Annotated in this window: 51 protein-coding genes, 1 tRNA gene and 2 pseudogenes (1 of these 54 cut by a window edge); 32 read left to right on the top strand and 22 right to left on the bottom strand. The window is 52.7% G+C overall.

Features of this window, described 5'->3' with window-relative positions; translation table 11 throughout:
• The first annotated feature begins 21 nt into the window (after positions 1-21).
• From iaaA to gsiD, 5 genes are read left to right on the top strand one after another with little or no spacing between them, the layout of a single operon-like run.
• Positions 22-987 carry a beta-aspartyl-peptidase gene (gene iaaA, locus HVZ39_RS16855; RefSeq protein ID WP_016156081.1) on the top strand — a complete coding sequence of 322 codons (966 nt, stop codon included), beginning with the start codon at positions 22-24 and terminating at the stop codon, positions 985-987.
• Positions 974-2,845, top strand: a complete 1,872-nt coding sequence (gene gsiA / locus HVZ39_RS16850; RefSeq protein WP_131348161.1) for a glutathione ABC transporter ATP-binding protein GsiA — start codon at positions 974-976, stop codon at positions 2,843-2,845. The genes iaaA and gsiA overlap by 14 nt, the downstream gene beginning before the upstream one ends.
• Positions 2,846-2,873: 28 nt before the next feature.
• Positions 2,874-4,412, top strand: a complete 1,539-nt coding sequence (gene gsiB, locus HVZ39_RS16845; protein ID WP_181632727.1) for a glutathione ABC transporter substrate-binding protein GsiB — start codon at positions 2,874-2,876, stop codon at positions 4,410-4,412.
• Between the two features lie 46 nt (positions 4,413-4,458).
• Complete coding sequence (gene gsiC / locus HVZ39_RS16840) at positions 4,459-5,379, top strand: glutathione ABC transporter permease GsiC (protein ID WP_016152391.1); 921 nt, start codon at positions 4,459-4,461, stop codon at positions 5,377-5,379.
• A 2-nt stretch (positions 5,380-5,381) separates the two neighbouring features.
• A complete protein-coding gene (gene gsiD, locus HVZ39_RS16835) occupies positions 5,382-6,293 on the top strand; it encodes a glutathione ABC transporter permease GsiD (protein WP_181632726.1) in 912 nt (303 codons plus the stop codon).
• 57 nt (positions 6,294-6,350) lie between these two features.
• Here gsiD and rimO read toward each other — a convergent pair whose 3' ends face one another.
• Complete coding sequence (gene rimO / locus HVZ39_RS16830; RefSeq protein WP_016152393.1) at positions 6,351-7,676, bottom strand: 30S ribosomal protein S12 methylthiotransferase RimO; 1,326 nt, start codon at positions 7,674-7,676, stop codon at positions 6,351-6,353.
• A gap of 230 nt (positions 7,677-7,906) precedes the next feature.
• Between rimO and bssR the strand changes: the two genes are divergently transcribed.
• Both bssR and HVZ39_RS16820 read left to right on the top strand, forming a co-directional pair.
• Positions 7,907-8,290 carry a biofilm formation regulator BssR gene (gene bssR, locus HVZ39_RS16825; RefSeq protein WP_047359409.1) on the top strand — a complete coding sequence of 128 codons (384 nt, stop codon included), beginning with the start codon at positions 7,907-7,909 and terminating at the stop codon, positions 8,288-8,290.
• A 102-nt stretch (positions 8,291-8,392) separates the two neighbouring features.
• The gene (locus HVZ39_RS16820) at positions 8,393-9,490 is read left to right on the top strand and encodes a PQQ-dependent sugar dehydrogenase (protein ID WP_103283664.1); all 1,098 of its coding nucleotides are present in this window, start codon (positions 8,393-8,395) and stop codon (positions 9,488-9,490) included.
• A 5-nt stretch (positions 9,491-9,495) separates the two neighbouring features.
• Here the strand turns inward: HVZ39_RS16820 and HVZ39_RS16815 are convergent, their stop codons facing one another.
• Entirely contained in the window at positions 9,496-10,122 is a 627-nt protein-coding gene (locus tag HVZ39_RS16815) for a glutathione S-transferase family protein (RefSeq protein ID WP_016152396.1), read from the bottom strand.
• Positions 10,123-10,450: 328 nt separating this feature from the next.
• Between HVZ39_RS16815 and dacC the strand changes: the two genes are divergently transcribed.
• Positions 10,451-11,653 (top strand): serine-type D-Ala-D-Ala carboxypeptidase, encoded by a 1,203-nt coding sequence (dacC, locus tag HVZ39_RS16810; protein ID WP_016156089.1) that lies wholly within the window; start codon positions 10,451-10,453, stop codon positions 11,651-11,653.
• A 45-nt stretch (positions 11,654-11,698) separates the two neighbouring features.
• Here the strand turns inward: dacC and deoR are convergent, their stop codons facing one another.
• Positions 11,699-12,457: a DNA-binding transcriptional repressor DeoR gene (deoR, locus tag HVZ39_RS16805; protein ID WP_016156090.1), complete on the bottom strand. Its 759-nt coding sequence runs from the start codon at positions 12,455-12,457 to the stop codon at positions 11,699-11,701.
• 64 nt (positions 12,458-12,521) lie between these two features.
• Positions 12,522-13,130: an undecaprenyl-diphosphate phosphatase gene (gene ybjG / locus HVZ39_RS16800; protein ID WP_181632725.1), complete on the bottom strand. Its 609-nt coding sequence runs from the start codon at positions 13,128-13,130 to the stop codon at positions 12,522-12,524.
• Between the two features lie 297 nt (positions 13,131-13,427).
• Here ybjG and HVZ39_RS16795 point away from each other — a divergent pair, with 297 nt between their 5' ends.
• Positions 13,428-14,660, top strand: coding sequence for an MFS transporter (locus HVZ39_RS16795; protein WP_181632724.1), 1,233 nt, complete (start codon positions 13,428-13,430; stop codon positions 14,658-14,660).
• A gap of 28 nt (positions 14,661-14,688) precedes the next feature.
• On the opposite strand, the gene HVZ39_RS16790 is transcribed toward HVZ39_RS16795, so the two are convergent.
• From HVZ39_RS16790 to HVZ39_RS16780, 3 genes are all read right to left on the bottom strand, one after another.
• Positions 14,689-14,970, bottom strand: coding sequence for a hypothetical protein (locus HVZ39_RS16790; RefSeq protein WP_019076373.1), 282 nt, complete (start codon positions 14,968-14,970; stop codon positions 14,689-14,691).
• Positions 14,971-15,076: 106 nt separating this feature from the next.
• The gene (locus tag HVZ39_RS16785) at positions 15,077-15,892 is read right to left on the bottom strand and encodes a Cof-type HAD-IIB family hydrolase (protein WP_181632723.1); all 816 of its coding nucleotides are present in this window, start codon (positions 15,890-15,892) and stop codon (positions 15,077-15,079) included.
• A complete protein-coding gene (locus HVZ39_RS16780) occupies positions 15,892-17,100 on the bottom strand; it encodes an MFS transporter (RefSeq protein ID WP_181632722.1) in 1,209 nt (402 codons plus the stop codon). The genes HVZ39_RS16785 and HVZ39_RS16780 overlap by 1 nt, the downstream gene beginning before the upstream one ends.
• A gap of 85 nt (positions 17,101-17,185) precedes the next feature.
• Between HVZ39_RS16780 and HVZ39_RS16775 the strand changes: the two genes are divergently transcribed.
• Positions 17,186-17,746: a TetR/AcrR family transcriptional regulator gene (locus HVZ39_RS16775; RefSeq protein WP_029139468.1), complete on the top strand. Its 561-nt coding sequence runs from the start codon at positions 17,186-17,188 to the stop codon at positions 17,744-17,746.
• On the opposite strand, the gene HVZ39_RS16770 is transcribed toward HVZ39_RS16775, so the two are convergent.
• Both HVZ39_RS16770 and HVZ39_RS16765 read right to left on the bottom strand, forming a co-directional pair.
• Complete coding sequence (locus HVZ39_RS16770) at positions 17,733-18,530, bottom strand: SDR family oxidoreductase (RefSeq protein ID WP_181632721.1); 798 nt, start codon at positions 18,528-18,530, stop codon at positions 17,733-17,735. The two genes, HVZ39_RS16775 and HVZ39_RS16770, sit on opposite strands and share 14 nt — an antisense overlap.
• 270 nt (positions 18,531-18,800) lie before the next feature.
• Entirely contained in the window at positions 18,801-20,486 is a 1,686-nt protein-coding gene (locus tag HVZ39_RS16765) for an aspartate:alanine antiporter (protein ID WP_016152406.1), read from the bottom strand.
• 269 nt (positions 20,487-20,755) lie between these two features.
• On the opposite strand from HVZ39_RS16765, the gene HVZ39_RS16760 reads away from it, so the two are divergent.
• Positions 20,756-21,136: an inner membrane protein YbjM gene (locus tag HVZ39_RS16760; protein ID WP_016152407.1), complete on the top strand. Its 381-nt coding sequence runs from the start codon at positions 20,756-20,758 to the stop codon at positions 21,134-21,136.
• A gap of 34 nt (positions 21,137-21,170) precedes the next feature.
• Here HVZ39_RS16760 and HVZ39_RS16755 read toward each other — a convergent pair whose 3' ends face one another.
• Positions 21,171-21,434 carry a GrxA family glutaredoxin gene (locus HVZ39_RS16755; protein ID WP_016152408.1) on the bottom strand — a complete coding sequence of 88 codons (264 nt, stop codon included), beginning with the start codon at positions 21,432-21,434 and terminating at the stop codon, positions 21,171-21,173.
• 172 nt (positions 21,435-21,606) lie between these two features.
• Here HVZ39_RS16755 and HVZ39_RS16750 point away from each other — a divergent pair, with 172 nt between their 5' ends.
• On the top strand, positions 21,607-21,885 hold the full coding sequence (locus HVZ39_RS16750) for a YbjC family protein (protein WP_181632720.1): 279 nt from the start codon (positions 21,607-21,609) through the stop codon (positions 21,883-21,885).
• Positions 21,882-22,619: an oxygen-insensitive NADPH nitroreductase gene (gene nfsA / locus HVZ39_RS16745; RefSeq protein ID WP_181632719.1), complete on the top strand. Its 738-nt coding sequence runs from the start codon at positions 21,882-21,884 to the stop codon at positions 22,617-22,619. Before HVZ39_RS16750 ends, nfsA begins: the two co-directional genes overlap by 4 nt.
• Positions 22,620-23,031: 412 nt before the next feature.
• Here the strand turns inward: nfsA and HVZ39_RS16740 are convergent, their stop codons facing one another.
• Positions 23,032-24,648: a YadA C-terminal domain-containing protein gene (locus HVZ39_RS16740; protein ID WP_181632718.1), complete on the bottom strand. Its 1,617-nt coding sequence runs from the start codon at positions 24,646-24,648 to the stop codon at positions 23,032-23,034.
• 731 nt (positions 24,649-25,379) lie between these two features.
• Between HVZ39_RS16740 and HVZ39_RS16735 the strand changes: the two are divergent.
• The 9 genes and pseudogenes from HVZ39_RS16735 to rlmC all read left to right on the top strand — a co-directional run.
• Positions 25,380-25,457, top strand: a pseudogene (locus HVZ39_RS16735) (oxygen-insensitive NADPH nitroreductase); the annotation flags it as partial.
• Between the two features lie 59 nt (positions 25,458-25,516).
• A complete protein-coding gene (gene rimK / locus HVZ39_RS16730) occupies positions 25,517-26,419 on the top strand; it encodes a 30S ribosomal protein S6--L-glutamate ligase (protein WP_016152412.1) in 903 nt (300 codons plus the stop codon).
• A gap of 90 nt (positions 26,420-26,509) precedes the next feature.
• Positions 26,510-26,986 (top strand): YbjN domain-containing protein, encoded by a 477-nt coding sequence (locus HVZ39_RS16725; protein WP_016152413.1) that lies wholly within the window; start codon positions 26,510-26,512, stop codon positions 26,984-26,986.
• 433 nt (positions 26,987-27,419) lie between these two features.
• A complete protein-coding gene (potF, locus tag HVZ39_RS16720) occupies positions 27,420-28,532 on the top strand; it encodes a spermidine/putrescine ABC transporter substrate-binding protein PotF (RefSeq protein WP_181632717.1) in 1,113 nt (370 codons plus the stop codon).
• 138 nt (positions 28,533-28,670) lie between these two features.
• Positions 28,671-29,804 carry a putrescine ABC transporter ATP-binding subunit PotG gene (potG, locus tag HVZ39_RS16715; RefSeq protein WP_016152415.1) on the top strand — a complete coding sequence of 378 codons (1,134 nt, stop codon included), beginning with the start codon at positions 28,671-28,673 and terminating at the stop codon, positions 29,802-29,804.
• A 9-nt stretch (positions 29,805-29,813) separates the two neighbouring features.
• On the top strand, positions 29,814-30,767 hold the full coding sequence (gene potH / locus HVZ39_RS16710) for a putrescine ABC transporter permease PotH (RefSeq protein ID WP_181632716.1): 954 nt from the start codon (positions 29,814-29,816) through the stop codon (positions 30,765-30,767).
• Positions 30,764-31,609: a putrescine ABC transporter permease PotI gene (gene potI / locus HVZ39_RS16705; protein ID WP_016152417.1), complete on the top strand. Its 846-nt coding sequence runs from the start codon at positions 30,764-30,766 to the stop codon at positions 31,607-31,609. The genes potH and potI overlap by 4 nt, the downstream gene beginning before the upstream one ends.
• A gap of 59 nt (positions 31,610-31,668) precedes the next feature.
• Positions 31,669-32,157: a YbjO family protein gene (locus HVZ39_RS16700; protein ID WP_016152418.1), complete on the top strand. Its 489-nt coding sequence runs from the start codon at positions 31,669-31,671 to the stop codon at positions 32,155-32,157.
• Between the two features lie 41 nt (positions 32,158-32,198).
• Entirely contained in the window at positions 32,199-33,326 is a 1,128-nt protein-coding gene (gene rlmC, locus HVZ39_RS16695) for a 23S rRNA (uracil(747)-C(5))-methyltransferase RlmC (RefSeq protein ID WP_181632715.1), read from the top strand.
• A 268-nt stretch (positions 33,327-33,594) separates the two neighbouring features.
• On the opposite strand, the gene HVZ39_RS16690 is transcribed toward rlmC, so the two are convergent.
• From HVZ39_RS16690 to HVZ39_RS16680, 3 genes are all read right to left on the bottom strand, one after another.
• Positions 33,595-33,682 (bottom strand) — tRNA-Ser (locus tag HVZ39_RS16690).
• 148 nt (positions 33,683-33,830) lie between these two features.
• On the bottom strand, positions 33,831-34,508 hold the full coding sequence (locus HVZ39_RS16685) for an isochorismatase family protein (RefSeq protein WP_181632714.1): 678 nt from the start codon (positions 34,506-34,508) through the stop codon (positions 33,831-33,833).
• 16 nt (positions 34,509-34,524) lie between these two features.
• Positions 34,525-35,385 (bottom strand): pirin family protein, encoded by an 861-nt coding sequence (locus tag HVZ39_RS16680; RefSeq protein WP_016156102.1) that lies wholly within the window; start codon positions 35,383-35,385, stop codon positions 34,525-34,527.
• 108 nt (positions 35,386-35,493) lie between these two features.
• Here HVZ39_RS16680 and HVZ39_RS16675 point away from each other — a divergent pair, with 108 nt between their 5' ends.
• Positions 35,494-36,405 (top strand): LysR family transcriptional regulator, encoded by a 912-nt coding sequence (locus tag HVZ39_RS16675; protein WP_016152423.1) that lies wholly within the window; start codon positions 35,494-35,496, stop codon positions 36,403-36,405.
• A 79-nt stretch (positions 36,406-36,484) separates the two neighbouring features.
• Here the strand turns inward: HVZ39_RS16675 and infA are convergent, their stop codons facing one another.
• From infA to trxB, 6 genes and pseudogenes are all read right to left on the bottom strand, one after another.
• Positions 36,485-36,703, bottom strand: a complete 219-nt coding sequence (infA, locus tag HVZ39_RS16670) for a translation initiation factor IF-1 (protein ID WP_002211347.1) — start codon at positions 36,701-36,703, stop codon at positions 36,485-36,487.
• Positions 36,631-36,988: pseudogene (locus tag HVZ39_RS16665) on the bottom strand (hypothetical protein). Before HVZ39_RS16665 ends, infA begins: the two are co-directional and overlap by 73 nt.
• A complete protein-coding gene (aat, locus tag HVZ39_RS16660) occupies positions 36,989-37,693 on the bottom strand; it encodes a leucyl/phenylalanyl-tRNA--protein transferase (RefSeq protein WP_181632713.1) in 705 nt (234 codons plus the stop codon).
• A 44-nt stretch (positions 37,694-37,737) separates the two neighbouring features.
• Positions 37,738-39,459 (bottom strand): cysteine/glutathione ABC transporter ATP-binding protein/permease CydC, encoded by a 1,722-nt coding sequence (cydC, locus tag HVZ39_RS16655; protein ID WP_181632712.1) that lies wholly within the window; start codon positions 39,457-39,459, stop codon positions 37,738-37,740.
• Positions 39,460-41,226 carry a cysteine/glutathione ABC transporter permease/ATP-binding protein CydD gene (gene cydD, locus HVZ39_RS16650; protein WP_181632711.1) on the bottom strand — a complete coding sequence of 589 codons (1,767 nt, stop codon included), beginning with the start codon at positions 41,224-41,226 and terminating at the stop codon, positions 39,460-39,462. It abuts the gene before it with no gap.
• Positions 41,227-41,340: 114 nt separating this feature from the next.
• Entirely contained in the window at positions 41,341-42,309 is a 969-nt protein-coding gene (gene trxB / locus HVZ39_RS16645; RefSeq protein ID WP_181628891.1) for a thioredoxin-disulfide reductase, read from the bottom strand.
• Between the two features lie 547 nt (positions 42,310-42,856).
• Here trxB and lrp point away from each other — a divergent pair.
• From lrp to HVZ39_RS16605, 8 genes are all read left to right on the top strand, one after another.
• On the top strand, positions 42,857-43,351 hold the full coding sequence (lrp, locus tag HVZ39_RS16640; RefSeq protein WP_002439523.1) for a leucine-responsive transcriptional regulator Lrp: 495 nt from the start codon (positions 42,857-42,859) through the stop codon (positions 43,349-43,351).
• A 134-nt stretch (positions 43,352-43,485) separates the two neighbouring features.
• Positions 43,486-47,430 (top strand): DNA translocase FtsK, encoded by a 3,945-nt coding sequence (ftsK, locus tag HVZ39_RS16635; protein ID WP_181632710.1) that lies wholly within the window; start codon positions 43,486-43,488, stop codon positions 47,428-47,430.
• Between the two features lie 111 nt (positions 47,431-47,541).
• Complete coding sequence (lolA, locus tag HVZ39_RS16630; protein ID WP_003831898.1) at positions 47,542-48,153, top strand: outer membrane lipoprotein chaperone LolA; 612 nt, start codon at positions 47,542-47,544, stop codon at positions 48,151-48,153.
• A 20-nt stretch (positions 48,154-48,173) separates the two neighbouring features.
• Positions 48,174-49,517 (top strand): replication-associated recombination protein RarA, encoded by a 1,344-nt coding sequence (rarA, locus tag HVZ39_RS16625; RefSeq protein ID WP_181220605.1) that lies wholly within the window; start codon positions 48,174-48,176, stop codon positions 49,515-49,517.
• A 92-nt stretch (positions 49,518-49,609) separates the two neighbouring features.
• A complete protein-coding gene (serS, locus tag HVZ39_RS16620) occupies positions 49,610-50,902 on the top strand; it encodes a serine--tRNA ligase (RefSeq protein ID WP_003831902.1) in 1,293 nt (430 codons plus the stop codon).
• 236 nt (positions 50,903-51,138) lie between these two features.
• The gene (dmsA, locus tag HVZ39_RS16615; RefSeq protein WP_181632709.1) at positions 51,139-53,583 is read left to right on the top strand and encodes a dimethylsulfoxide reductase subunit A; all 2,445 of its coding nucleotides are present in this window, start codon (positions 51,139-51,141) and stop codon (positions 53,581-53,583) included.
• A gap of 10 nt (positions 53,584-53,593) precedes the next feature.
• Entirely contained in the window at positions 53,594-54,211 is a 618-nt protein-coding gene (locus tag HVZ39_RS16610; protein ID WP_181632708.1) for a DMSO/selenate family reductase complex B subunit, read from the top strand.
• Between the two features lies 1 nt (position 54,212).
• A complete protein-coding gene (locus HVZ39_RS16605) occupies positions 54,213-55,076 on the top strand; it encodes a dimethyl sulfoxide reductase anchor subunit family protein (protein WP_016152432.1) in 864 nt (287 codons plus the stop codon).
• A 29-nt stretch (positions 55,077-55,105) separates the two neighbouring features.
• Here HVZ39_RS16605 and ycaC read toward each other — a convergent pair whose 3' ends face one another.
• Complete coding sequence (gene ycaC, locus HVZ39_RS16600; protein ID WP_016152433.1) at positions 55,106-55,732, bottom strand: isochorismate family cysteine hydrolase YcaC; 627 nt, start codon at positions 55,730-55,732, stop codon at positions 55,106-55,108.
• A 385-nt stretch (positions 55,733-56,117) separates the two neighbouring features.
• Between ycaC and HVZ39_RS16595 the strand changes: the two genes are divergently transcribed.
• Positions 56,118-57,266, top strand: coding sequence for an MFS transporter (locus HVZ39_RS16595; RefSeq protein ID WP_046274695.1), 1,149 nt, complete (start codon positions 56,118-56,120; stop codon positions 57,264-57,266).
• A 44-nt stretch (positions 57,267-57,310) separates the two neighbouring features.
• On the opposite strand, the gene HVZ39_RS16590 is transcribed toward HVZ39_RS16595, so the two are convergent.
• Positions 57,311-57,671, bottom strand: partial view of a PTS sugar transporter subunit IIA gene (locus HVZ39_RS16590; protein ID WP_047359387.1) — the 3' portion only. The gene runs 116 nt beyond the window's last position; only the last 361 of its 477 coding nucleotides appear in the window; its start codon lies beyond the right edge, outside the window — the gene reads right to left on this strand; its stop codon occupies positions 57,311-57,313.

Below are 57,671 nucleotides of genomic sequence, written 5' to 3'. Positions count from 1 at the left end.
GCCACCTAATGGACGAATAAAATGGGTAAAGCAGTCATTGCAATTCACGGCGGCGCAGGGGCTATCACCCGCGCGTTACTGAGCCAGGAGCAAGAATTGCGTTATATACAAGCGCTGTCGGATATCGTTGAAACCGGCCAACGGATGCTTGAAGACGGTCGTAGCGCACTGGATGTGGTCACCGAAGCCGTGCGTTTGTTGGAGGAGTGTCCGTTGTTTAATGCCGGAATTGGCGCGGTGTATACCCGTGATGAAACCCATGAACTGGACGCCTGTGTGATGGACGGTAATACGCTAAACGCGGGAGCCGTCGCCGGGGTTAGCCATCTGCGCAATCCAATTCTCGCGGCTCGCCTGGTGATGGAGCACAGCCCCCACGTCATGATGATAGGTGAAGGGGCTGAAAACTTTGCCATTGCGCAGGGTATGGAGCGCGTTTCGGCGGATATTTTCTCGACGCCAGAACGCTATGCTCAACTGCTGGCAGCGCAATCGGCGGGTGAAACGGTGCTGGATCATAGCGCGACCCCGCTGGATGAAAACAACAAAATGGGTACTGTGGGTGCGGTCGCACTGGATATGTTTGGCAATCTGGCGGCGGCAACATCGACCGGCGGGATGACCAACAAATTACCGGGTCGGGTAGGTGACAGTCCGCTGGTTGGCGCTGGCTGTTATGCCAATAACGCAAGTGTGGCCGTTTCCTGCACCGGAACCGGTGAAGTCTTTATTCGTGCGCTGGCGGCCTATGACATTGCGGCGTTGATGGACTATGGCGGCCTGAGTTTATCGGAGGCGTGCGAACGCGTAGTAATGGAAAAATTACCGGCGCTCGGCGGTAGCGGCGGTTTAATTGCCGTCGATCACGAGGGCAACGTCGCCTTGCCGTTTAACAGCGAAGGCATGTACCGTGCTTGGGGATATGCAGGCGATACGCCAACCACCGGTATTTATCGGGAAAAAGGAGATACCGTTGCCACACAGTGATGAGCTTGACGCCTGCGACGTGCTGGCAGTCAGCAACCTGAACATTGCCTTTGAACAGGAGCAACAGCGCATCAGTGCGGTGCGTAATCTGTCATTTCGCCTGAAGCGTGGTGAAACGCTGGCGATAGTGGGTGAATCCGGTTCAGGAAAGTCGGTAACAGCCTTGTCGCTAATGCGTTTGATTGAACAGTCAGGCGGCGAGGTGAGCTGCGATGAAATGCTCCTTCGACGCCGTAACCGACAGGTTATTGAGCTGGGTGAACAGAGCGCGTCGCGGATGCGTCACGTGCGTGGCGCGGATATCGCCATGATCTTCCAGGAGCCCATGACATCGCTTAATCCGGTATTTACCGTAGGTGAGCAGATTGCTGAGTCAATCCGTTTGCATCAGGGGGCCAGCCACGAAGAGGCGATGGTGGAAGCGAAACGGATGCTCGACCAGGTGCGTATCCCCGAGGCGAAGGCTATTTTATCGCGCTATCCGCACCAGCTTTCTGGCGGCATGCGCCAGCGGGTAATGATCGCCATGGCGCTATCGTGTCGCCCTGCGGTTTTAATTGCCGATGAGCCGACTACCGCGCTGGATGTCACTATTCAGGCACAGATCCTGCAACTGATAAAAGTGCTGCAGCAGGATATGTCGATGGGAGTGATCTTTATTACCCACGATATGGGCGTCGTAGCGGATATTGCCGATCGCGTGCTGGTGATGTATCAGGGCGAGGCGGTAGAAACCGGCAGCGTTGAGCAGATTTTTCACGCTCCCCAGCATCCTTACACCAAAGCGCTGCTGGCAGCCGTGCCGCAGCTTGGGGCGATGACCGGACAAGCGTACCCGCGCCGGTTTCCACTCATTTCGTTACACGATCCCAGCCATGTAGAACCACAGACTGAACAGGATACCGTGGTTGAAGGCGAGCCTATTTTGCAGGTACGTAATCTGGTGACGCGTTTTCCGCTGCGCAGCGGCATTCTTAATCGGGTGACCCGCGAGGTGCATGCGGTGGAAAACGTCAGCTTTGACCTGTGGCCCGGAGAGACGCTCTCGCTGGTGGGGGAGTCAGGCTGCGGGAAATCCACCACCGGTCGGGCGCTGCTACGTCTGGTCGAGTCTCAACGCGGGGAGATTGTTTTCAACGGACAGCGTATCGATACCCTGGCCGCCAGTAAGCTACAGCCGCTGCGTCGGGATATTCAATTTATCTTCCAGGACCCCTATGCTTCGCTCGATCCGCGTCAGACCGTGGGATATTCCATTTTAGAACCGCTGCGGGTGCATGGGCTACTGCAAGGCGATGCGGCGGCAAAACGGGTTGCATGGCTGCTGGAACGCGTAGGATTGCTCCCTGAGCATGCCTGGCGCTATCCGCATGAGTTTTCCGGTGGGCAGCGTCAGCGGATCTGTATTGCCCGGGCGCTGGCGCTCAATCCCAAGGTGATTATTGCCGATGAGTCAGTCTCGGCGCTGGATGTCTCAATTCGCGGGCAAATTATCAACCTGTTGCTCGACCTCCAACGAGAAATGGGGATTGCGTACCTGTTTATTTCCCACGATATGGCGGTGGTGGAGCGGATCAGTCATCGGGTGGCGGTGATGTACCTTGGGCAAATCGTCGAGATCGGCACCCGACGCGCGGTGTTTGAAAATCCGCAGCATCCGTACACCCGCAAACTGATGGCGGCAGTCCCGGTCGCCGATCCCTCACATCACCGGCCCCAGCGCGTGCTGCTGTCGGATGATATCCCCAGTAATATCCGCAAACGCGGTGAAGAGATTTCCCCCGTTTCACTCCAGCAAGTTGGCCCGGGGCATTATGTTGCGCGTGGGCAACCAGAAAATGCGCTTTCGCGTTTATAACAGGCAGGCAGGGTTTAAGGAGAATAACATGACAAAAATTGTTGCTCGAAAATGGCTGGTTGCTGTGGGAGTGGCCTCTGCGCTGGCCGCCACACCTGGCTGGGCCGCCAAAGATGTAGTAGTGGCGGTAGGATCCAATTTCACCACCCTCGATCCCTACGACGCAAACGACACGTTGTCGCAGGCGGTAGCGAAGTCGTTTTACCAGGGACTGTTTGGCCTTGATAAAGAGATGAAGCTGAAAAATGTGCTGGCGGAGAGTTATGCGGTTTCTGATGATGGCCTGACTTATACCCTTAAGCTGCGACAGGGCGTGAAGTTTCAGGACGGCACCGACTTCAACGCCGATGCGGTTAAAGCTAACCTCGACCGGGCCAGCAACCCGGAAAACCATCTGAAACGCTACAACCTGTATAAGAATATCGATAAAACCGAGGTCGTCGATCCGTCGACGGTGAAGATAACGCTGAAGCAGCCGTTCTCTGCATTTATCAATATTCTGGCGCACCCGGCTACGGCGATGATCTCTCCCGCCGCGCTGGAGAAATACGGCAAGGAGATCGGTTTTCATCCCGTGGGGACCGGGCCGTATCAGCTTGAGACCTGGAATCAGACGGATTTTGTAAAGGTTAAGAAGTTCGCGGGTTACTGGCAGCAAGGGCTGCCAAAGCTGGATACGATTACCTGGCGTCCGGTGACCGACAACAACACGCGTGCGGCAATGCTGCAGACCGGGGAAGCGCAGTTTGCCTTCCCGATCCCTTACGAACAGGCGGCGCTACTGGCGAAGAATAAAAACCTGGAACTGGTGGCCAGTCCGTCTATTATGCAGCGTTACATCAGCATGAACGTCACGCAAAAACCGTTCGATAACCCGAAGGTGCGTGAAGCGCTGAATTATGCCATCAACCGTCAGGCGCTGGTGAAAGTGGCGTTTGCCGGTTACGCAACGCCAGCAACCGGCGTTCTCCCTCCGTCGATCGCCTATGCGCAAAGCTATACGCCATGGCCATACGACCCGGCAAAAGCGCGCGAACTGCTGAAAGAAGCGGGTTATCCGAACGGTTTTACCACCACGCTATGGTCTTCTCATAACCATAGTACCGCGCAGAAAGTGCTGCAATTTACCCAGCAGCAACTGGCGCAGGTGGGCGTTAAGGCTCAGGTGACGGCGATGGATGCCGGTCAGCGCGCGGCGCAAGTCGAAGGTAAAGCGCAGAAAGAGAGCGGGGTACGCATGTTCTACACCGGCTGGTCTGCCTCTACGGGTGAAGCAGACTGGGCGCTGTCACCGCTGTTTGCATCTCAAAACTGGCCGCCAACGCTGTTTAATACGGCGTTCTACAGCAATAAGCAGGTGGACAGTGATTTAGCAGCAGCTTTGCAAACCAACGATCTGGCCCAGAAAGCGAAGCTGTACAAGGATGCGCAGGATATTATCTGGAAAGAGTCGCCGTGGATCCCACTGGTTGTGGAACAACTGATTTCGGCGCACAACACCAGATTGACCGGGTTCTGGATCATGCCGGATACCGGATTTAGCTTTGATGATGCGGATTTAAAATAAGCTATTCATCCGGCCCCGCCACGCAGGGGCCGGCGAAGGGAGTGTGATGCTTAACTATGTTTTCAAGCGCCTGCTGGGGTTGATTCCAACTCTGTTGATTGTAGCGGTGCTGGTATTTTTATTTGTTCACCTGCTACCCGGCGATCCGGCCCGGCTGATTGCCGGACCGGAGGCTGATGCTGAGGTTATCGAACTGGTGCGTCAGCAGTTGGGTCTGGACCAGCCGCTGCATATTCAGTTCTGGCATTACATTACTAACGTGTTGCAAGGCGATTTTGGAACCTCAATGGTTTCTCGTCGCCCGGTTTCCGAAGAGATAGCCAGTCGTTTTATGCCATCGCTATGGCTGACCATTGCCAGCATGGCGTGGGCGGTGTTATTCGGCATGACGGCAGGGATCATTGCTGCTGTATGGCGCAATCGTTGGCCGGACAGATTGAGTATGACGCTCGCCGTCACCGGGATCTCTTTCCCGGCGTTTGCGCTTGGCATGCTGCTCATGCAGATATTCTCCGTTGAGCTTGGCTGGTTACCCACCGTTGGCGCTGATACCTGGCGGCACTATATCCTCCCGTCTATTACCCTGGGTGCGGCGGTGGCTGCGGTGTTAGCCCGGTTTACCCGCGCTTCGTTTGTCGATGTGCTCAGTGAAGACTATATGCGTACCGCGCGGGCCAAAGGGGTGAGTGAAACCTGGGTGGTGTTAAAACATGGTTTGCGTAATGCGATGATCCCGGTGGTCACCATGATGGGGCTACAGTTTGGCTTTTTGCTTGGCGGCTCAATTGTCGTTGAGAAGGTGTTTAACTGGCCAGGGCTTGGGCGGCTGTTGGTGGACTCAGTCGAAATGCGCGACTACCCGGTGATTCAGGCCGAGGTGCTGTTGTTTTCTCTGGAGTTTATTCTTATTAACTTAGTGGTGGATGTGCTCTATGCCGCCATTAATCCGGCTATCAGGTACAAGTAAGGATGCGATTTTTTAACTGGCGCCGACAGGCGATTTTAAATGCGATGCCCCTTGTTAAGCCTGAGCAGATACGCACGCCGTGGCATGAATTCTGGCGTCGTTTCCGTCGCCAGCGCATGGCGATGTTAGCGGGGTTATTTGTCGTGCTGCTGATAATGGTGGCGATTTTTGCTCGCTGGTTAACGCCATTTGATGCCGAGAATTACTTCGATTATGACCGTCTGAATGACGGACCGTCGGTGCTGCACTGGTTCGGCGTTGACTCGCTGGGGCGGGATATTTTTAGCCGCGTGCTGGTGGGGGCGCAAATCTCGCTGGCGGCGGGGGTCTTTGCCGTATTTATTGGCGCGGCGATTGGCACCGTGCTGGGTCTGCTGGCGGGATACTACGAAGGCTGGTGGGATCGACTGATTATGCGTATCTGCGATGTGCTGTTTGCCTTTCCGGGTATTTTGCTGGCGATAGCCGTGGTCGCTGTGCTGGGCAGCGGCATTGCAAACGTGATTATTGCCGTGGCCATTTTCTCCATTCCGGCCTTCGCGCGGCTGGTGCGCGCAAATACGCTGGTGCTAAAGCAGCAGACCTTTATTGAATCCGCGCGCAGTATCGGCGCCAGCGATGCGACCATCATCTTCAACCATATCCTGCCGGGTACGGTTTCATCGATCGTGGTCTTTTTTACCATGCGAATTGGCACGTCGATTATCTCTGCCGCGAGCCTGTCATTTCTGGGATTGGGTGCGCAGCCGCCGACCCCGGAGTGGGGGGCAATGCTCAATGAAGCCCGCGCTGATATGGTGATCGCGCCGCACGTGGCGATTTTCCCGGCGGTGGCGATATTCCTGACGGTACTGGCGTTTAACTTACTCGGAGATGGTCTGCGCGACGCGCTGGACCCGAAAATTAAAGGATAAATCACAGGGCCGGATAAGACGTAACGCTTATCCGGCCTACAGTTGGGTTGCGCTTATTTAAACGCGGGTGCCCCACAGATCGTATTCATCAGCGTTTTCGACCTTCACGCGGATGATATCGCCAGGTTTCACCTTGGTTTCGCCATTCAGGTATACCGCGCCGTCGATTTCCGGGGCGTCAGCCATGCTGCGGCCAATCGCGCCTTCTTCGTCAACTTCATCAACGATAACCAGAATTTCGCGGCCCACTTTCTCCTGCAAACGTTCAGCAGAGATTTGCTGTTGCAATTGCATAAAGCGGTTCCAGCGTTCCTCTTTCACCTCTTCCGGGATTTGGTCCGGCAGGTCATTGGCGCCAGCGCCTTCTACCGGGCTGTATTTAAAGCAGCCCACGCGGTCCAGACGCGCTTCCTTCAGGAAGTCGAGCAGCATCTGGAAGTCTTCTTCCGTTTCACCCGGGAAACCGACAATGAAGGTTGAGCGCAGCGTCAGTTCAGGGCAGATTTCACGCCACTGCTTGATGCGTGCCAGTTGTCTGTCCACGGAGCCTGGGCGTTTCATCAGCTTAAGAATACGCGGGCTGGCATGTTGCAGCGGGATGTCCAGATACGGCAGGATTTTCCCTTCCGCCATCAGTGGGATCACGTCATCAACGTGCGGGTAGGGATAGACGTAATGCAGACGAGTCCAGATCCCCAGTTTTGATAACTGCTCGCACAGATCAACCATGCTGGTTTTGACCGGCTCGCCGTTATGGAAACCGGTGCGATGCTTCACATCCACGCCGTACGCGGAGGTATCCTGAGAAATGACCAGTATCTCTTTCACGCCCGCATCCACCAGACGTTTGGCTTCGCTGAGGACGTCGCCAATCGGACGGCTCACCAGATCGCCACGCATCGACGGAATAATGCAGAACGTGCAGCGGTGGTTGCAGCCTTCAGAAATTTTCAGATAGGCATAATGACGCGGAGTGAGCTTGACGCCCTGTTCAGGAACCAGGCTCAGGAACGGGTTGTGCTTTGGTTTGGGCACATAGTGGTGAACGTGCTCCAGAACCTGTTCGTAGCTATGCGGCCCGGTGATTTCCAGCACCTTCGGGTGGACTTCACGGATCTGATCGACTTTCGCGCCCAGACAGCCGGTGACGATCACCTTGCCGTTTTCGTTCAGCGCTTCGCCGATTGCTTCCAGCGACTCCTGAACCGCGCTGTCGATAAAGCCACAGGTGTTAACGATAACCATATCCGCGTCGTCGTAGCTTGGCACAACATCATAGCCTTCGGTACGAAGTTCGGTCAGGATGCGTTCAGAATCGACGAGGTTTTTCGGGCAGCCGAGGGAGACAAAGCCGATTTTCGGCTGGTGGGTTACATTGCTCATAGCGTAAAAATTGTTCAGTTATTGGAATATTCAGGGCACGGATTCTACAGAGTTCTGAATAAAAATTGTATCGCAATCTCATACCATCAGTCGCCACGCCCGGCGTGGAATTAAAGATTATTTGTAAATTATGTTAATTTTCGGTGATGGATTGATCCTGGACACGACTTTGTTCAAAAAATGACCATACTATTAAGTTGCACCATAGTTGGAAAGAGGAGGAACAAAGTATGGTTGTTGACAGACTGAGAACCGATCTTCTCAACAAATTGATAAACGCCCGTGTCGAACTTGCCGCTTATCTGCTGTTGAGAAAAGCGAAAGGCTACATGTCAGTCAGCGAGAGCGATCGTCTGCGTGATAATTTTTTTGCACTGAATCGCGAATTGCACGAGCAATCACAGCTTCACGGTATGCATCTTGATCAGGAAGAGTGGAATGCCCTTCATCGTGCTGAAGGGGCGTTAGCCGCCGCCGCTGTTTGTCTTATGAGTGGACATCACGATTGTCCAACTTTTATCGCCGTTAACGCAGAGAAACTGGAAAACTGCCTGACAACGCTGACGCTAAGTATCCAGTGTTTGCAATCTTATCCAACGCTGGAACACGTCTGAATCAGGGGGAGGGCGCTCCCCCTTTTCGTTAAGATTATGTAAATGTGGCGGGATAATTCCCCTTGCTGGCTACGCTTTATGCAGAGCCATTAAGGAGGTGTTATGCGTCGACTCTTTCTCTGTGCTGTCCCACTCGCGCTATTTTCCTCTTATGCCGCCGCGGTAGAGGTGGAAGTGCTGCAAACGAAACTCGATCATCCGTGGTCGCTGGCGTTTTTACCCGACAATCGCGGTATGCTCATTACGCTCAAAGGCGGCCAGCTTCGACTTTGGCAGTCTGGAAAGGGGCTTTCCGACCCGCTAACCGGCGTACCCAAAGTCTGGGCGAATGGTCAGGGGGGATTGCTTGATGTGGCATTAGCTCCGGATTTTAAACAATCTCGCCGGGTGTGGCTTAGCTTTGCTGAAGCTGACAGTGAAGGTAACGCCGGGACAGCGGTTGGTTACGGACGACTGAGCGACGATCTCAAACATCTGCAAGGGTTCCAGACCATTTTTCGCCAACAGCCGAAGCTCTCCAGCGGAAACCATTTTGGCGGACGTATGGTTTTTGATGGCAACGGTTATCTGTTTATTGGTCTTGGTGAAAATAATCAACGTTCTACCGCACAGGATCTGGATAAGTTGCAGGGCAAGGTCGTACGACTGACCGATGAGGGAAAAATTCCGCCGGATAATCCGTTTGTGAAGAGGGCAGGAGCGCGGGCAGAGATTTGGTCATATGGTATCCGCAACCCGCAGGGGATGGCGATGAATCCCTGGAGCGATACGCTATGGCTCAATGAGCATGGTCCACGCGGGGGCGATGAAATCAATATCCCGGAGAAAGGGAAAAACTATGGTTGGCCGCTTGCGACCTGGGGCGTTAACTACAGTGGTCTTAAAATTCCCGAAGCAAAAGGCCCAATTGTTGCTGGAACAGAGCAACCCATCTTTTACTGGGAAAAGTCACCGGCGGTCAGCGGAATGGCTTTTTATAATAGCGATACCTTCCCACAGTGGCGGCAGAAGTTGTTCATTGGCGCGTTGAAAGATAAAGAAGTGATCGTGCTGAGCGTCAAAGGGAATGCCGTCACCGAAGAGGGTCGTCTGTTGCAGGAAAGGGGACAACGGATCCGTGATGTGCGCGTCGGACCAGACGGGTACTTATACGTACTAACCGACGAGTCCGACGGGGAATTACTGAAAGTGAGTCCCTGATTTAGTTAGCTGACCGGGATCATTACGACTTTTTGAAACGCCGGACGTTCGGTCAGTTGCTGATACCAGTGCTCCAGATGTGGGCGTGGGGTCCAGCTCAGACCAACGTTGAACAGGTTATAGATGAACGGCGCAACGGCGATATCGGCAGTGCCAAATTCAGCCCCGGAGAACCATGGCTGGTCCGCCAGCGCGTTATCCAGAATAGCAAACAGGTTATCGCACACCTGACTACCTGCCTCGATTGCCGCCATATCGCGTTTCTCGGCAGGGGTTCTGACCAGGCCAAACAAGATAACCCGATGCGCAGGACTTAGCGTCTGGTTTGCCCAGTCCATCCATTTTTCACCGACGGCGCGCGCGGCCGGGGCGTCAATCCACAAACGCTTTTGTCCGTACTGAGCTGCCAGATAGCGGACAATGGTATTGGATTCCCAGAGAACAACGTCCGTTTCATCATCGCGTAGCAGCGGGACCAGTCCGTTCGGGTTGAGTGCCAGATAGTCGGCATCGCGGTTACCGCCATGCTGTCCGCCCGCCAGAATTTGGTTATACGGCAGTTCCAGTTCCTCGAGCGTCCACAATACTTTTTTTACGTTGGTCGAGTTATTGCGACCCCACAGTGTAATCATAGTAACCCCGCAAATTAATTGAGCAGCTTTATGGCTGCAGATGCCATCTGACTAGCCCACATGGTGGGGTAAACCTAATATTTACGCAACAAAGTCTAAAAAAATCGTGCCAGGAGCAGCGCAGCGCGGTGTTATTGCATAAACTTTAAAAACTTTACCAACTTACGGTTTCTTTAAGCTCGTTAGTGCGTTATTACTCACCGCACTTATTTTACACGTCATCCATCAGACCTTTTCTGCATGGGTTGGCCAGGGTCGCCTGGCTGGTTTTGTGTAAACACGGTGTGGTATGACGTGGTTTTTTGGAATGGATACTCGGGTGGCATTTATGACGCAATACTTCTCTTCACTTCGCAGCTTTGCTGCAGGTTCTGCACTCTTAATCCTTTTGGCGCCGAGCGTACAGGCGGCGGAGCAACCAACGGCCCCACCGAGCGTCGACGCGCGCGCGTGGATCCTAATGGATTACGCCAGCGGTAAGGTACTGGCGGAAGGTAATGCTGATGAGAAACTGGATCCTGCCAGTCTGACCAAGATCATGACCAGTTATGTAGTCGGTCAGGCGCTGAAGGCCGGGAAAATTAACCTCAACGACATGGTCACCGTGGGCAAAGACGCCTGGGCGACCGGTAATCCGGCCCTGCGCGGTTCGTCGGTTATGTTCCTCAAACCTGGCGATCAGGTTGCAGTGTCCGATCTGAACAAAGGCGTTATCATCCAGTCTGGTAACGATGCCTGTATCGCACTGGCTGATTACGTTGCCGGCAGCCAGGAATCCTTCATTGGTCTGATGAACGGCTACGCGAAAAAACTGGGGCTGACCAATACCACTTTCCAGACCGTGCATGGCCTGGATGCGGCAGGACAGTTCAGTACCGCACGTGATATGGCCCTGCTCGGGAAGGCGCTAATCCACGATGTACCGGAAGAGTACGCTATCCACAAAGAGAAAGAATTTACCTTTAATAAAATCCGCCAGCCGAACCGCAACCGTTTGTTGTGGAGCACCAACCTGAACGTGGACGGTATGAAAACCGGTACCACGGCCGGGGCGGGATACAACCTGGTCGCTTCCGCGACCCAGGGGGATATGCGCTTGATCTCCGTGGTGTTGGGGGCGAAAACCGACCGCATTCGTTTTAATGAGTCAGAAAAGCTGCTGACCTGGGGCTTCCGCTTCTTTGAAACCGTTACGCCGATTAAACCGGATGCCACTTTCGTGACGCAGCGCGTCTGGTTTGGCGATAAGAGTGAGGTTAATTTGGGCGCCGGAGAAGCGGGCTCGGTGACTATCCCGCGTGGTCAGCTCAAAAACCTGAAGGCCAGCTTTACCCTGACCGAACCACAGTTAACCGCGCCGCTGAAGAAAGGCCAGGTTGTGGGGACTATCGACTTCCAGTTGAACGGGAAATCCATCGAGCAGCGTCCACTGATGGTGATGGAGGCCGTGGAAGAGGGGGGATTCTTTAGTCGCATGTGGGACTTTGTGATGATGAAATTCCACCAGTGGTTTGGCGGCTGGTTCTCTTAAGCTTAGCGTTTGCCGGATGACGCTATCGCCATCCGGCAGTATCGCTTAATACATCAGTTTGATACGTTGCGCTTTCGCGTGCTCAACAAACGCCTCGTCAGGACGGCTATCGCTGACGATGGTATTAAAGCGTTTTACTTCACCCATCCGCGCAGGACGTACCTTACCAAATTTGCTGTGATCGACCACCAGCACGTGATGCTGCGCCATCGACATCGCCCAGTGTTTCACTGGTAGCTCTTCCAGGTTAAAACAGGTCGCGCCTTTCTCAATATGAACGCCAGCTGCGGAATAAAAAGCGATATCCGGGCACAGGTTGTTCAGCGTTTCCTGGAAATCAAGCGGTTTGAAAATTGCGTTGCTGGCATGGAATTCGCCACCACACAGAATGACGCGGCACTGCGGTTTTTCCTGCAGCACCAGAAACGTATTCAGCGAGTAGCAGATTGCGGTGAAAGGCAATTCATTGTCGATAGCCTCAATGATCCACGGCGTGGTGGTACCACAGTCAAAAAAGATAGTCTGATGTGCCTGCACGAGGCTTGCCGCCATCTGGGCGGCACGGCGCTTTTCATCAACCAGTCGGGATTTTTGATCGCTGATTAAATAGTGATTGGCGCTGCGGGGTTCCAGAACAATATAGCCCCCGAGCAAGACGACGGGAGCATCGTGATTATTCAGGTCGCGACGAATGGTCATCTCAGATACGCCCAGCAGCGTCGCGGCTTCTTTGAGGTGTAATTTATCGCTGCGTTTCAGCGCCTGCAGTAATTGACCAATACGCTCGTCGCGTCGAGTTTCCATAGTTCCCCTGGAGAGTAGAATAAGTGCTCAGTATCGCGCTTAATACTACTCTTTTTACCGTGGGTTAGTCACGCACCCAGCCTTTACGGATGGGCAGAGCGAAGCAGGCGCGATAGCCATTTTGCAAGCCGAGGTACAGGGGCGTGCCAAACCGCTGCCAGATCATCTGGGCGCTCAGGCAGCCAATCAGCCCGACGAGTAATCCTCCCAGCATATCCAGCGGCCAGTGTACGCCAAGGTAGACCCGCGACCAGGCAATCGCCACAGCAACGACCATCAGCAGACCGCCCGTCCACAGGCGATGCCAGAACAAGAAAGCCAGTGCAAAGGTAAAGATAACCGTACCGTGATCGCTCGGGAAAGAGTCATCCGCCGCATGATGCAGGAAGTTGTAACCGATGTGGTTAACAAACGGACGATCGTGAGGGAACAGATGCCCCATCAGCCATGAAATCGTCAGACCGACGATCAGCGCAATCGCCATTTTTATAACTAACTGGCGCTGGAGAGTAACCTGGGCCCGCGGCCCCCAAAGCCAAAGCACAACGGCTAACAGCGGTACGATGTTAATCAGGTCTTTGGCAATAAAAATGGCAAGCGATATCATCCATTGCGCAGAGTCCGGCGTGGCATTGATGAGATAAAAAAGTGAGTTGTTCAGATTTTCCAGCATAACGTCCAGACTCAGTGTAATCGTTAAAAAGGCCCAAGAGGGGAGAGCATAAAATTGCTTTCACGGGATAAAAAGCGGTCTTGTCTTATTTGTCTGTTAAATGACTATTTTTCAGACAATTAATGAGACTTATTGAACATGATAGCGGTCTCAACTTAAATTAACCTTAACGCAAAATGTTCCTGAGCAAATGAGTGTAAAAATGTGCGCAATTTGCTTTCAAATCACATAATTCACTATCACCAGTACGGCGCATTTATTACACTTTGCGCGATTTTTCTATAGTTAAGAGACTGCATGCAGAACCGTTTATCTTCAGGCGCCCGTTTGGGGCGTCAGGCATTACTTTTCCCTCTCTGTCTGGTGCTTTACGAATTCTCTACTTATATCGGCAACGATATGATCCAGCCCGGAATGTTGGCGGTGGTGGAGCAATATAATGCCGGATTAGATTGGGTGCCCACATCCATGACCGCCTATCTGGCTGGCGGCATGTTTTTGCAGTGGTTATTAGGACCGCTGTCGGATCGAATTGGACGTCGCCCGGTGATGTTAACCGGCGTGCTCTGGTTCATTGTGACCTGCCTTGCAACCCTGCTTGCGCAGAATATTGAGCAATTTACCTTCCTGCGTTTTTTACAAGGGATAAGCCTGTGCTTTATTGGCGCGGTGGGTTACGCCGCAATTCAGGAATCCTTTGAAGAAGCGGTGTGCATAAAAATTACCGCGCTGATGGCAAACGTAGCGTTGATTGCGCCCCTGCTGGGGCCGTTGGTCGGTGCAGCCTGGGTACATGTTCTGCCGTGGGAAGGGATGTTTATCCTGTTTGCCGCCCTGGCCGCCATCTCTTTTTTTGGTCTGCAACGCGCGATGCCGGAGACGGCAACCCGGCTTGGTGAAAAGCTGTCGATTAAAGAGCTGGGCAAAGATTATAAGCTGGTGCTGAGGAACGTGCGCTTTGCTGCAGGCGCGCTGGCATTGGGTTTTGTCAGCCTGCCGTTACTGGCGTGGATTGCGCAGTCCCCGATTATTATCATCAGCGGTGAACATCTCAGCAGCTACGAATATGGCCTGTTGCAGGTGCCGATTTTTGGCGCGTTGATTGCCGGTAACCTGGTACTGGCGCGCCTGACCTCGCGAAAAACCGTACGTTCGCTGATTATCATGGGCGGCTGGCCAATCGCCGTCGGGCTGGTGATTGCCGCTGCGGCCACGGTGGTGTCATCCCATGCGTATCTATGGATGACGGCGGGTTTAAGCATCTATGCGTTTGGTATTGGCGTGGCGAATGCTGGACTGGTACGTCTGACGCTGTTTGCCAGTGAAATGAGTAAGGGCACGGTTTCTGCCGCCATGGGTATGTTGCAGATGCTGATTTTTACCGTCGGTATTGAGCTGAGTAAACACGCTTATCTGCTCGGAGGAAACGGCTTGTTCAGCCTGTTCAATCTGGCAAGCGGCGTACTGTGGGTGATTCTGATGGTTATCTTCCTGAAAGATAAACGGGTAGGGGATTCACGGGAAGGTTAAAGCCCGGTTGCCCGGGCCAGGCAAAAACTTAGTGGTGATCGTCAATCTGGTGTTCGATGATCATTCCTTCACCGACGCTTGCAACATGTCGCGCATAAGGATGTGCGCGATAGACTGGGGCCGGGGCAGGCGCCGGAGCAACATACACCGTTTGTGGCGCGGTGGTGACGCTGACCGCCTGCGGAACGCTGACGGAAGAGGGCACTACCACCACCTTATAACCGCTTGGTACATCAACGGTAACGCTTTGCGCAAATGTTGTCCCCGCAAAACCCAGCAACAATGTCGCTATCAGTACACTTTTCTTCATAATCCGCTCGTCTGAATATTCACTGGAGGTAATAATCCAGCGGGTTAATTTGAGGCGGATTATGAATAGATCATGCCATCATTTTGTTGCCGTCTGTGCTGAGACGTTATTGCGTAAACGGTGCTTCATTCTTTAACACGCGGTCGATAATATCCAGCACGCCCTCTTCGTTGTTCGACCCTGCGCGATATTTTGCCGCCTGGATCACCGGCTCATGGGCGTTCGCCATTGCAAAACTAAATCCTGCCTGACGCAGCATCTCAATATCATTGCCGCCATCGCCAAACACAACAACCTCATCGTCGGTAATATTCCAGCGTTGTTGCAGCAGACGCAGACCGTTTGCCTTATGCACACCGGGTATAATTAAATCGATGCTGCCGTAGCCGGTATGTACCGGCACCATAATGTCGCCAATCGCCTCATGGAGGTCAGCCTGCACCTGGGGGATACGATCGTCTGAAATATTTAGCCCGAACTTGAAAAAAACGTCATTGAGGTTGTCAAAATTATCCACAAATTCAAGACGATGATAATACATGGCGGAGACCGTCTTATGCTCATCGCTGTACCGCTTCAGGGTATAGGCGCTGTTTTTACCGCAGGCGATAATATCGATGTCCGTACGGGTCAGCAGATGTTCCACGATGGCCTGGAAATCGTCTTTTGCCAGCTCACCGTTAAAGACATCTTCCCCTTCACTGACCACCCATCCGCCGTTTTCGGCGACAAATGAGATTTCACTGGCCAGTTCAGGGAAAAAGGAGATGAGCTGGTAATACTGGTTGCCGCTGGCGACCACAAAGCGGATCCCTTGTTCTTTCATCTGGCGGTATTGCGCCATAAAGCGCTCACGATTATAGGTTTTTTGGTCGCTTAAAAATGTGCCGTCCATGTCGACTGCAATCAGTTTGATACGCATTAGCTGTTCTCCATCACAGTGGTGTTTTTGAGATCCGGTTTTGCCACCGCTTTCGCGACGATGGCGGCGACAAGCACCAGCGCCAGCACTACCAGCATAGCGCTACGCAGGCCGTAGTGTTCACCCAGGTAGCCCAGCAGCGGTGGTCCAACCAGGAATGCCAGATAGCCGGTAGTGGCGACAACGCTGACGCGGGTTGGCGCATCGGGGCCGGTGTCGCTGGCAGCCGAAATGGTCAGTGGGAAGCCCAGTGATGCTCCGAGTCCCCACAGAATAACGGAAACACCCGCCACCCAAGTGCTGTCGACAAAAATAATCAGGCTAATCCCAAGAGCACCCATTAGCGCACTGGCGCGCACTACCGCGACGCGGCTGTAGCGGTCGATGAACCAGCCGCCAGTAAATCGTCCAACGGTCATACCCAGCGTAAATCCGGCATAAATCAGCGAGCCTGATGTCGGGCTAAATCCATGTCCGTCCACCATCAGCAGCGGAAGCCAGTCGTTGGCGGAACCTTCAGCAAATGCCATTGCGAGCACCACGACGCCAATCAGCAATAGCTGAATATCACGATAAAAAGGCAGTCCTTTTTCGCCGGAGTGAGACCCGTCAGCGGCATTTTTACCCGTGCCGTCAGGAATGGCTTTGATGGCGATGAAGATAGGGGTGATAGCCACCATCGCCGCCAGCAAGATATGCGTGGTCGCCGGTACGCTGAAGGCGGTAAGCATCATCCCGACTCCGGCACCCGCCAGCGTTCCCAGGCTGTAAAAACCGTGCATCATCGGCAGTACGGTTTTATTCATTTCGCGCTCAACAGCCGCACCTTCGACGTTGATGGCAACTTCTGCTGCGCCAAAGCTGGCGCCGAACACGCCCAGACCAAATGCGAAAAGCCATGCGGAATGCAGCCAGAGCGCCACGCTGAGGATTGCCATTCCGAGGACTGCGCAAGACATGGTGGTGCGGATCACTTTACGCGTGCCAAATCGTTTCACCAGCCAGGCCGAACAAAGAATGCCACTCATCGAACCAATTGAGAGTCCAAACAGCACCGCGCCCATTTCGGCGGTTGAGATGGAGAGGATATCTCTGATGGCAGGGGTACGCGTTGCCCAGGAGGCCATTAATAATCCTGGTAAAAAGAAGAACGTGAACAGTGCCCAGGTGCGACGTCTTAAGGCTTTGCGTGATGAGATGCCAGTCATGAATTCGAGCCAAAGAAAAGAGGAAAGAAGACAACCTTAGCAAGGTTGTGTACATTTGTACACAAATGCAAGAAGAGGTAATGCAGTGCGACGTGCGAACGATCCGCAGCGGCGGGAAAAAATAGTTCAGGCGACTCTGGATGCGGTAATAGCCCATGGTATTCATGCGGTTACACATCGGAAGATTGCGACAATTGCTCAGGTGCCCTTGGGTTCTATGACCTATTACTTTTCGGGAATTGATGAGCTTTTAATGGAGGCGTTTGACCGTTTTACTGACAGGATGATGCTGCAGTATCAGGCTTTTTTTGCCGACGTTGCGGATGCGTCGCAGGCTTGCCATGCGATTACCGATATGATTTACAGCTCCCAGGTCACGACACCCGATAACATGGAACTCATGTATCAGCTGTATGCCTTCGCCAGCCGTAAACCGGCACTAAAAACGGTGATGCAAAACTGGATGTTACGCAGCCAACAAACGCTGGAGCAGTGGTTTGCTCCGGTTACGGCGCGGGCGCTGGATGCGTTTATTGAAGGGATGACGCTGCATTTTGTCACGGACAAAAAGCCGCTGCGGCGAGAAGATATCTTGCTGATGGTGGAGCGTATTGCGGGGTTGCCCGCAACGGTCAGTTGTGCGTAGCGCCGCCGGTAATATTCACCACCGTTGCGGTGATTGCTCCGGCATGGTCTGAAGCCAGAAAGGTCATTACCTCAGCGATTTGTGCAAGCGTAGGCAGGCGCCCAAGCATGGTACTTTGCGCCGCACCACCTAACCATTGTGCGACGGTTAAACCCATTGACTGCGCTTTAGCGGTAAAAATCTCCCCGGTATAGGAACCGGCCTGAACGGCATCCACAATCGCATGCGAGCGCACGCCGACGACCCGAATATTCGCCGGCCCCAGTTCGCTGGCGAGCGCTTTAAGAAAGGCCTCTGTTCCCGCACAGCCAACGATGTGTCCCAGATGTCCAGGTATCGCCATCGGGGCCGCAGGCGCAACAACGGTGAGAATGACGCCCGCACGATTGCCGCCCATGTGTGGCGTTACGGCTTTTGCGATATTGAACTGCGCCGAGAGGAAAGGGGTGATTCCGCTCATAAACTCAGAAAGGGATAACGCCTCGATGCGTTTGCCCTGTTCATGCATAAAGCCGGTTGCGTTAACCACCACATCTATTCCACCGGTTTGCTGCGCAAGCAGAGTAACTTGTTTTGAGGTACCGTATTCGTCGAGTACATCGGTGACAAAGGTTTCGACTTTACCGCCCGCGGTTCGAATGCTACTGGCCACCCAATCCAGCTTTTCCTGACTGCGCGCGCCCAGATACACATGAGCGCCTTCACGCGCCATGGCATGCGCAACTGCACTGCCTATAGCGCCGCTGCCTCCGAAGATTACCGCGACTTTGCCTGCGAGTACCATAGCAACCACCTATTACCATTTAGCTCTGACTAAAAGTATGTGTCATAACCAGCATGCTGCAAATGTGAGAGAGAGTTTTGGGGGAGGGAGTCAGCGAACGCAAAATTCAGGCAACAAAAAACCCATCAACCTTGAACCAAAACGGCGGGGTTGATGGGCTCCACAAATTGGGGACATCAAAGAAAAGCAGTGGCAATAGTTATGACTGACGTCTTGAAGAAAAGTTCTGCTTACCTGCAAAAAATTTTCGTTTAAGAGTAAATTTCAGCGCTAACCAAGCCCAGGCCAGACAATGACGATGAGTGTCCCCGCTAATGTCAGCAGTACGTTGGCAATTGCGTAGGTCCCGGCATAGCCTAATGCGGGGATGTTGCTGCGTGCCGTATCGCTGATGATTTCCATTGCCGGAGCGCAGGTACGCGCGCCCATCATGGCGCCAAAAAGCAGGGCGCGGTTCATGCGCAATACGTAAGCACCGAATAAGAAACAGATGACAACCGGCACCAGGCTGACAACCAGGCCAGCAATCAGCATTTGCCCACCCACAGCGCCAAGGCCATTGCCAATGCCGCTGCCCGCGCTTAAACCGACGCCTGCCATAAATACCATCAGGCCAAACTCTTTGACCATGTTCAGCGCCCCCTGTGGGATATAGCCAAACGTTGGATGGTTGGCACGCAGGAAGCCCAGCATGATCCCAGCGAACAGCAGTCCAGCCGCATTCCCGATGCCGAAGCTGAAATTACTGAACTGGAAGGTGATCATCCCGATCATCAGACCGATGATAAAGAAGGCGCAGAAGGCCAGCAGATCGGTCACCTGACTGTGAATGGAAATGAAGCCGATACGATCGGCAATGGTTTTGACGCGGCGAGCATCCCCACTGACCTGCAGCACGTCGCCTTTATTAAGCACGACGTTATCATCGATAGGCATTTCAATCTGGCTACGGATCACGCGGTTGAGAAAACAGCCGTGATCGGTCAGCTTCAACTGGGCCAGGCGGCGGCCAACGGCATTGTGGTTTTTCACCACAATCTCTTCAGTAACGATGCGCATATCGAGCAGATCGCGATCGAACACCTCTTTACCATTACGGAAGCTCGGATCGAGGCGGGCATGCGCATCCGGATAACCCACCAGGGCTATCTCATCGCCCATTTGCAGTACCGCGTCGCCATCCGGGTTGGCCAGGATGCCGTTGCGACGGATGCGTTCAATGTAACAACCGGTCTGGCGATAGATACCCAGCTCGCGCAGATTTTTGCCATCGGCCCATGCCACCAGTTCCGGGCCAACGCGATAGGCACGAATTACCGGCAGATAAACCTTACGGTTGGCATCAGTGTCCAGACCTCGTTCACGTGCGATTTGTTGGGCGCTGGTTTGCAGATCCTGATGCTGAAGTTTCGGCAGGTAGCGCGCGCCAACAATCAGACTGACCAAACCAATCAAATAGGTGAGCGCATAACCGAGGCTCAGGTTATCGAGGGCGGTTGAAAGCGATGTCCCCGACATTCCGGAATGGCGCAAGGTGTCACCCGCGCCGACCAGCACCGGCGTTGAGGTCATCGAGCCGGCCAGCATACCTGCCGTCAGGCCGATGTCCCAGCCAAATAGCTTACCCAGCCCCAGGGCGATCAGCATGGCGCTGCCGACCATCACCAGAGCAAGCATTAGATAATTTTTCCCATCTCGAAAAAAAATCGAAAAAAAGTTGGGACCGGCTTCGACGCCGACACAAAAAATAAACAGCATAAAGCCGAGATTTAATGCATCGGTGTTAATACTAAAGTGCTGTTGACCTAATAATAGGGACACCACTAAAACGCCAATGGAATTACCGAGTTGGACTGAACCCAGACGTAATTTACCCAGACACAGGCCCAGTGCCAGGACCACAAATAATAACAGGATGTAATTCCCATTTAACAAATCTGCGACGTTTATATTCACGGAGACTAACTTCTTGTTTACTAGTAAGCTATTGAAAGAAATGGCAATTTACGCTAATGTTTTTGCCAGAAATTAAGGGGCGACAGCTTCGTACACAGCCCCGAATAATGCAGCATAACAATATATGCGGTTAGTTTAATCTCATTACGTATCAACGGCTATAAGAATCGTGTGAGTGTGTTTTTGGCATGGAATGCCTGGTTACTTTATCTGACTGGACGCCTGCGGGCGAAAAGAGTGTTCGATAGAGAATGTGTCAGGAGGAACAATTGAAACATAAGCAAAGTTGGGCGGGTGCGGTCTGCTGCTTTGTGCTCTTTATTGTGGTGTGTCTTTCATTAACGCTGAACGTGAAAGGGGCATTCAGAGCGGCAGGGCATCCTGAGGTCGGATTGTTGTTTTTTATCCTGCCTGGTGCTGCAGCAAGCTTTTTCTCCCATCGTCGGGAGGTGCTCAAACCCCTTCTTGGTGCCATGTTGGCGGCGCCGTGCTGTCTGTTACTGATGCGGTTCGTTTTTATGCCGACGCGTTCATTGTGGCAAGAGCTGGCGTGGTTGTTTAGTGCGGTGTTTTGGTGCGCGCTTGGCGCATTGTGTTTTTTGTTTATCAGCAACTTGTTCAATCAGCATCATCGACGGAAAAAGAACTGAAGACGCCCTCCAGCGGAGGGCGTAGAAACGGCGATCAGGCGAACAGATTCATGTTCTCTTTTGCCCACGCTTCAAAATCCGTGCAGCCGCCGATGTGTTTTTGATCAACAAAAATCTGCGGAACGGTTTCAACTGGCTTACCTACCGTCTTTTCCAGATCGGCTTTCGTAATACCTTCGGCATGGATATCAATGTAGCGGAAGTTAAAATCGTCATGCTCATTGCTTAATTTTTCTGCTAATTCTTTTGCGCGCACGCAATACGGGCACCCAGGACGACCAAAAATAACGGCAAACATCTCTCTCTCCTCGAACTTATCAGGCCGGATGGCAATACTTGTTATGATGCCGCGATTTGTGACGGATGAAAAGCAGGTTCAGCCTGTTGCTTTGATATCCTCAAGCTATAACTGTTAAACACGACAAGCCGGAACGTTTTATAATGGAAGCCATTTCGCCGGGAGGCCGCTTATGCGCACAATTGGTGCATTACCCAAAAGCGTATTGATGCTGGAAATAATCGGGATGGTTTTGTTATCGCTGGCGCTGCTATCGCTTAACGATTACCTCACTTTACCCGCACCGCTTGGCAGTCCGTTAGCCTGCGTGGTGATGATATTTCTGGGTGTGCTGCTGATGCTTCCCGCCGCGGTGGTATTAACGTGGCGTATTGCTCAACTGGTTGCGCCGCAGCTGATGTCACGAACCCCCGGTGATTCTTCACGTTCAGACAGAGAAAAAAAGAGATGACGCCAACCATTGATTTACTTCGTAGCCACCGTTCCATTCGCCATTTCACCGATGATGCCATTTCGGATGCGCAGCGGGAGGCGATTATTGCCGCCGCTCAGGGGACCTCAAGCTCCAGTTTTTTACAATGCACAACCATCGTTCGCATAACGGATAACGCCCTGCGTGAATCACTGGCTACTATATCCGGCGGACAAAAACATGTGGCGCAGGCTGCCGAGTTCTGGGTGTTTTGCGCTGACTTTAATCGCCATTTGCAGATTTGCCCTGACGCGCAACTCGGGCTGGCGGAACAACTGCTACTGGGCGTTGTTGATACCGCGATGATGGCGCAAAATGCGCTGACGGCGGCAGAGTCTTTGGGGCTTGGCGGCGTGTTTATTGGCGGTCTGCGAAATAATATTGAGCCGGTCACTGAACTGCTGAAGCTTCCGCAACATGTTCTGCCGTTGTTTGGGCTGTGCCTCGGCTGGCCGGACAAGTCAATTCCTCAATATGAAAAAATTACAAAACCTCGTCTTCCCGCTGGTTTAGTTGTGCATGAGAATAACTATCAGACTGTAAACAAAGCGCTTTTACAAGAATACGATGAAGAATTAGCTCACTACTACATGACACGCGCGACAAACAACCGCCGCGATACGTGGACTGATCATATCCGTCGAACCATCATCAAAGAGAACCGACCGTTCATCCTGGACTACTTGCACAAACAAGGTTTTGCTATCCGCTAACCCCTTGTTGTTGGGCGGTGCTTTCGCCGCCCCTTCTAAATACCTGTATTAATCATCTAATACAGGTAACTTCATGTTCCAGATTATCAGCCGGAAAATTCCGTAAGCTAATATCTCCTAAAGTAATCAAACTACTCTCCAGCGTGAAAGAGTCATTACACAATTCAATTTCATAAAATGAAATTTCACCATTTCGACCAGTTAATGCTTTCATCACTAAAAATTTAGCTGAATCTTTGAATCGAAGACCGAATTTTCTTTCCTCTCATTCGGGTTGTTTAACTTTGTCGAAAAGGATTATCTATAGGCTGCTTTATATCCTTGCCTTACTTTTTTTCGATAAGAGCACCATATTTTTTTGATAGTTCATAAAGATTCTCTTTTCTTAGGGGGGATTCCCCCCATCCTTTATTTAAAAGCCCACAGCGATCCCTGTGGAGTACGCAACCTGTGTAGCGCTCGTGGTGGAAACACCTGCTTTAACCGCTACACGGTCAGAAACGTTATAGTTAACACCAACCGCAATTGCTTGTTCACCGCTATAACCACCAGTTGCCGCACCTAAAGAGAATTTAGAACCTGCAACAGTAGGGAGGCCAGCCAGCGCCGCAACGCTTGCGATCCCCGCATTTGCTTTCTTCTCGTTACGGTCAACTTTAGCCTTCAGGTCAGAGAACGACTTGTTTAGCCCATTAACTTCCTGTTCAACACCAGTAATACGACCGTCGAACCCTGCAACCTGGCGTTGTGTGGTGTCTGCCATGTTGTAAGCGGTGTTCGCGATGCTGTGCGCACTGCTAGCAGTCTGGGCTGCACTGTTCGCGGTGGTCTGGGCAACATCGGCTTTAACCGTAGCAATATCAACCTGTGATTTTGCTTCTGCTGCCTGGGTTGTTGCCTGGTTTACAGAATCAACAATGCTCGAAACCTGGGTAGAAACTACCTGAATATCAGTTTTCACGTTTTGAACATCGGTTGTGTTCTTATCAACCTTTGCAATCAGACCGATATCCCCCGTTGAATCCGTACCCATCGTGGATGTTGCACCGTGCAAAATCTGGTTGATCTGGTCTGCTTTGCTGTGCGCTGCGTCCACATCACTTTTATCCGCTTTGCCGCTAACAGCTACAGAAAGATTATGTACGGTTTCTTTATCAGCTTTTTCCAGCATGGTCTTCTGTAAACCGCCTACCGTATCCGCTACGTCCTGGACGGTGTTTTTATCCGCTTTCAGGTCGTTCAGTTCGTTTACCATCTGAGTATTCTTAGAAGCAGTATCCGCTACCTTAACCAGTTCCGTTTTATCAACCTTACCCGCGACCGCTTCCGCAATGGAGGTATCAACCTGGTTTTGGTTTACCTTGTCTGCAACCGCGTTAGAAATTGCCGCTGTCACTTCGGCTTTATCCGCTTTGTTCGAAACATCAACTGCTGACAAGTTGTTCAGACGGTCGTTAATTGCGTTGAGTTCGGTTTTATCCGCTTTCGCATCCAGATCAGCTTTATCTGCTTTGTTGTTCATTTCCGTGTTGATATTGGTAAGGCTAACTTCGGTGGAGGTAACGCGATCAGAAACAGCAGTCAAATCAGATTGTTCAGCTTTACCGGAGACATCGACCGAAGTCATCGTATCCAGATGATGTTTAATTTGGGTGATATCACTGGTGTTGAGATCAATAATACCTTTGTAATCTTCAACCTTACGCAGCGCTTCCGTTGCGTTGGTGTTCGCGGTTTCAGCAATGTTTTGCACGTAACCAACATCATCAAGAATGACTTGGTTAGTTACTTTCTGTTTTTCCATATCGGTTATAACCTGTTCGAGGTCATAACCCATCTGACCGATGTCCACCACTTTCACACCTGGAACAGCTACACCGTTGATCTGATATTCTCCATTAACCATCACGCCATTCGCCATCAAGTCATATTCTGGCGTTCCAGGTTGATGCGGGATAATATACCCGTTAGCGTTAACACCAAAAGAAGCCAGAATAGTAAAAGCAACCAGATTTTTTACAGCGTTCATACAAATATCCTTTTTGATAAATTAAATGTGAGTTTGGTCGGCCCCAAATCCAGGGGCTTTAATTGCTATAATTATTTCAGGTATTACGGGATTGCTGCTTTTCGTAAAATTAAATCACTTTATTAAAGTCACCAGCATCATAAACAAGCGTTTTGGTTCCGATGCTTGCACTATATTCAATTACGCTGCTGTCTGTTGCGAAATTAATTTTTTGCTAAGAACTTCCTTGGCAAAAGCTTAGTGTTAATATTAGCCAATGCCATATCAGAAAAAATATCTCTGTGTTCTACTTGCGGTAATTAATGCAGAAATTACCAGGGCAATTAATTTAGAGTTGCTCTTCATTTATTTTTTTAGTCCGTGTAACAAACTGTAAATTGGTCGTACCACTTGCGGGGTATTCTAGTGACTTGTGAAAAATGAAATTTTGTTTTAGATCACATATCCTGACATTACTTTATTACTCGAAACTGAATGATTGGAAAATGAACTGTTGCGGAATGAAACGATATCGATACAACACACCAGGATAATCAGGAAAGGCAGGATTATCTGGTGGCGGGGCATAAGCCCCACACAGCGTTTCGCTTGTATCACACCCTCCCAGTTAACCGTTTTGAGGAACTCGACGTGTGATACCAACCCGATAGCGTTGTTATTCGCCACGCCCTCTGGGGGGCGTGATAGCGGATCATCTCCTGTGCGTGGTCAAGGAATCCGACAACATCACTCTTCGCCGCACCACCATTAAAGAAAGTGGCCCCTTTATCCTGGAATATTTGCATAAACAGGGGTGGGCTACGCGATAAAGATTTTAACGCAGTGTATGATATGCCAGCTTTTACCAGGTCATTCAGAGAGGTGCAGGGTGAAAATTGCCATTTTGTCCCGGGACGGAACGCTCTATTCTTGTAAACGCCTGCGTGAAGCGGCGATGCAGCGTGGTCACCTGGTTGAAATTATCGATCCCCTTTCTTGCTATATGAACATCAGCCCGGCGGCGTCCTCTATTCATTACAAGGGCCGCCAGCTTCCTCATTTCGATGCAGTGATTCCAAGGATTGGTTCAGCGATTACCTTTTACGGTACCGCGGCGTTGCGCCAGTTTGAGATGCTGGGTAGCTATCCGCTGAATGAGTCGGTAGCGATTACGCGTGCGCGCGATAAGCTGCGTTCGCTGCAGCTGCTGGCGCGTCAGGGAATCGATTTACCCATCACCGGGATTGCTCACTCTCCGGACGATACCAGCGACATGATTGACATGGTTGGCGGCGCGCCGCTGGTGGTGAAACTCGTTGAAGGTACGCAGGGGATCGGCGTGGTACTGGCGGAAACGCGCCAGGCCGCAGAAAGCGTGGTGGATGCCTTTCGTGGGTTGAATGCCCATATTCTGGTTCAGGAATATATCAAAGAAGCGAAAGGGCGAGATATTCGCTGTTTCGTGGTGGGTGACGAGGTGGTGGCCGCCATTGAGCGCCGGGCCAAAGAAGGTGATTTTCGTTCTAACCTCCATCGCGGTGGGGTTGCCACTATTGCGAATATCACGCCGCGCGAAAGGGAAATTGCGCTCAAAGCCGCTCAGACAATGGGTCTGGACGTTGCTGGCGTTGATATTCTGCGTGCTGAACGTGGGCCGCTGGTCATGGAGGTCAACGCTTCTCCTGGCCTGGAGGGGGTGGAGAAAACCACCGGAATAGACATTGCCGGCAAGATGATCCAGTGGATTGAGCGTCACGCTACGCCTGAATTTTGCCTTAAAATCGGCGGCTAAGCACAATATCGATTGCGATCGTAGTATGACACGCTCTTTTTGCGTAAGCTGTGCCGGTATTTTTTTCATCAATAGAGGTCGCACATTATTATGACATCACTGGTCGTTCCCACTCTGGATACGTTGCGTCAATGGCTCGACGACCTGGGCATGAGTTTTTTTGAATGCGATACCTGTCAGGCGCTGCATTTGCCGCACATGCAGAATTTTGACGGCATCTTTGATGCAAAAGTTGATTTGGTCGATAACGTCATTCTGTTTTCCGCGATGGCAGAAGTCAGACCTTCTGCACTACTGCCGCTGGCCGCCGATCTGTCTGCGATTAACGCCAGTTCACTGACGGTGAAAGCCTTTCTGGATATGCAGGATGATAATCTGCCAAAGCTGGTGGTCTGCCAGTCTTTATCCGTTATCCCGGGCGTGACGTTTGAGCAGTTCGAATATTTTGTTCGCCAGAGTGAAGAGCAAATATCGATGGTGATCCTCGAGGCCGGTGCGCATCAGCTGTTATTTAACGCTGAAGAAGATGCGCAAAACAGCAACGCCGAAGTTCATTTCCTCCATTAATTCTTCCTGAATCTGGACATATATTGCGCAGCCGCTGCCAAAGCGGTTGCGTATTGCCTGTTTTTATTCTGCATTTAACCGTTCATTAAAGAATTATTCACCTCCATTCAGCGCCTTCCGCTGTATGTCATAGACAATTCATGCATAAAAAATTGATAAAAGACGTTTTTTAATCTGGGCTATATCCACAAATCCTGGCTAAAGTTATTCTTGCGAAGCTTATCAACGTCATCATTCAAACAGCCCCTTGTGGCCTGACCTGTGGCCACAATGCATATTGAATGCATGGGCGGATAACAGCGCGCAGTAGCGGCGTGAGGAGAGGCCTCTCTTTTCATGGGTGCCGCTTGATAGAATATGCACGTTTCTTGCATATCATTAGAGTGTGACATTTTTGTTCGTTTGTTAACGAACTTTCAGAAGGAAAGAGATTATGACCGCCTTAAATAAACGATGGTTACCAGGCCTGGTTGCGGGTGCTCTGATGGCCATCTCTGCTGGCACGCTCGCTGCTGAACAAAAAACGCTGCATATTTATAACTGGTCTGATTATATTGCCCCGGATACGGTGGCTAATTTTGAAAAAGAGACCGGAATTAAAGTTATCTATGACGTATTTGATTCCAATGAAGTGCTGGAAGGTAAGCTCATGGCTGGCAGTACCGGCTTTGACCTTGTCGTTCCATCCGCCAGTTTCCTTGAGCGTCAACTGACCGCGGGCGTCTTCCAGCCGCTGGATAAGAGCAATTTGCCTGGCTGGAAAAACCTCGATCCTGAATTGCTGAAGCTGGTGGGTAAACACGATCCGGACAACAAGTTTGCGATGCCGTATATGTGGGCAACAACCGGTATTGGCTATAACGTGGATAAAGTGAAAGCGGTACTGGGGCCGGATGCGCCGGTTAATAGCTGGGATCTGATCCTCAAGCCAGAAAATCTGGAAAAACTAAAAAGCTGCGGCGTCTCTTTCCTCGACGCGCCCGAAGAAGTGTTTGCCACCGTGCTGAATTATTTGGGTAAAGATCCAAACAGTACCAAAGCGGATGATTACACCGGACCGGCAACCGATCTGCTGTTGAAACTGCGCCCGAACATTCGCTACTTCCACTCCTCGCAGTACATTAACGACCTGGCAAACGGTGATACCTGCGTGGCGATTGGTTGGGCCGGGGATGTATGGCAGGCGGCAAACCGGGCGAAAGAAGCGAAAAATGGCGTCAATATTTCCTTCTCAATTCCTAAGGAAGGTGCGATGGCCTTCTTTGATGTGTTCGCGATGCCAGCCGATGCGAAAAACAAAGACGAAGCCTATCAGTTCCTCAACTACCTGCTGCGCCCTGATGTAATTGCGCATATTTCTGACCACGTGTTCTATGCCAATGCCAACAAAGAAGCGACAGCACTGGTCAGCCAGGACGTTCGCGACAACCCGGGCATTTACCCGCCTGCGGATGTTCGCGCCAAGCTGTTCACGCTGAAAGTACAGGATCCGAAGATCGACCGTGTACGTACTCGCGCCTGGACGAAGGTAAAAAGCGGGAAATAACCCGATGTACGGGACGTGACCTGGCAGGATTTACGCCTGCCGGGCAGTGTTGATCCCGGACACACATAACCCGGCAATACGCACCACCGTGGTGCGTTATTTGCACCGTTTCTTTGTTTTATGCCGGAGAGCGCCTAATTGAATGATGCAACCCCACGCCCACAAGCGAAAATCCGCAAGGCGCTGACCCCGCTGCTTGAAATTCGCAACCTGACCAAGTCCTTTGACGGTCAGCACGCCGTTGATGACGTCAATCTTACTATCTACAAAGGCGAAATATTTGCTCTGCTCGGGGCGTCCGGCTGCGGTAAATCGACCCTGTTGCGGATGCTGGCGGGATTTGAACAGCCAACAACCGGGCAAATTATGCTTGATGGCGTCGATTTAGCGCATGTTCCGCCTTATCTGCGTCCGATTAATATGATGTTTCAGTCCTATGCACTGTTTCCGCACATGACGGTAGAGCAGAACATTGCCTTTGGCCTCAAGCAGGACAAGCTGCCAAAGGCTGAAATCGCCAGCCGGGTGAGTGAGATGCTGGGCCTCGTGCATATGCAGGAGTTCGCCAAACGTAAGCCGCATCAGCTTTCTGGCGGTCAGCGTCAGCGCGTGGCGTTGGCGCGTAGCCTGGCGAAACGCCCGAAGCTGCTGCTGCTGGATGAACCGATGGGGGCGCTGGATAAAAAGCTCCGTGACCGCATGCAACTGGAAGTGGTGGATATCCTTGAACGTGTCGGCGTGACCTGCGTGATGGTGACGCACGATCAGGAAGAAGCCATGACGATGGCGGGTCGCATTGCGATCATGAACCGTGGCAAATTTGTCCAGATCGGCGAGCCTGAAGAGATCTACGAGCATCCGACTACGCGTTACAGTGCAGAATTTATCGGTTCGGTTAACGTCTTTGAAGGACTGCTGAAAGAACGTCAGGAAGATGGTCTGGTTATTGAGTCTCCAGGACTGGTACATCCGCTGAAAGTGGACGCAGACGCTTCCGTTGTCGATAACGTCCCGGTGTATGTTGCGCTGCGCCCGGAAAAAATCATGCTCTGCGAAGCCCCTCCGCCAGAGGGATATAACTTCGCGGTAGGCGAAGTGGTGCACATTGCCTATCTGGGGGATTTGTCGGTGTACCACGTACGTTTGAAAAGCGGCCAGATGCTGAGCGCTCAGCTACAAAATGAACATCGTTATCGCAAGGGATTACCCACCTGGGGTGACGAAGTCCGTTTATGTTGGGATGCGGACAGCTGTGTGGTGTTGACGGTTTAAGGAGCGAAGATGAGTACACTTGAACCTCCGGCGCGCGTGGATCACGTGGGGCGTTTCACGCTGTTTATGTCGCGGCTGCAAATGAAGCACGGGCGCAAGCTGGTCATCGCGCTGCCGTATGTGTGGCTGATGCTCCTGTTTCTGCTGCCGTTTCTGATCGTCTTCAAAATCAGTTTGGCTGAAATGGCGCGGGCTATTCCGCCGTATACCGACCTCATTTCATGGGCTGACGACCAGTTATCCATCACCCTCAATTTAGGCAATTTCCTGCAACTGACGGACGATCCGCTCTATTTTGATGCGTATCTGCAATCTTTGCAGGTAGCGGGGATTTCGACTGTCTGTTGCCTGCTATTGGGATATCCGCTGGCATGGGCGGTCGCGCACAGCAAACCCTCGACACGCAATATTCTGTTGCTGCTGGTGATCCTGCCGTCCTGGACGTCATTTTTGATTCGCGTATACGCCTGGATGGGGATCCTGAAAAATAACGGTGTCCTGAACAACGTTCTGATGTGGCTGGGCGTTATCGACCAACCGTTGACGATTCTGCACACCAATCTGGCGGTCTATATCGGTATTGTTTACGCCTATTTGCCCTTTATGGTGCTGCCGATTTATACCGCGCTGACGCGTATTGATTACTCGCTGGTGGAAGCGGCACTGGATTTAGGCGCCCGACCATTGAAAACCTTCTTTAGCGTGATCGTGCCGTTGACCAAGGGCGGGATTATCGCTGGGTCAATGTTGGTGTTTATTCCGGCGGTTGGGGAGTTTGTTATCCCGGAACTGCTGGGCGGCCCGGACAGCATCATGATTGGGCGCGTGCTTTGGCAGGAATTTTTCAATAACCGTGACTGGCCGGTGGCTTCTGCCGTCGCCATTATTATGCTGCTGTTACTGATTGTGCCGATCATGTGGTTTCATAAATATCAGCAAAAAAGCGTGGGGGAACACGGATGAATAACTTACCGGTCGTTCGCTCGCCGTGGCGTATTTTTATCCTGGTACTGGGTTTTACCTTCCTGTACGCGCCGATGCTGATGTTGGTTATCTACTCGTTTAACAGTTCCAAGCTGGTGACGGTCTGGGCGGGGTGGTCAACGCGTTGGTATGGTGAGCTTTTCCACGATAGCGCGATGATAAGCGCCGTCGGCATGAGCTTAACGATTGCCGCCTGCGCTGCGACGATGGCGGCAATTCTCGGTACCATCGCCGCCGTGGTGATGGTGCGCTTTGGTCGTTTTCGTGGATCAAATGGTTTCGCCTTTATGATCACCGCACCGCTGGTGATGCCGGATGTCATTACCGGTTTGTCGCTGCTGCTGCTGTTTGTGGCTTTGGCGCACGCCATCGGCTGGCCAGCGGATCGCGGTATGTTGACCATCTGGCTGGCGCACGTCACATTCTGTACAGCGTACGTGGCGGTAGTGATTTCCTCGCGTTTACGCGAACTGGATCACTCCATTGAGGAAGCGGCGATGGATCTTGGTGCCACGCCGCTGAAGGTTTTTTTCGTCATCACGCTGCCGATGATTATGCCGGCGGTGATCTCAGGGTGGTTACTGGCCTTTACGCTGTCGCTCGATGACCTGGTCATTGCCAGTTTTGTCTCTGGTCCTGGCGCTACAACGTTACCCATGCTGGTGTTCTCCAGCGTACGTATGGGGGTCAATCCGGAGATCAACGCGCTGGCGACGTTGATACTTGGCGTGGTAGGAATTATCGGATTTATCGCGTGGTATCTGATGGCGCGAACAGAAAAACAACGGATTCGCGATATCCAACGTGCAAGACGCGGCTGAAAAAACTAAAATCTGCCAACCTGTCTATACGGCGCAGCTGCGGTGGCTGCGCCGTTTTCATGGAAGACGACGCGTTGGGATTTTTTAAGAAATCATCCACATCACATGCCCGTTTAAACGTCCCTACTTTAGTGCAGGTGGCTGCGCTGGCTATTATCATGATCCGCTGTCTCGATCTGTTGATGATTTTTAATACGCTCGGGTTTCGCGGAACCAGCGAGTTTATTCATCGCAGCGTCCAGACCTGGAATTTGACGCTGGTGTTTCTGGGTAGCCTGGTGCTGCTGTTTATCGAAATTTACTGCGCATTTTCGCTGGTTAAAGGTCGGAACTGGGCACGCTGGGTCTATCTACTGACCCAGATTATCGCCAGCGTCTATCTGTGGGCGGCCTCATTGGGCTATGGATATCCGGAACTGTTCAGTATTGCGGGAGAGTCCAGACGTGAAATCCTGCATACGCTGGTGATGCAAAAATTACCGGATATGCTGGTGTTGCTACTGCTGTTTGTTCCTGCGTCCAGCAGGCGGTTCTTCCGCTTGCAATAACGTGTATAATCTTCGCCCCCTGTTAATTTGTAGGTTTTTGTATGTACTGCGCACTTTATGACGCCGAACGCTGCCGCTCTTGTCAGTGGATAACGCAGCCTGTCGCCGATCAACTCTTCGCCAAAACAGCCGATCTGCAGAATCTGCTGGCCGATTATCCGGTCGGAGAATGGTGCGCGCCGGTCAGCGGCCCGGAGAGCGCTTTTCGTAATAAAGCTAAAATGGTGGTCAGCGGCAGCGTGGAAAAACCGCTGCTGGGGATGTTGCATCGTGACGGTACGCCGGAGGATTTGTGCGAGTGTCCGCTCTATCCTGAGTCTTTTGCGCCGGTGTTTGCCGCACTTAAACCGTTTATCGCCCGTGCGGGGTTGACGCCCTATAACGTGGCGCGCAAACGCGGGGAGCTGAAATATCTGCTGTTAACGGAAAGCCGGTTTGATGGCGGTATGATGCTGCGTTTTGTTCTGCGCTCCGATGCGAAACTGGCACAACTGCGTACGGCGCTGCCATGGTTACAGGCGCAGCTTCCGCAATTAAAAGTGATCACCGCCAATATTCAACCTGTGCATATGGCGATTATGGAAGGGGAGAGCGAAATCTTCCTGACGGAACAACAGGCGCTGGCTGAACGCTTTAACGATGTGCCATTGTGGATACGCCCACAGAGCTTCTTCCAGACCAACCCAGTCGTGGCTGGGCATTTATATGCCACGGCGCGCGACTGGGTTCGTCAGCTTCCGGTTAATCACATGTGGGATCTGTTTTGCGGCGTCGGGGGTTTTGGTTTGCACTGCGCCACGCCGCAGATGAAACTGACGGGTATTGAAATTGCGCCAGAGGCCATTACCTGTGCGAAACAGTCGGCGCAGGAGCTTGGGTTGCAGAATCTGCATTTTCAGGCGCTGGATTCAACCCAGTTTGCTACCGCGCAGGGAGAAGTGCCGGACCTGGTGCTGGTGAATCCGCCTCGTCGGGGGATTGGGAAGCCGCTGTGCGATTTTCTCTCCCGCATGGCACCGCGTTTTATCGTTTACTCCAGCTGTAATGCACAAACCATGGCGAAGGATATCCGCGAGTTGCCTGGGTATCGCATTGAACGCGTCCAACTTTTTGATATGTTCCCACATACCGCGCATTACGAAGTGTTAACACTGCTCAGCCGACAATAACCGACATGCCTGATGGCGTGACGCTTATCAGGCAAATGCAACATGCGAAAAAAAAGCCCGTACTTACGTACGAGCTCTTTCTCGAATATGGCGGTGAGGGGGGGATTGACTCGCTTCGCTCGCCCTTCGGGCAGCCCGTTCGCTGCGCTCTCAGTCTGTCCAACTGGCTGCGCCAGTTGTCGACCCCCGGTCGGGGCTTCTCATCCCCCCGCAGGCGTGCAACATGCGAAAAAAAGCCCGTACTTGCGTACGAGCTCTTTCTCGAATATGGCGGTGAGGGGGGGATTCGAACCCCCGATACGTTGCCGTATACACACTTTCCAGGCGTGCTCCTTCAGCCACTCGGACACCTCACCATATTGTATTGCTGCCTGACCGCTTGGGGGCAACGGGGCGCTACTATAGGGAGTTGCGCTAAAACGGTCAAGCAGAATTTACGTGTTAACTCTCGTTTGGTTACGCAATGTACATATTCCTCCGCCCGGACAGGCGCGGAGAATATGATTAGCGCTGCGAGTCCAGTTTTTCGCCGTTGGTCACGACTTCCTGGGCCTTGCTATAGCTCTCGATCAGCAACTGATAAGCCGGGAAGATTTTGGTATACACTTCCGCCCATTCAACGGCGTCTTCACGGTTCCATGTCCCCTGAATTTCAGAAGCGACGGCGGCGGTATCCATCGGTATCACGCCAGCCTGAACAACACGTGCCAGGGTGATTTCCTGCGCCATTTTGCTGTAAGTACCGGAAGCGTCGATCACTGCGAAGACCTTGTAGCCCTCCGCAACCGCGCTGATGGCCGGGAACGCCATGCACACGCTGGTGATCGTACCGGCGATAATCAGCGTCTTACGACCCGTTGCTTTGACCGCTTTCACGAAGTCTTCGTTATCCCAGGCGTTGATTTCGCCTTTACGTGCTACGTATTGGGCATGTGGCGCATTGGCATGGATCTCTGGGATCAACGGGCCGTTAGGCCCCTGCGGTACCGACGCCGTGGTAATTACCGGCATCTTCGCCAGGGTTGCAATTTTAGCCAGCGCGGCGGCACGCGCACGCAGTTCCGGCATTGGCATATCGCCGACGGTCTGGAACAGCCCACTCTGATGATCGATAAGCAGCATGACGGAATCATTCACATCGATGACCGGGCGTGAACCATTAAAGTTTGCAGGACTGGACATATTCTTCTCCTTCGATTCAGATTTGGCCAAAGCGGCCGGAGTTAAAATCGCGGACGGCTTCAGCGATTTCTTGTTTCGTATTCATCACAAACGGACCGTAACCTACAATCGGCTCGTTCAACGGTTCGCCAGACAGCAGCAGCACGCTGGCGTCGCTGGTGGCTTCAATGTGTAGCGTTTTTCCCTGCTGGCTTAGCACTACCAGTTGTGCTTCGCTGGCAGGCGTGGTGCCGTTTACGGTGATATTCCCTTTTAATACCACCAGAGCGGTGCTCCACCCTTCAGACTGGGACAACGTCAGCGGATGATTACGTTGCAGGCGCATATCCCAGACGTTCAGCGGTGAAAAGGTATGTGCCGGGCCTTTCGTATCCTGATAGCTGCCCGCAATCACGCGAACGCTGCCTGCATCATCGGGCAAGGCGACGGTGGGAATAACATCGCTGCTGATGCCCTGATAACCCGGTACGGCCATTTTGTCTTTTGCCGGCAGATTGACCCACAGTTGCACCATTTCCAGTTCACCGCCCTGACGGGTAAATTCCGGGGAGTGGAACTCTTCGTGTAATATTCCTGCACCAGCGGTCATCCACTGCACATCGCCAGGGCCGATAATGCCGCCGCGACCGGTTGAATCACGGTGTTCAACTTCGCCGCTGTAAACGATAGTCACCGTCTCAAAACCGCGGTGAGGGTGTTCACCTACGCCGCGTTTTTCGTTACCCGGCGTGAACGTATGCGGACCCGCGTAATCAAGCAGCAGGAACGGGCTTAATTGCTCAGCATGAGACTGGTAAGAGAACATCGAGCGAACCGGAAATCCATCGCCAACCCAGTGTGGGCGAGGTGCGGTGTAGACGCCTGTTACTTGTTTCATATGTGTCTCCTCAGTGGCGTTGTTTTGATGTGAATAAGCTTATATTCATGACAGCGAGCTGGGTAGTAGCTAAAATAGCTCTCACTGTCTCAAAAATAGGACAATGAAATGACAAGGCCGGATCTCAATGATTTTGCATGGTTTGTGCATGTTGTAGAGGAAGGGGGATTCGCGGCGGCGGGTCGGGCGCTTGATGAACCTAAATCAAAACTGAGCCGACGAATAGCGCAACTCGAAGAGAGACTAGGGGTACGACTGATTCAGCGAACCACCCGGCAATTTAACGTGACTGAAGTCGGGCAAACCTTTTACGAACACTGTAAGGCGATGCTGGTGGAGGCGCAGGCGGCGCAGGATGCCATTGCCGCGTTACAGGTTGAACCGCGTGGCGTTGTGAAGCTGACTTGTCCTGTTACGTTGCTGCATGTGCATATCGGGCCAATGCTTGCCCGTTTTATGGCACGTTATCCTGACGTATCAGTACAACTGGAGGCCACTAACCGTCGTGTTGACGTCGTTGGAGAAGGTCTGGATGTGGCGATTCGCGTCAGACCTCGGCCATTTGAGGATAGCGACCTGGTGATGCGCGTCCTGGCGGACAGAGGACATCGCTTGTATGCCAGCCCGCAGTTAATTGAGCAGATGGGGGCGCTACACTCTCCGGCAGAGCTGACCCGTTGGCCAGGTTTGAGTCTGGCCTCTGGTAAACATGTGCATCGTTGGGAGTTATTCGGCCCGCAGGGCGCGCGGGCGGAGGTGCATTTCACGCCGCGTATGATCACCACCGATATGCTGGCGTTACGCGAAGCCGCAGTCGCCGGCGTAGGTGTTGTTCAACTTCCACAGTTAATGGTAAAAGATCAATTAGCTGCGGGTGAGTTGGTGGCGTTGCTCGACGGTTGGGAACCTAAGCGAGAAATTATTCACGCAGTCTTTCCATCACGCAGGGGATTATTACCGTCAGTGCGCGCATTAGTGGATTTCTTAACGGAAGAATATGCGCGGATGATTGAGGATTAAATACCAGGCCTCAGTCCACAAAAAAGGCCGGTTAAACCGACCTTTTATTATCTGGACGCCATTCGGGCGTTAAAAACAATCAGCGACTACGGAAGACAATGCGGCCTTTGCTCAGGTCGTACGGGGTCAGCTCAACAGTCACTTTGTCGCCCGTCAGGATGCGGATATAGTTTTTACGCATTTTACCGGAGATGTGTGCAGTAACCACGTGACCGTTTTCTAACTCTACGCGGAACATGGTATTAGGTAACGTATCGAGAACGGTACCCTGCATTTCAATATTGTCTTCTTTGGCCATCTAATCCTCTGGGGTATCACTACCGTAATTTGAACCGGCAAGATAATGCCGAAGTTCTTTTAATAAGTAAAGATTTGTGCGTTTAAAACACAGCAAATCGGGTTTGGCGCATTACTCTATCCACACACGGCAAAGCCGCACTTAAAGCGCAACGTGTAAGGGAACGAGGAGATAAACGATAGGCGTTGCCTGACGCGAACTGTTCCTTAACGGCGGCGGGGTAATGGGCTAAACCAACTCTGCGCGACAATTATAACACCCCGACAAAAAATGTGCCGAAAACATTCACTCCTGAGGTGAAAATAACGTCCTGGGAATCCAGAAATGGCTCGGTAGCCGCTGCTGGCGCAGTCTGCTCAGGTGCTCAAGGTACTCCCGACGCGGTGTTTCGACGGCGCCCAGCGAGGCTGTGTGGCTATTTAATACCTGGCAGTCGATTAATTTTCCGCCCTGATGGATAAATTCAGCGCAAAAAACAAGCAGTGCGGTTTTGGACGCATTTTCCTGACGGCTGAACATCGATTCGCCACAAAACAGCGTACCTTGCGCCACGCCATACATACCGCCCACTAATTCATTTTGTCGCCACACCTCAATTGAGTGGGCATGCCCCAGTTCGTGCAGGCGATGGTAAGCCTCCACCACATCATGCGTTATCCAGGTGCCTTCTTCCCGGTCATTCGCGCAGCCTTCAATCACCTGACCAAACGCGTAATTGAGCGTCACGCGATAAGGCGAATTTTTATGAAAGCGTTTCATGCTGCGGCTGAGGTGAAATTTCTCGGGCCAAAGAATGGCGCGCGGATCGGGCGACCACCAAAGGATAGGGTCGCCAGGTGAAAACCATGGGAAAATACCGCGCTGATAGGCCATCAGCAAGCGGGCAGGGCTGAGATCGCCGCCAAGCGCCAATAAACCGTTAGGCTCGCGTAAAGCGCCTTCCGGTGACGGGAAGGCTATGGAATGGCGGGACAGTTGCACCAGGCGCATGACAGCGAAACTCCACTACGCGAGTTTGATCGTTCAATAATAGCTTACAGACGTTGCTTAAACTGGTAATAACGCCCCTGCCTGGCTAACAGATCTGCGTGATTACCTTGCTCAATAATTTGTCCGTTGTCCATTACTATTATTTGATCAAAACGTGACAGCCCACGCAGACGATGTGTAACCATTAATACGGTTTTGTTGCGCATGACATCGCTAATTAATTCAAGCATTTGACTTTCCGTTGTGGCATCCAACCCTTCGGTAGGTTCATCCAGCAGCATCAGCGGAGCATCGTGCAATAAGGCGCGGGCGATAGCCAGACGACGGAGCTCGCCGCCAGAAAGCTGACGACCGCCTTCGCCCAGCCATGCGTTGAGTCCATCATCCTCAAGCAGTTTGTCCAGACCGACGCGGCACAACATCGCGGTTAAGGCGTCATCGCCGGCGTGCGGTGCCGCCAGCAACAGGTTATCGCGAAGCGTAGCGCTGAACAGATGCACGCGCTGTGGCACGACGCTGATACTCTGGCGCAGCGTGGCTTCACTAAGGGTCGCAATCGGCTGTTCGTTAATCAGGATCTCGCCACTCTGCGGATCCCATGCGCGGGTTAGCAATTGCAATAACGTTGACTTACCACAGCCGGTGCGACCGAGAATCGCAATGTGTTCACCGGGGTTGGCCTGCAGGGAAAGTGTATCGAGCGCCTTTTGCGCCTGTCCTGGATAGCTGAATGACACATCGCGTAGCGTAAGGGGTACCTGCTCTGAAACCGAGGAACCCGCATCCGGGAAGGTCACTTCTGGCTGCTGTTCGGTCAGTTCGGTGATGCGCAGCGCAGAGGCAATGACCTGGCCGAGATGCTGAAACGCGCCGGTGACAGGCGCTAACGCTTCGAACGCGGCTAGTGCACAGAAGACAAACAGCGCGATCAGTGCGCCTGGCTGGGTGTTACCGCCCACGCCGCCTGAGGCCATCCATAGCATCATAATCACTGCCAGCGCGCCGACTAACAGCATGACCGCCTGCGACAACGCCGTTAATTCAGACTGGCGTCTCTGGGCTTCGTGCCACTGCAGCTCGGTGGCTTCCATTTGAGCGCGGTAGCGTTCACTGGCGCCAAAAATGGTCAATTCAGCCTGGCCCTGTAGCCAGGAGGTTAACTGCTGACGATATTGCCCACGCAGATGCGTCAGACTTTGTCCGGTGCTTTTGCCTGCCTGATAAAAGAGTGGGGGCAGAATAAATAAGGTCAGCAGCATAATACCGCCGAGGGTGATAGCCAGCGTGAAATCGAGAACGCTTAGCCCCAGCGTGACCACCATGATGACGACAAAAGCCCCCACCAGCGGGGAGATCACGCGCAAGTACAGATGATCGAGCGTGTCGACATCAGCCACCACGCGGTTAAGTAATTCACCCTGTCCATAACGGGACAGGCCCGCAGGAGAGAGCGGCAGTAGTTTGCTGAAGGTATAAATACGCAAATGCTGCAGCACACGGAATGTTGCGTCATGGCTGACCAGTCGTTCGAAATAACGCCCCGCGGTGCGGGTGATCGCTGCGCCGCGTACGCCTGCGGCAGGGAGCATATAGTTAAAGCTGTAAATCCCGGTGACGCCAACCACCGCAGAAGCCGACAGGAACCAACCTGAAAGCGTCAGTAAGCCAATACTTGCCAGCAGCGTGACGATCGCCAGAACGATCCCCAGCGTTAACATCCATTTGTGACGTTTATACAGCGTCAGATAAGGTAGCAAAGCGCGCATTTAGATGTCCTCCTGACGATGAGCCAGTAATGTCGCAAAAGCCCCGTTGGCTGAGCTAAGTTCGGTCCAGGTACCTTGTTCAACGATCTGTCCGTCCTGCATCACCCAGATAGCGTCCCAGTCGGCAAGATCTTCCAACTGGTGCGTCACCATCAGCGTGGTCTGGCGGCGAGATGCCGCGTTCAACGCCTGCATCACGCGTTGTTCGCTGTGCGCATCAAGGCTGGCGGCGGGTTCATCCAGCAGCAGTAACTGACAGGGATTGAGTAAGGCGCGAGCAACGGCAACGCGCTGCGCTTGCCCGACGGAAAGTCGGGCCGCCTGATCGCCGACTGGCGTATCCACGCCCTGCGGCAGCAGCGGTAAAAACTCGCTGACCCAGGCGCTGTCGAGTGCGGCTTGTAGCTGTTCTTCGCTGGCATCGGGGCGAGCCAGCAGAACGTTTTCGCGTAACGTGGCGGCAGGAAGCTGCGGATTTTGCCCGACCCATGATAGCTGTTTACGCCAGGAATCAGGTGACAGGTCGCGAAGTTCAAAGCCGTTAATTCGCAGCGATCCCCGATAAGGGAGGAAACCGGACAGGACATTAAGCAGCGAACTTTTACCGGAACCGCTGAGTCCAACCAGCACCGCGCGTTGACCGGCAGCCAGGGTAAAGTTGAGCGGGCCGGCCAGCACTTTACCTTCCGGCGAAGTGATAATCAGATCGTGTGCCTCAATTGAAACGGCGTCTTTCGTCGCCAGCTCAATGTCGCCACGCTCTGGATGAGCCAGCGGGGTTTCCATGAAGGTTTTCAGACTATCAGCTGCACCAACGGCTTGCGCTTTGGCGTGATAAAACGTGCCCAGATCGCGCAGGGGCTGGAAAAACTCCGGCGCCAGAATGAGCGCGAGGAAGCCTGCTGCCAGCGTGACGCCTGTCCCGTAGTGGCCGAAATCGAGCTCTCCGAGGTAGGAAAAACCGAAGTAAACCGCCACCAGCGCAATAGACAGAGAGGTAAAGAACTCAAGGACACCGGATGACAGGAACGCCAGGCGCAGGACTTCCATGGTGCGCTGGCGGAAATCTTGCGACGCAGCGCGGATGCTTTCCGTTTCGGCTTCACCGCGACCAAATATTCTTAGCGTTTCCATGCCCCGCAGACGATCGAGGAAATGACCGCTGAGGCGGGCAAGAGCCTGAAAATTGCGGCGGTTAGCATCGGCAGCGCCCATTCCGACCATTGCCATAAATAACGGGATCAGCGGGGCCGTTCCGAGCAGAATAAGAGCGGCTACCCAGTTTGACGGGAATACCGCCGCCACAATCAATAATGGGACGCATACGGCCAGCGCCATTTGCGGCAGATAACGTGCATAGTAATCATGCATATCGTCAATCTGTTCCAGGATCAGCGTGGCCCAGCTCCCGGCCGGTTTGCCCTGTATCCAGGCCGGACCAGCCTGTTGCAGACGGTCAAGCACCTGGCGGCGAATTTCAAAGCGAATATGTTGCCCTGCGTGAAACCCGACCCGTTCGCGTAACCAGACGACCCATGCCCGCAGGATGAAAATCAATACCAGCACGATGAACGGAAGCAGTAGCGCCTCTCGGGGAATATTGGCCATGATCATATGGTCCAGAATGCGGGCCATGAGCCAGGCCTGAGCGACGATTAACAGACCACTCACGAACCCCAACAGGCGTGAAATGTTCAGCCATCGTTGGGAAATTACACTTTGCTGTTTTAACCAGCGGGTCAGCTCTTTTTGACGGGTTTTATTCATTGCACGCTTAGCAGGTGAGTTATTGGAATTTTTGGGCAGGGCAATGTTACAACGAGGCAAAAATAAAGGCGACTTATAGTCGCCTTTTTTACTTTTGTTACTGATTTGTAAAACTTATTTGCAAGCGTCCGCCAGACCGTCGAGATAACGTTCTGCATCAAGCGCGGCCATACAGCCCGTGCCCGCAGAGGTGATCGCCTGGCGATAAATATGATCCATCACGTCACCGGCTGCGAAGACCCCCGGAATGCTGGTTTGTGTGGCATTACCGTGAATACCGGACTGAACTTTGATGTAGCCGTTTTCCAGTTCAAGCTGACCGTCGAAAATGGCGGTATTCGGGCTGTGACCGATAGCGACAAACAATCCGGCAACGTCAAGTGACTCCACATTGTCAGTGTTTTGCGTATCGCGCAGGCGCAGCCCGGTTACGCCCATTTGATCGCCGGTTACTTCTTCCAGCGTTCGGTGGGTGTGCAGCACGATGTTGCCGTTTTCAACTTTATCCATTAAACGCTTGATGAGAATTTTCTCAGCGCGGAAGCTGTCGCGACGGTGAATCAAATGCACTTCAGATGCGATATTCGCCAGATACAGTGCTTCTTCAACCGCAGTGTTGCCACCGCCAATCACCGCAACTTTTTGGTTACGGTAGAAGAAACCGTCGCAGGTTGCGCAGGCGGAAACGCCGCGGCCTTTGAATGCTTCTTCTGAAGGCAGGCCCAGGTAACGTGCTGAAGCGCCGGTAGCGATGATCAGTGCGTCACAGGTGTACTCTCCGCTATCGCCGGTCAGACGGAAAGGGCGGTTTTGCAGATCAACGTTGCTGATGTGATCAAAAATGATTTCTGTATCAAATTTGGTCGCATGTTCGTGCATACGCTCCATCAGCAGCGGGCCAGTGAGATCGTGCGGATCGCCAGGCCAGTTTTCCACTTCTGTTGTTGTGGTCAGTTGACCACCTTTTTCCATACCGGTAATCAGTACCGGTTGCAGGTTAGCGCGTGCAGCGTAGACCGCAGCGGTATATCCCGCAGGGCCTGAGCCCAGAATAAGAAGTTTACTGTGTTTGGTTGCGCCCATGAGATCCCCATAGTTGTTGGCAGGCAATGAGCAGGATTGTAGGGAATTTACAGGCGTAAAAAAAGAGTATGGCGATTTTGTTAACAATTTGTGTAATAGCAGAAACCGATGAGCGGGGGAATAAGTCGTAATACTATAACGATTTCTACTAAAAATCGGTCAGTTATAAGGTGATAAAATGACGATTTTCCATCGCTGCGAATGAATAACTGGCATGTTGTACTAAAAATTGATGTTTTGCTTTGACAATCACCTGCTGTTTTGCGAAAACAGTCAAGGAAGAAAAAAAATGTGTCATGTATGTGCTGCATAATCATGCATGTAGATACCATGTTTACCGTGTTAGCGAAATCTACGCATGGTGTGGACAGATGCCATTCGTGATGTCGATAGCCGCCGACAGGCAACGGTCTTCTCACCATAAGCCCAGGCATTACAAACCGAAAATCCCTCTGGGTTGCGGTTTATTTTGATGGGTAGCGACTCTGAACAGTGATGTTGGTAGAGTCAGGCAGGAGTAGGGAAGGAATACAGAGAGACAATAATAATGGTAGATAGTAAGAAGCGCCCTGGCAAAGATCTCGACCGTATCGATCGTAACATTCTTAATGAGCTGCAAAAGGATGGGCGTATTTCTAACGTCGAGCTTTCTAAACGTGTGGGACTTTCACCAACGCCCTGCCTTGAGCGTGTGCGTCGGTTGGAAAGACAGGGTTTTATTCAGGGCTATACAGCGCTGTTAAACCCGCATTATCTGGATGCATCACTTCTGGTTTTTGTTGAGATTACTCTGAATCGTGGCGCCCCGGATGTGTTTGAGCAATTTAACTCTGCAGTACAAAAACTTGAAGAAATTCAAGAGTGTCATTTGGTTTCCGGTGATTTCGACTATTTGTTGAAAACACGCGTACCGGATATGTCGGCGTACCGTAAGCTGTTGGGGGAAACCCTGCTGCGTCTGCCGGGCGTGAATGACACACGTACTTATGTCGTAATGGAAGAAGTCAAACAGAGCAATCGTCTGGTAATTAAGACGCGCTAACACGGAACAGGTGCAAAATCGACGCAGTTTGATTACACTCCTGTTAATCCATACAGCAACAGTGCCGGGGCAACCCGGTGCTGTTGTCCGTTTTAGCATCGGGCAGGAAAAGCCTGAAACCTGGAGAGCCGTTTTTGAGCCAGGAATACACTGAAGACAAAGACGTCACATTGACGAAGTTAAGCAGCGGGCGCCGACTCCTGGAAGCGCTACTGATCCTTATTGCCCTTTTTGCCGTCTGGTTGATGGCTGCCTTACTCAGCTTTAACCCTTCGGATCCCAGTTGGTCGCAAACCGCGTGGCACGAACCTATCCATAATCTGGGGGGAATACCCGGAGCATGGCTGGCAGACACACTGTTCTTTATTTTTGGCGTCATGGCCTACACCATTCCCGTCATCATTGTCGGCGGCTGCTGGTTTGCATGGCGACACCAGGCCAGCGACGAATACGTCGATTATTTTGCCGTTTCGCTGCGTATTATTGGCGTTCTGGCGCTGATCCTTACCTCTTGCGGGCTTGCCGCAATCAATGCCGATGACATCTGGTATTTCGCCTCTGGCGGCGTGATCGGCAGCCTGCTCAGCACCACGTTGCAACCATTACTGCACAGTAGCGGCGGTACGCTGACGCTATTGTGCATTTGGGCTGCGGGATTAACGTTGTTTACCGGCTGGTCATGGGTGAGCATTGCGGAAAAACTGGGCGGCTGGTTACTCAATATCCTGACGTTTGCCAGCAACCGTACCCGTCGCGACGATACCTGGGTCGATGACGAAGAATATGAAGATGAAGATGAGTCTTTCGACACCGCTGATGGCAAACCTGATGAATCGCGTCGGGCGCGTATTCTGCGCGGTGCGTTAGCACGCCGTAAGCGTCTGGCGGAGAAATTTACCAACCCGCTTGGCCGTCATACTGATGCCGCGCTATTTTCCGGCAAACGCATGGATGATGAAGACGAAATTGAATACAGCGCTCGTGGCGTTGTTGCCGATCCTAACGATGTGCTGTTCTCCGGTAATCGTGCGACGCTGCCTGAATATGACGAACTTGACCCACTGCTGAATGGTCATTCGGTGACAGAGCCAGTTGCCGCCGCAGCTGCAGCGACAACGGCAGCTCAGGCCTGGAGCGCACCGGTTGATCCGCTGCTGCAAACATCGCCAGTGACCAATACCGTTATGGAGCAACCGGCCCCAGCCGTAGCCTGGCAAGCCGTGCCTGGTCCGCAAACCGGTGATGCGGTGATTGCGCCAGCGCCTGAGGGGTATCCTCAGCCAGCCCACTACGCTCAGCCACCGGTGCAGCAGCAGTATGAACCATGGCAGCAGCCGGTAGTGGAGGAGAGTCCGCAGCCGCAGGGATTTACCGCGGAGCACAACTGGCAGCCGGAACCTGCATATCAGCCGGAGCCCGTGCAGCAACCTGTTTATCAGCCGGAATCAACCTTTCAACAAAACGCCGCGTTCCAGCAGCCTGCGGTTGAACAACTGCCTGTAGTGGAATCTGAGCCGGTGGTTGAAGAGATTAAACCGACTCGTCCGCCACTCTACTATTTTGAAGAAGTTGAAGAGAAACGTGCACGTGAGCGCGAGCAACTGGCCGCCTGGTATCAGCCGATTCCAGAGCCTGCTCAGGAGCCTGAACGTGTTAAGCCGTCTATGCCGACGGCAGCATCCATACCGCCCGTTGAGTCAGTTGCTGCCGTTGCGCCGCTGGCCGCCGGGGTGAAAAACGCCGCTTTAGGGGCGGGTGCGGCTGCCGCAGCACCTGTCTTTAGTCTTGCGGGTAGCGGTGCGCCGCGTCCACAGGTGAAAGAGGGGATTGGTCCGCAGTTACCGCGTCCGAATCGTGTGCGCGTGCCTACTCGTCGGGAGCTGGCGTCGTATGGCATAAAACTGCCGTCACAACGTATGGCTGAAGAGAAAGCGCGCGAAGAGCATCTTGATACAGATGCGTACAGTGACGAAGAAATTGACGCAATGCAGCAAGATGAGCTGGCGCGTCAGTTCGCCCAGTCGCAGCAGCACCGCTATGGCGACGAGTATCAGGATGATGCCAGTCAGACTGATGATGATTCAGCCGCAGAAGCAGAACTGGCTCGCCAGTTTGCCTCTTCCCAGCAGCAGCGCTATTCCGGTGAACAGCCTGCAGGAGCGAATCCGTTCTCGCTCGATGACTTTGAATTCTCGCCAATGAAAACGCTGGTGGATGATGGTCCGCATGAGCCGCTATTTACTCCAGGCGTAATGCCGGAGCCTGCACCGCAGTACCAGCAGCCTGTCGCACCACCGCAGCATTACCAGCAGCCAGCGCAGCCAGTCGCACCGCAGCAGCATTACCAGCAGCCAGCGCAGCCTGTCGCACCGCAGCAGCATTTTCAGCAACCAGCGCAGCCTGTCGCACCACAACAGCATTACCAGCAACCGGTGCAGCCTGTCGCACCACAGCAGCATTATCAGCAGCCAGCGCAGCCAGTCGCACCGCAGCAGCATTATCAGCAGCCGGCGCAGCCTGTTACACCGCCGCCGCAGGATAGTCTGATCCATCCGCTCCTGATGCGTAATGGCGACAGTCGTCCGGCGCACCGTCCAAGTACGCCGCTGCCATCGTTGGATCTGCTCACGCCGCCGCCGAGTGAGGTTGAGCCGATAGATACTTTCGCTCTGGAGCAAATGGCTCGTCTGGTGGAGGCTCGTCTGGCGGACTTCCGCATTAAAGCCGATGTGGTGAACTACTCACCTGGTCCGGTCATTACCCGCTTTGAGCTTAATCTTGCTCCTGGAGTTAAAGCGGCGCGTATTTCCAACCTGTCGCGAGATCTGGCGCGTTCATTATCGACCGCAGCGGTACGCGTGGTCGAGGTGATTCCGGGCAAACCGTATGTCGGGCTGGAGTTACCCAACAAAAAACGTCAAACCGTTTATCTGCGCGAAGTGTTGGATAACGCCAAATTCCGTGATAACTCATCTCCGCTGACCGTGGTACTGGGTAAAGATATTGCGGGCGAACCGGTGGTTGCCGATCTGGCGAAAATGCCGCACCTGCTGGTGGCAGGGACAACCGGTTCTGGTAAGTCGGTTGGGGTGAACGCCATGATCCTCAGCATGTTATACAAGGCGCAGCCGGAAGACGTTCGCTTTATCATGATTGACCCGAAAATGCTGGAACTGTCGGTTTATGAAGGCATTCCGCATTTGCTGACTGAAGTTGTGACCGACATGAAAGATGCCGCCAACGCCCTGCGCTGGAGCGTCAATGAAATGGAACGTCGCTACAAGTTGATGTCGGCGCTTGGCGTACGTAACCTTGCCGGTTATAACGAAAAAATTGCTGAAGCTGCCCGTATGGGGCGTCCGATTCCGGACCCGTACTGGAAGCCGGGCGACAGTATGGATGTTCAGCATCCGGTGCTGGAAAAACTGCCGTATATTGTTGTGCTGGTGGATGAATTCGCCGACCTGATGATGACCGTGGGTAAAAAGGTGGAAGAACTGATTGCTCGTCTGGCGCAAAAAGCGCGTGCGGCGGGGATCCACCTGGTGCTGGCGACCCAGCGACCGTCGGTTGACGTTATCACTGGTCTGATTAAAGCGAACATCCCAACGCGTATCGCCTTTACCGTGTCCAGTAAAATTGACTCGCGTACCATCCTTGACCAGGGCGGAGCGGAATCGCTGTTGGGTATGGGTGACATGCTTTATTCCGCACCAAACTCAACGATCCCAGTGCGTGTACACGGCGCCTTTGTACGTGATGAAGAAGTTCACGCTGTGGTTCAGGACTGGAAAGCGCGCGGTCGTCCACAATACGTTGACGGCATAACGTCTGACAGCGAAAGCGAAGGCGGCGGTGGCGGCTTTGATGGTGGCGAAGAGTTAGATCCGCTGTTCGATCAGGCGGTAAACTTTGTTACCCAGAAACGCAAAGCCTCAATCTCCGGCGTCCAGCGTCAGTTCCGTATCGGTTACAACCGAGCGGCGCGCATCATCGAACAGATGGAAGCGCAGGGAATTGTCAGTGAGCAAGGGCATAATGGTAATCGTGAAGTGCTGGCTCCGCCGCCCTTCGAATGATTGCAAAGTTAAGTAATTCAGTATTTTCTACTTTCCTCATGCTGATTTTTGGCCTGAAATGGATAGCAGAGGGATCTCCCCGTTGGGAGTGACGTATTTTGAGGAATAACGATGAAAAGAATCGCAATCACCTGTGCATTATTGTCGAGCTTTGTGGTGAGCAGCGTCTGGGCAGATGCTGCCAGCGACCTGAAAAGCCGCCTGGATAAAGTCAGTAGCTTCCATGCCAGCTTTACTCAGAAGGTCACGGACGGTAGCGGTGCGGCGGTGCAGGAAGGTCAGGGTGACTTATGGGTTAAACGTCCTAACCTGTTTAACTGGCATATGACGCAGCCTGACGAGAGCATCCTGGTTTCCGATGGTAAAACGCTGTGGTTCTTTAACCCGTTTGTTGAGCAGGCGACTGCGACATGGCTGAAAGACGCCACGGGCAACACGCCGTTCATGCTGATTGCGCGTAACCAGGCCAGCGACTGGCAGCAGTACAATATTAAGCAAAATGGCGATGATTTCGTGCTGACGCCAAAAACCAGCAGCGGTAACCTTAAGCAGTTTACTATCAATGTTGGGCGTGACGGGACGATCCACCAGTTCAGCGCCGTTGAACAAGACGATCAGCGCAGCAGCTATCAGCTGAAATCTCAGCAGAATGGTGCTATTGAACCCTCTAAATTCACCTTTACCCCGCCGCAAGGTGTAACGGTTGACGATCAACGTAAGTAAACGTAAGTAGAGGCGTGTGAGTGAGCAATCTGTCGCTCGACTTTTCTGATAATACTTTTCAGCCGCTGGCCGCGCGTATGCGGCCAGAAAATTTAGCACAGTATATCGGCCAGCAGCATCTGCTGGCTGCGGGCAAACCCTTGCCGCGCGCCATCGAGGCCGGGCATCTGCACTCCATGATTTTATGGGGACCGCCGGGGACCGGGAAAACGACGCTTGCCGAAGTTATTGCCCGTTACGCCAACGCCGATGTCGAACGAATTTCGGCAGTTACGTCTGGCGTGAAAGAAATTCGTGAAGCGATTGAGCGTGCGCGTCAGAACCGTAACGCGGGTCGACGTACGATCCTGTTCGTGGACGAAGTTCACCGTTTTAATAAAAGCCAACAGGATGCGTTTTTACCGCATATTGAAGACGGTACCATTACGTTTATTGGCGCCACCACTGAAAACCCCTCGTTTGAGCTCAACTCGGCGCTGTTGTCGCGTGCACGCGTTTATTTACTGAAATCGTTAACTTCCGACGACATTGAACAGGTGCTGGACCAGGCGATGTCAGACAAAGCGCGTGGTTATGGCGGCCAGGATATTATTCTGCCGCCAGAAACGCGTCGGGCTATTGCCGAACTGGTTAATGGTGACGCGCGGCGGGCGCTGAATACGCTGGAAATGATGGCCGATATGGCCGAAGTTGATGATTCCGGCAAGCGCGTATTGAAACCAGAATTGCTCACCGAAATTGCCGGTGAACGTAGTGCGCGTTTCGATAATAAAGGCGATCGTTTTTACGATCTCATCTCCGCATTACACAAGTCGGTACGTGGAAGCGCCCCAGATGCGGCGCTTTATTGGTATGCGCGAATTATTACCGCTGGTGGCGATCCGCTGTACGTTGCCCGTCGCTGTCTGGCGATTGCCTCAGAAGATGTCGGCAATGCCGATCCCCGCGCCATGCAGGTGGCGATTTCCGCATGGGACTGTTTTACCCGCGTGGGACCCGCGGAAGGCGAACGCGCGATTGCTCAGGCGATTGTTTATCTGGCCTGCGCGCCGAAGAGTAATGCGGTTTACACCGCCTTCAAAGCCGCGCTGTCTGATGCCCGCGAACGTCCGGATTACGACGTGCCGGTTCACCTGCGCAATGCGCCGACTAAGCTGATGAAAGAGATGGGCTACGGTCAGGAGTATCGTTATGCCCATGATGAGCCTAATGCCTATGCCGCCGGAGAAGAGTACTTCCCGCAGGAAATGGCACAAACGCGCTATTATCGCCCCACAAACAGAGGTCTTGAAGGCAAGATTGGCGAAAAGCTCGCCTGGCTCGCCGGACAGGATCAAAATAGCCCTATAAAACGCTACCGTTAGTGTTATCGTTGCGGTAATGTTGTCTCTGTATCCCTGTGACCGCAGGCTGTGGTCACTTTCTCCTATTTTAATTCGATAAGCACAGGATAAGCATGCTCGATCCCAATCTGCTGCGTAATGAGCCAGACGCAGTCGCAGAAAAACTGGCAAGCCGGGGCTTTAAGCTGGATGTAGATAAGCTGCGCGCTCTTGAAGAGCGTCGTAAAGTTCTGCAGGTACAAACTGAAAACCTGCAGGCAGAGCGTAACTCGCGATCGAAATCCATCGGCCAGGCAAAAGCGCGCGGGGAAGATATCGAGTCTTTACGTCTGGAAGTGAACAAACTGGGCGAAGAGCTGGATGCCGCGAAAGCTGAACTTGATACCTTACAGGCCGAGATCCGCGACATTGCGCTGACTATTCCTAACCTGCCAGCGGACGATGTTCCGGTGGGTAAAGATGAAAATGACAACGTCGAAGTCAGCCGCTGGGGTACTCCGCGTGAGTTTGATTTCGAAGTGCGCGATCACGTTACCCTGGGTGAAATGCACACGGGTCTTGATTTCGCCGCTGCGGTTAAGCTGACCGGCTCCCGTTTCGTGGTCATGAAAGGGCAGATTGCGCGTATGCACCGTGCGCTGTCTCAGTTCATGCTGGATCTGCATACTGAGCAGCATGGCTATAGCGAAAACTACGTCCCGTATCTGGTTAACCATGACACGCTGTACGGTACAGGCCAACTGCCGAAATTCGCTGGCGATCTGTTCCATACCCGTCCGCTGGATGAAGAAGCTGACAGCAGCAACTATGCGCTGATCCCAACAGCAGAAGTTCCGCTGACCAACCTGGTACGCGACGAAATCATCGATGAAGATGCGCTGCCGATCAAAATGACTGCGCATACGCCGTGCTTCCGTTCTGAAGCAGGTTCTTACGGTCGTGACACGCGTGGTCTGATCCGTATGCACCAGTTCGATAAAGTTGAGATGGTGCAGATTGTTCGCCCGGAAGATTCGATGGACGCGCTGGAAGAGATGACCGGCCATGCCGAGAAGGTCCTGCAACTGCTGGGTCTGCCGTATCGCAAAATCATCCTGTGCACTGGCGACATGGGCTTCGGCGCATGCAAAACTTACGATCTGGAAGTGTGGATCCCGGCGCAGAATACCTATCGCGAAATCTCCTCTTGCTCCAACGTGTGGGATTTCCAGGCTCGTCGTATGCAGGCGCGTTGCCGCAGCAAATCCGACAAAAAGACCCGTTTAGTGCATACTCTGAACGGTTCCGGTCTGGCGGTTGGGCGTACGCTGGTTGCGGTAATGGAAAACTATCAGCAGGCTGATGGCCGCATTCAGGTTCCGGAAGTATTACGTCCGTACATGAATGGCCTCGAATTCATCGGCTAAGCTACCTTTCTCTGCTAAAAAAGCGCCTCAGGGCGCTTTTTTTATGCCCGTTTGACGTCGGACAATAACGACTACTCCCATAGGGGTAATACTGACTTCGAATGAAAGTCAGTATTTTTCTCTGTCTTTTAGCAAATTCAGTTTCTACCAGCTCGTATATCGATATTAACGTTATATAAAAAACTATATATCGAATATTTGTATTTTGTTTATTGTGAGCAGCAGAGTGAGCCACTATGAAAACTAAGATCCCCGATGCCGTGCTGGCAGCTGAGGTTACTCGCCGCGGTTTGGTGAAAACGACTGCAATAGGCGGACTGGCGGTGGCCAGTAGCGCGTTTACCCTGCCATTTACCCGTATTGCAAATGCTGCAGAAGCCCTTAATCCGACACCGATTAATGAGAAAGTGATCTGGAGCGCGTGTACGGTGAACTGCGGCAGCCGCTGCCCGCTGCGTATGCATGTGGTCGACGGTGAAATAAAGTATGTCGAAACCGACAACACCGGCGATGACAACTATGACGGTCTGCACCAGGTACGCGCCTGTCTGCGTGGTCGATCCATGCGTCGCCGAGTCTATAATCCCGATCGTCTGAAATACCCGATGAAACGCGTTGGTAAGCGTGGCGAAGGACAATTTGAGCGCATCAGTTGGGATGAAGCCTACGACATCATTGCCAGCAATATGCAGCGTCTTATCAAAGACTACGGCAATGAGTCTATCTACCTGAACTACGGTACCGGTACGCTGGGTGGCACTATGACGCGCTCGTGGCCGCCGGGTAAAACGTTGGTGGCACGGTTGATGAACTGCTGCGGCGGCTATCTTAATCACTACGGTGACTACTCTTCAGCGCAAATCGCTGCCGGGTTGAACTATACCTACGGCGGCTGGGCTGACGGTAACAGCCCGTCCGACATTGAAAACAGCAAGCTGGTGGTTCTGTTCGGTAATAACCCTGGTGAAACCCGTATGAGCGGGGGTGGGGTAACCTATTACCTTGAACAGGCGCGACAGAAATCCAATGCCCGCATGATCATTATCGATCCCCGTTATACGGATACCGGTGCGGGGCGTGAAGATGAATGGATCCCGATCCGTCCTGGTACTGATGCGGCGCTGGTCAATGGTCTGGCGTATGTCCTGATCACCGAAAACATGGTTGACCAACCGTTCCTCGACAAATACTGCGTGGGTTACGACGAGAAAACCTTACCGGCCGACGCGCCGAAGAACGGTCACTATAAGGCGTATATTCTTGGGCAGGGTAAGGACGGCATTGCCAAGACGCCGGAGTGGGCGGCGCAGATTACCGGTATTCCCGCTGAACGTATCGTCAAACTGGCGCGTGAAATAGGTAGCGCTAAACCGGCATACATCAGCCAGGGGTGGGGACCGCAGCGTCATGCTAACGGTGAAATAGCGACCCGCGCCATTTCTATGCTCGCTATCCTGACCGGTAACGTTGGGATCAACGGCGGCAACAGCGGGGCGCGTGAGGGCTCATACAGTTTGCCGTTTGAGCGTATGCCAACGCTGGAAAACCCTGTTGAAACCAGCATCTCGATGTTCATGTGGACGGACGCGATTGAGCGAGGCCCGGAGATGACGGCCCTGCGTGACGGCGTACGCGGCAAAGACAAGCTCGATGTTCCTATTAAGATGATCTGGAACTATGCCGGTAACTGTCTGATTAACCAACACTCTGATATTAACCGCACGCATGAAATCCTGCAGGATGAAAAGAAGTGCGAGATGATCGTCGTCATCGACTGTCATATGACTTCCTCGGCGAAATACGCGGACATTTTGCTGCCGGACTGCACCGCCTCTGAGCAGATGGATTTCGCGTTGGATGCCTCATGCGGGAACATGTCCTATGTGATTTTCACCGATCAGGCGATCAAACCACGCTTCGAATGCAAGACTATCTACCAGATGACCAGCGAGCTGGCGAAGCGCCTTGGCGTTGAGCAGCAGTTTACAGAAGGTCGTACTCAGGAAGAGTGGATGCGCCATCTGTATGAGCAATCGCGCAAAGCGATTCCTGAACTGCCTACGTTTGAAGAATTCCGTCAGCAAGGAATCTTTAAACAGCGCGATCCGCAAGGACATCATGTGGCGTATAAGGCGTTCCGAGAAGATCCTAAAGCCAATCCGCTGACCACTCCGTCAGGTAAGATCGAAATTTATTCGCAGCAGCTTGCCGAGATCGCGGCAACCTGGGAACTGCCGGAAGGTGATGTAATCGATCCGCTACCGATTTATACCCCAGGCTTTGAAAGCTTAAACGATCCGCTGGTGGAGAAATTCCCTTTGCAGCTGACCGGCTTCCACTATAAGTCTCGCGTTCACTCGACCTATGGCAACGTCGATGTCCTGAAAGCATCCTGCCGCCAGGAAATGTGGATCAACCCGATGGATGCGCAGCGACGCGGTATAAACAACGGCGACAAGGTACGTATCTTTAACGATCGTGGTGAAGTGCATATTGAGGCGAAAGTGACGCCACGTATGATGCCCGGCGTGGTGGCATTGGGCGAAGGGGCCTGGTATGACCCGGATGCAAAACGTGTGGATCAGGGCGGTTGCATTAACGTCCTGACGACCCAGCGTCCGTCTCCTCTCGCAAAGGGGAATCCGTCACACACGAACCTCGTTCAGGTTGAAAAGGCGTAAGGAGTAACCGATGACAACCCAGTATGGATTTTTTATTGATTCCAGCCGTTGCACCGGTTGCAAAACCTGCGAACTGGCCTGCAAAGATTTCAAAAATTTAACCCCGGAAGTCAGCTTCCGCCGCATTTATGAATACGCAGGCGGCGACTGGCAGGAGGACAACGGCGTCTGGCATCAGAACGTCTTTGCTTATTACCTCTCCATTGCGTGTAACCACTGTGAAGATCCGGCCTGTGCCAAGGTTTGTCCGAGCGGCGCGATGCACAAACGTGAAGATGGTTTTGTCGTTGTCGACGAAGATGTTTGCATTGGCTGCCGGTATTGCCACATGGCCTGTCCTTACGGCGCGCCACAGTACAATGCTGAAAAAGGTCATATGACTAAATGTGATGGCTGCCATGAGCGCGTCGCTGAAGGCAAGAAACCTATCTGCGTGGAGTCCTGCCCACTGCGTGCGCTGGATTTTGGTCCGATTGAAGAGCTGCGCAAAAAACACGGTACTTTGGCTGCGGTAGCGCCACTGCCGGGCGCGCACTTTACCAAACCAAGTATTGTCATCAAACCTAACGCCAATAGCCGCCCGACCGGGGATACTACAGGTTATCTGGCCAATCCGAAGGAGGTGTAAGATGGGAAGTGGATGGCATGAATGGCCGCTGATGATCTTCACTGTCTTCGGACAGTGTGTAGTTGGTGGCTTTATCGTTCTGGCGCTGGCGTTGATGAAAGGGGACTTACGCCCTGAATCGCAGCAGCGCGTGATTGCCTGCATGTTCGGGCTGTGGGTATTAATGGGCATTGGCTTTATTGCTTCCATGCTCCACCTGGGCTCACCGATGCGCGCCTTTAACTCACTCAATCGTGTAGGGTCTTCTGCGTTGAGTAATGAAATTGCCAGCGGCTCAATCTTCTTTGCCGTTGGCGGCATCGGCTGGCTGCTGGCAACGTTGAAAAAAATGTCGCCCGTATTACGCAATCTGTGGTTAGTTGTCACCATGGTATTGGGCGTGGTTTTTGTCTGGATGATGGTGCGCGTGTATAACACCATCGATACCGTACCGACCTGGTACAGCATCTGGACGCCGCTGGGCTTCTTCCTGACGATGTTTATGGGCGGTCCGCTGCTGGGATATCTGTTGCTGAGAATTGCTGGCGTGGACGGTTGGGCGATGCGCCTGTTGCCGGCTATTTCAGTGCTTGCTCTGGTCGTGAGCGCCATCATGTCTGTAATGCAGGGGGCTGAACTGGCGACGATCCACAGTTCCATTCAACAGGCGTCTGCGCTGGTTCCGGATTACGGCTCGCTGATGGCGTGGCGGATTGTCGCTCTGGCATTAGCGTTGTGCTGCTGGATTGTACCGCAAGTGAAAGGCTACCAGCCTGCAGTTCCGCTGCTTTCCGTCGCGTTTATTCTGCTGTTAGTCGGCGAGTTGATTGGTCGTGGCGTGTTCTACGGGCTGCATATGACCGTCGGTATGGCGGTTGCCAGCTAAATGACAAACCGGGGCATAGCCCCGGTTTTTTACTTCTGTTTAGTTAACGTGTCGTAGCTGGTCATCAGATTGCGATAATCAGGAATGTGATTAGAGAACAGCGTCGCCAGACCTTCGATATCGTTGCGCCAGTCGCGATGCAACTCACATGCGACACCAAACCACGTCATCAGTTGAGCACCGGCCTGGGACATCCGATCCCATGCTGAATGGCGAGTAATTTCATTAAACGTACCCGACGCATCGGTTACGACAAAGACATCAAAACCTTCTTCAATAGCCGAGAGCGCAGGGAAAGCAACGCAAACTTCCGTCACGACACCGGCAATAATCAGCTGTTTTTTACCGGTCGCTTTCACTGCTTTCACGAAATCTTCGTTATCCCACGCGTTAATGTTTCCGGGGCGAGCAATATAAGGCGCATCGGGAAATTGAGCTTTCAGTTCCGGTACCAGTGGCCCGTTTGGTCCTGTCTCAAAACTGGTTGTCAGAATGGTTGGGAGTTTGAAGTATTTTGCTAAGTCGCCGAGGGCAAGCACGTTGTTTTTAAATTTATCGGGATCGATATCCCGAACCAAAGAGAGCAGGCCAGCCTGATGGTCGACCAGCAGTACTGCCGCATTATCTTTATCAAGTCTTACGTAAGGTTTAGTCATGATATTTCTCCTGTTCAGCATCAGTGGGGGAAATTTGATGAGTTTAAGTCTACAGAAAGAACGATATATGGATTAGATACCTAAATAAGAACTCACTGTTCTATTTTGAAGACAATGCAGATCTGCATCCCGCATAGAGTTTAGTAAGAAATAAAAGTAAGGGGAGTCCATGAAATTTTTCGACTGAACGCAACGCGAGATTTTTGTTTTAGATCAATAAAAACAAGCAGATGTGTTTTTGTGTTTTTTATCTATTCACATTAAGAATCAGTAATGCAAATCGATCGTCCGGAAAGCGCCTCAGCCCTTTGATTGCGCCGATTGACAATGTTTTTGGCAGTGGCATGATGCGCATGAAATTTGAACTTCCTCACGGTTTTTATTCATGTCCATCTATACCCGTCCCGTCATGCTGTTGCTGTGCGGGCTGCTTCTGCTGACCCTGGCGATCGCCGTGTTAAACACGCTCGTCCCGCTTTGGCTCGCCCATGAAAATCTGCCAACCTGGCAGGTAGGTGTGGTGAGTTCTTCCTACTTTACCGGCAATCTGGTAGGGACGTTGCTGACCGGGTATTTAATAAAACACCTTGGTTTTAATCGCAGCTATTACATTGCCTCGCTTATTTTTGCCGCGGGCTGTATCGGCCTGGGGGTTATGGTGGGATTCTGGAGCTGGATGACCTGGCGTTTTATCGCCGGTGTTGGCTGCGCCATGATTTGGGTGGTAGTGGAAAGTGCGCTGATGTGCAGCGGGAATTCGCGTAATCGCGGACGCTTGCTTGCCGCCTATATGATGATCTATTACGTGGGGACGTTTTTAGGCCAGCTACTGGTTAGTAAAGTATCAACAGAATTGATGAACGTCCTGCCGTGGGTGACGGGTACGATCCTGGCTGGTGTTTTGCCATTGCTCTTTACGCGCATTGCCAATCAGCAGGGTGATGAACAGCAGTCTACTCCTATTACCTCCATGCTGAAGCTGCGGCAGGCGCGTCTGGGCGTTAACGGCTGTATTATTTCCGGGATTGTGCTGGGGTCTTTGTATGGCCTGATGCCGCTGTATCTCAACCATCAAGGGGTGAGCAACGCCAGCATTGGTTTCTGGATGGCGGTTCTGGTTAGCGCCGGTATTCTGGGGCAATGGCCGATTGGCCGCCTGGCAGACAAGCTGGGACGCCTGCTGGTTTTACGCGTCCAGGTCTTCGTGGTTATCGTCGGAAGTATCGCCATGCTGAATCAGGCGGCGATGGCGCCTGCGTTGTTTATGTTGGGTGCGGCAGGTTTTACCCTCTATCCGGTGGCGATGGCCTGGGCCTGTGAAAAGGTTGAACATCATCAGTTGGTCGCCATGAATCAGGCATTGTTATTAAGCTATACCGTTGGCAGCCTGCTTGGTCCTTCATTCACCGCCATGCTGATGCAGAATTATTCCGATAATCTGTTATTCATTATGATTGCCAGCGTATCGTTTATTTATCTGCTGATGTTGTTGCGTAGCGCCAGACATACACCGACTCCGGTGGCTCACGTATAAAGCGCGCCAGACGGTATGCAGGCAAAATGTTTGCATACCGTGACTCATTTTCCCATTGCGGGTATGCCGGAAGTTGCGAGGTATTCGCATGCTTTCAGCGTGCAGTGAAGCTGCGCCTGACTGGTCATACTCGTTAGCTGTTGTAAATGCTCCCCTTCATCCAGCCAGCAAACCAGTTTTTGAATCATTTCAATATGTCGGGTGCTGCTGGCAGCCGCCAGGACAATAATTAACCGCACATCTGGATGCCCTGGAAAAGGCACCGCCTCTTTCAGACACAAGAGCGACAAATGTGTCTCACTGCTTATCACTCCTTCTTCCGGACGAGCGTGCGGCAGGGCAAACTCAGGGCTTAAGATGTACCACGGACCCAGTTGTTCTGTTTCACGGATGATTGCCTGTGCG

The sequence above is a fragment of the Citrobacter sp. RHB35-C21 genome (genome assembly GCF_013816515.1).
GTDB classification, from domain to species: Bacteria; Pseudomonadota; Gammaproteobacteria; order Enterobacterales; family Enterobacteriaceae; genus Citrobacter; species Citrobacter braakii.
The sequence above is the reverse complement of the archived record's forward strand: the minus strand, read 5'-3'. Positions and strand labels throughout refer to the sequence as shown.

Excerpts from the sequence above, each read along its gene's own strand:
- aat (WP_181632713.1), bottom strand. The coding sequence starts at position 37,693 with ATGCGCCTGGTGCAACTGTCCCGCCATTCCATAGCCTTCCCGTCACCG.
- HVZ39_RS16790 (WP_019076373.1), bottom strand. The coding sequence starts at position 14,970 with ATGAAGAAAAGTGTACTGATAGCGACATTGTTGCTGGGTTTTGCGGGG.
- potF (WP_181632717.1), top strand. The coding sequence starts at position 27,420 with ATGACCGCCTTAAATAAACGATGGTTACCAGGCCTGGTTGCGGGTGCT.
- HVZ39_RS16605 (WP_016152432.1), top strand. The coding sequence starts at position 54,213 with ATGGGAAGTGGATGGCATGAATGGCCGCTGATGATCTTCACTGTCTTC.
- gsiD (WP_181632726.1), top strand. The coding sequence starts at position 5,382 with ATGCGATTTTTTAACTGGCGCCGACAGGCGATTTTAAATGCGATGCCC.
- infA (WP_002211347.1), bottom strand. The coding sequence starts at position 36,703 with ATGGCCAAAGAAGACAATATTGAAATGCAGGGTACCGTTCTCGATACG.
- lrp (WP_002439523.1), top strand. The coding sequence starts at position 42,857 with ATGGTAGATAGTAAGAAGCGCCCTGGCAAAGATCTCGACCGTATCGAT.
- cydC (WP_181632712.1), bottom strand. The coding sequence starts at position 39,459 with ATGCGCGCTTTGCTACCTTATCTGACGCTGTATAAACGTCACAAATGG.
- HVZ39_RS16725 (WP_016152413.1), top strand. The coding sequence starts at position 26,510 with ATGACATCACTGGTCGTTCCCACTCTGGATACGTTGCGTCAATGGCTC.
- HVZ39_RS16780 (WP_181632722.1), bottom strand. The coding sequence starts at position 17,100 with ATGACTGGCATCTCATCACGCAAAGCCTTAAGACGTCGCACCTGGGCA.
- ycaC (WP_016152433.1), bottom strand. The coding sequence starts at position 55,732 with ATGACTAAACCTTACGTAAGACTTGATAAAGATAATGCGGCAGTACTG.
- HVZ39_RS16820 (WP_103283664.1), top strand. The coding sequence starts at position 8,393 with ATGCGTCGACTCTTTCTCTGTGCTGTCCCACTCGCGCTATTTTCCTCT.
- trxB (WP_181628891.1), bottom strand. The coding sequence starts at position 42,309 with ATGGGCGCAACCAAACACAGTAAACTTCTTATTCTGGGCTCAGGCCCT.
- HVZ39_RS16675 (WP_016152423.1), top strand. The coding sequence starts at position 35,494 with ATGACAAGGCCGGATCTCAATGATTTTGCATGGTTTGTGCATGTTGTA.
- deoR (WP_016156090.1), bottom strand. The coding sequence starts at position 12,457 with ATGGAAACTCGACGCGACGAGCGTATTGGTCAATTACTGCAGGCGCTG.
- cydD (WP_181632711.1), bottom strand. The coding sequence starts at position 41,226 with ATGAATAAAACCCGTCAAAAAGAGCTGACCCGCTGGTTAAAACAGCAA.
- HVZ39_RS16595 (WP_046274695.1), top strand. The coding sequence starts at position 56,118 with ATGTCCATCTATACCCGTCCCGTCATGCTGTTGCTGTGCGGGCTGCTT.
- HVZ39_RS16740 (WP_181632718.1), bottom strand. The coding sequence starts at position 24,648 with ATGAACGCTGTAAAAAATCTGGTTGCTTTTACTATTCTGGCTTCTTTT.
- HVZ39_RS16610 (WP_181632708.1), top strand. The coding sequence starts at position 53,594 with ATGACAACCCAGTATGGATTTTTTATTGATTCCAGCCGTTGCACCGGT.
- HVZ39_RS16685 (WP_181632714.1), bottom strand. The coding sequence starts at position 34,508 with ATGTCCAGTCCTGCAAACTTTAATGGTTCACGCCCGGTCATCGATGTG.
- iaaA (WP_016156081.1), top strand. The coding sequence starts at position 22 with ATGGGTAAAGCAGTCATTGCAATTCACGGCGGCGCAGGGGCTATCACC.
- potI (WP_016152417.1), top strand. The coding sequence starts at position 30,764 with ATGAATAACTTACCGGTCGTTCGCTCGCCGTGGCGTATTTTTATCCTG.
- HVZ39_RS16700 (WP_016152418.1), top strand. The coding sequence starts at position 31,669 with ATGGAAGACGACGCGTTGGGATTTTTTAAGAAATCATCCACATCACAT.
- potH (WP_181632716.1), top strand. The coding sequence starts at position 29,814 with ATGAGTACACTTGAACCTCCGGCGCGCGTGGATCACGTGGGGCGTTTC.
- HVZ39_RS16750 (WP_181632720.1), top strand. The coding sequence starts at position 21,607 with ATGCGCACAATTGGTGCATTACCCAAAAGCGTATTGATGCTGGAAATA.
- dacC (WP_016156089.1), top strand. The coding sequence starts at position 10,451 with ATGACGCAATACTTCTCTTCACTTCGCAGCTTTGCTGCAGGTTCTGCA.
- HVZ39_RS16770 (WP_181632721.1), bottom strand. The coding sequence starts at position 18,530 with ATGGTACTCGCAGGCAAAGTCGCGGTAATCTTCGGAGGCAGCGGCGCT.
- gsiC (WP_016152391.1), top strand. The coding sequence starts at position 4,459 with ATGCTTAACTATGTTTTCAAGCGCCTGCTGGGGTTGATTCCAACTCTG.
- rlmC (WP_181632715.1), top strand. The coding sequence starts at position 32,199 with ATGTACTGCGCACTTTATGACGCCGAACGCTGCCGCTCTTGTCAGTGG.
- ybjG (WP_181632725.1), bottom strand. The coding sequence starts at position 13,130 with ATGCTGGAAAATCTGAACAACTCACTTTTTTATCTCATCAATGCCACG.
- rimO (WP_016152393.1), bottom strand. The coding sequence starts at position 7,676 with ATGAGCAATGTAACCCACCAGCCGAAAATCGGCTTTGTCTCCCTCGGC.
- HVZ39_RS16815 (WP_016152396.1), bottom strand. The coding sequence starts at position 10,122 with ATGATTACACTGTGGGGTCGCAATAACTCGACCAACGTAAAAAAAGTA.
- nfsA (WP_181632719.1), top strand. The coding sequence starts at position 21,882 with ATGACGCCAACCATTGATTTACTTCGTAGCCACCGTTCCATTCGCCAT.
- dmsA (WP_181632709.1), top strand. The coding sequence starts at position 51,139 with ATGAAAACTAAGATCCCCGATGCCGTGCTGGCAGCTGAGGTTACTCGC.
- lolA (WP_003831898.1), top strand. The coding sequence starts at position 47,542 with ATGAAAAGAATCGCAATCACCTGTGCATTATTGTCGAGCTTTGTGGTG.
- HVZ39_RS16785 (WP_181632723.1), bottom strand. The coding sequence starts at position 15,892 with ATGCGTATCAAACTGATTGCAGTCGACATGGACGGCACATTTTTAAGC.
- serS (WP_003831902.1), top strand. The coding sequence starts at position 49,610 with ATGCTCGATCCCAATCTGCTGCGTAATGAGCCAGACGCAGTCGCAGAA.
- gsiB (WP_181632727.1), top strand. The coding sequence starts at position 2,874 with ATGACAAAAATTGTTGCTCGAAAATGGCTGGTTGCTGTGGGAGTGGCC.
- bssR (WP_047359409.1), top strand. The coding sequence starts at position 7,907 with ATGGTTGTTGACAGACTGAGAACCGATCTTCTCAACAAATTGATAAAC.
- HVZ39_RS16680 (WP_016156102.1), bottom strand. The coding sequence starts at position 35,385 with ATGAAACAAGTAACAGGCGTCTACACCGCACCTCGCCCACACTGGGTT.
- HVZ39_RS16795 (WP_181632724.1), top strand. The coding sequence starts at position 13,428 with ATGCAGAACCGTTTATCTTCAGGCGCCCGTTTGGGGCGTCAGGCATTA.
- HVZ39_RS16755 (WP_016152408.1), bottom strand. The coding sequence starts at position 21,434 with ATGTTTGCCGTTATTTTTGGTCGTCCTGGGTGCCCGTATTGCGTGCGC.